43 protein-coding genes and 3 pseudogenes (1 of these 46 running past the window's edge) are annotated in these 57,671 nt (G+C 40.8%); 38 read left to right on the top strand and 8 right to left on the bottom strand.

Annotated features, from left to right (window positions below; genetic code table 11):
• The 10 genes and pseudogenes from ACVR1G_RS06545 to ACVR1G_RS06500 form a co-directional block, all read left to right on the top strand.
• Positions 1-1,295, top strand: the 3' portion of a protein-coding gene (locus tag ACVR1G_RS06545) for an ABC-F family ATP-binding cassette domain-containing protein (RefSeq protein WP_447452387.1). Its footprint begins 637 nt before the window's first position; only the last 1,295 of its 1,932 coding nucleotides appear in the window; its start codon lies beyond the left edge, outside the window; the stop codon is at positions 1,293-1,295.
• Positions 1,296-1,475: 180 nt separating this feature from the next.
• Positions 1,476-2,444 carry a thiamine pyrophosphate-dependent dehydrogenase E1 component subunit alpha gene (locus ACVR1G_RS06540; RefSeq protein WP_447452386.1) on the top strand — a complete coding sequence of 323 codons (969 nt, stop codon included), beginning with the start codon at positions 1,476-1,478 and terminating at the stop codon, positions 2,442-2,444.
• Positions 2,445-2,547: 103 nt separating this feature from the next.
• The gene (locus ACVR1G_RS06535) at positions 2,548-3,546 is read left to right on the top strand and encodes an alpha-ketoacid dehydrogenase subunit beta (protein WP_447452385.1); all 999 of its coding nucleotides are present in this window, start codon (positions 2,548-2,550) and stop codon (positions 3,544-3,546) included.
• A gap of 96 nt (positions 3,547-3,642) precedes the next feature.
• Positions 3,643-3,888 (top strand): annotated as a pseudogene (locus ACVR1G_RS06530) (biotin/lipoyl-containing protein); the annotation flags it as partial.
• 129 nt (positions 3,889-4,017) lie between these two features.
• Positions 4,018-5,031: pseudogene (locus tag ACVR1G_RS06525) on the top strand (dihydrolipoamide acetyltransferase); the annotation flags it as partial.
• Between the two features lie 196 nt (positions 5,032-5,227).
• On the top strand, positions 5,228-6,994 hold the full coding sequence (lpdA, locus tag ACVR1G_RS06520) for a dihydrolipoyl dehydrogenase (RefSeq protein WP_447452384.1): 1,767 nt from the start codon (positions 5,228-5,230) through the stop codon (positions 6,992-6,994).
• A gap of 239 nt (positions 6,995-7,233) precedes the next feature.
• Positions 7,234-8,223: a lipoate--protein ligase gene (lplA, locus tag ACVR1G_RS06515; RefSeq protein ID WP_447452383.1), complete on the top strand. Its 990-nt coding sequence runs from the start codon at positions 7,234-7,236 to the stop codon at positions 8,221-8,223.
• A gap of 198 nt (positions 8,224-8,421) precedes the next feature.
• Positions 8,422-10,257 carry a GbpC/Spa domain-containing protein gene (locus ACVR1G_RS06510; RefSeq protein WP_447452382.1) on the top strand — a complete coding sequence of 612 codons (1,836 nt, stop codon included), beginning with the start codon at positions 8,422-8,424 and terminating at the stop codon, positions 10,255-10,257.
• Positions 10,258-10,370: 113 nt separating this feature from the next.
• Positions 10,371-10,604, top strand: a complete 234-nt coding sequence (locus ACVR1G_RS06505) for a hypothetical protein (RefSeq protein WP_447452381.1) — start codon at positions 10,371-10,373, stop codon at positions 10,602-10,604.
• A 317-nt stretch (positions 10,605-10,921) separates the two neighbouring features.
• Complete coding sequence (locus ACVR1G_RS06500) at positions 10,922-12,850, top strand: GbpC/Spa domain-containing protein (protein ID WP_447452380.1); 1,929 nt, start codon at positions 10,922-10,924, stop codon at positions 12,848-12,850.
• 178 nt (positions 12,851-13,028) lie between these two features.
• Here the strand turns inward: ACVR1G_RS06500 and gatD are convergent, their stop codons facing one another.
• Together gatD and murT are read right to left on the bottom strand one after the other, a co-directional pair.
• Positions 13,029-13,817, bottom strand: coding sequence for a lipid II isoglutaminyl synthase subunit GatD (gatD, locus tag ACVR1G_RS06495; protein WP_447452379.1), 789 nt, complete (start codon positions 13,815-13,817; stop codon positions 13,029-13,031).
• Positions 13,817-15,160, bottom strand: a complete 1,344-nt coding sequence (murT, locus tag ACVR1G_RS06490; protein ID WP_447452378.1) for a lipid II isoglutaminyl synthase subunit MurT — start codon at positions 15,158-15,160, stop codon at positions 13,817-13,819. The genes gatD and murT overlap by 1 nt, the downstream gene beginning before the upstream one ends.
• A gap of 113 nt (positions 15,161-15,273) precedes the next feature.
• Here murT and cdaA point away from each other — a divergent pair, with 113 nt between their 5' ends.
• From cdaA to ACVR1G_RS06460, 6 genes are all read left to right on the top strand, one after another.
• Complete coding sequence (cdaA, locus tag ACVR1G_RS06485) at positions 15,274-16,131, top strand: diadenylate cyclase CdaA (protein WP_447452377.1); 858 nt, start codon at positions 15,274-15,276, stop codon at positions 16,129-16,131.
• Positions 16,121-17,107 (top strand): CdaR family protein, encoded by a 987-nt coding sequence (locus ACVR1G_RS06480; protein WP_447452376.1) that lies wholly within the window; start codon positions 16,121-16,123, stop codon positions 17,105-17,107. Before cdaA ends, ACVR1G_RS06480 begins: the two co-directional genes overlap by 11 nt.
• A gap of 53 nt (positions 17,108-17,160) precedes the next feature.
• Positions 17,161-18,519: a phosphoglucosamine mutase gene (gene glmM, locus ACVR1G_RS06475; protein WP_447452375.1), complete on the top strand. Its 1,359-nt coding sequence runs from the start codon at positions 17,161-17,163 to the stop codon at positions 18,517-18,519.
• 447 nt (positions 18,520-18,966) lie between these two features.
• Positions 18,967-19,095, top strand: coding sequence for a DUF4044 domain-containing protein (locus ACVR1G_RS06470; RefSeq protein WP_447452374.1), 129 nt, complete (start codon positions 18,967-18,969; stop codon positions 19,093-19,095).
• A gap of 325 nt (positions 19,096-19,420) precedes the next feature.
• Entirely contained in the window at positions 19,421-20,734 is a 1,314-nt protein-coding gene (gene obgE / locus ACVR1G_RS06465; RefSeq protein ID WP_447452373.1) for a GTPase ObgE, read from the top strand.
• A gap of 144 nt (positions 20,735-20,878) precedes the next feature.
• Positions 20,879-21,061, top strand: a complete 183-nt coding sequence (locus tag ACVR1G_RS06460) for a hypothetical protein (RefSeq protein WP_447452372.1) — start codon at positions 20,879-20,881, stop codon at positions 21,059-21,061.
• Positions 21,062-21,477: 416 nt separating this feature from the next.
• Here ACVR1G_RS06460 and ACVR1G_RS06455 read toward each other — a convergent pair whose 3' ends face one another.
• Positions 21,478-22,983, bottom strand: coding sequence for an ATP-binding cassette domain-containing protein (locus tag ACVR1G_RS06455; protein WP_447452371.1), 1,506 nt, complete (start codon positions 22,981-22,983; stop codon positions 21,478-21,480).
• A gap of 534 nt (positions 22,984-23,517) precedes the next feature.
• Here ACVR1G_RS06455 and ACVR1G_RS06450 point away from each other — a divergent pair.
• Positions 23,518-24,306: a carbonic anhydrase gene (locus tag ACVR1G_RS06450; RefSeq protein ID WP_447452439.1), complete on the top strand. Its 789-nt coding sequence runs from the start codon at positions 23,518-23,520 to the stop codon at positions 24,304-24,306.
• A gap of 76 nt (positions 24,307-24,382) precedes the next feature.
• Here the strand turns inward: ACVR1G_RS06450 and ACVR1G_RS06445 are convergent, their stop codons facing one another.
• On the bottom strand, positions 24,383-25,123 hold the full coding sequence (locus tag ACVR1G_RS06445) for an amino acid ABC transporter ATP-binding protein (RefSeq protein WP_447452370.1): 741 nt from the start codon (positions 25,121-25,123) through the stop codon (positions 24,383-24,385).
• Complete coding sequence (locus ACVR1G_RS06440; RefSeq protein ID WP_447452369.1) at positions 25,123-27,315, bottom strand: ABC transporter substrate-binding protein/permease; 2,193 nt, start codon at positions 27,313-27,315, stop codon at positions 25,123-25,125. Before ACVR1G_RS06440 ends, ACVR1G_RS06445 begins: the two co-directional genes overlap by 1 nt.
• Before the next feature lie 181 nt (positions 27,316-27,496).
• Between ACVR1G_RS06440 and uvrB the strand changes: the two genes are divergently transcribed.
• A complete protein-coding gene (uvrB, locus tag ACVR1G_RS06435) occupies positions 27,497-29,488 on the top strand; it encodes an excinuclease ABC subunit UvrB (protein WP_447452368.1) in 1,992 nt (663 codons plus the stop codon).
• Positions 29,489-29,543: 55 nt separating this feature from the next.
• Here the strand turns inward: uvrB and ACVR1G_RS06430 are convergent, their stop codons facing one another.
• Positions 29,544-30,146: a class I SAM-dependent methyltransferase gene (locus ACVR1G_RS06430; protein WP_447452367.1), complete on the bottom strand. Its 603-nt coding sequence runs from the start codon at positions 30,144-30,146 to the stop codon at positions 29,544-29,546.
• A 322-nt stretch (positions 30,147-30,468) separates the two neighbouring features.
• Between ACVR1G_RS06430 and ACVR1G_RS06425 the strand changes: the two genes are divergently transcribed.
• From ACVR1G_RS06425 to rpsU, 4 genes are all read left to right on the top strand, one after another.
• On the top strand, positions 30,469-31,194 hold the full coding sequence (locus tag ACVR1G_RS06425) for a DUF554 domain-containing protein (RefSeq protein WP_447452366.1): 726 nt from the start codon (positions 30,469-30,471) through the stop codon (positions 31,192-31,194).
• 12 nt (positions 31,195-31,206) lie between these two features.
• Positions 31,207-31,671: an 8-oxo-dGTP diphosphatase gene (locus ACVR1G_RS06420; protein ID WP_447452365.1), complete on the top strand. Its 465-nt coding sequence runs from the start codon at positions 31,207-31,209 to the stop codon at positions 31,669-31,671.
• 99 nt (positions 31,672-31,770) lie between these two features.
• The gene (locus tag ACVR1G_RS06415) at positions 31,771-32,589 is read left to right on the top strand and encodes a transporter substrate-binding domain-containing protein (protein ID WP_447452364.1); all 819 of its coding nucleotides are present in this window, start codon (positions 31,771-31,773) and stop codon (positions 32,587-32,589) included.
• Positions 32,590-32,797: 208 nt separating this feature from the next.
• Positions 32,798-32,974 (top strand): 30S ribosomal protein S21, encoded by a 177-nt coding sequence (rpsU, locus tag ACVR1G_RS06410; RefSeq protein ID WP_002963309.1) that lies wholly within the window; start codon positions 32,798-32,800, stop codon positions 32,972-32,974.
• Between the two features lie 233 nt (positions 32,975-33,207).
• On the opposite strand, the gene mscL is transcribed toward rpsU, so the two are convergent.
• Positions 33,208-33,588 carry a large conductance mechanosensitive channel protein MscL gene (gene mscL, locus ACVR1G_RS06405; RefSeq protein ID WP_447452363.1) on the bottom strand — a complete coding sequence of 127 codons (381 nt, stop codon included), beginning with the start codon at positions 33,586-33,588 and terminating at the stop codon, positions 33,208-33,210.
• 242 nt (positions 33,589-33,830) lie between these two features.
• On the opposite strand from mscL, the gene dnaG reads away from it, so the two are divergent.
• From dnaG to ACVR1G_RS06330, 15 genes are all read left to right on the top strand, one after another.
• Complete coding sequence (gene dnaG / locus ACVR1G_RS06400; protein ID WP_447452438.1) at positions 33,831-35,606, top strand: DNA primase; 1,776 nt, start codon at positions 33,831-33,833, stop codon at positions 35,604-35,606.
• 8 nt (positions 35,607-35,614) lie between these two features.
• Positions 35,615-36,724, top strand: coding sequence for an RNA polymerase sigma factor RpoD (gene rpoD / locus ACVR1G_RS06395; protein ID WP_447452362.1), 1,110 nt, complete (start codon positions 35,615-35,617; stop codon positions 36,722-36,724).
• 483 nt (positions 36,725-37,207) lie between these two features.
• Entirely contained in the window at positions 37,208-37,543 is a 336-nt protein-coding gene (locus tag ACVR1G_RS06390) for a metal-sulfur cluster assembly factor (protein ID WP_447452361.1), read from the top strand.
• 157 nt (positions 37,544-37,700) lie between these two features.
• Positions 37,701-38,627: a glycosyltransferase family 2 protein gene (locus tag ACVR1G_RS06385; RefSeq protein ID WP_447452360.1), complete on the top strand. Its 927-nt coding sequence runs from the start codon at positions 37,701-37,703 to the stop codon at positions 38,625-38,627.
• 98 nt (positions 38,628-38,725) lie between these two features.
• Positions 38,726-39,577, top strand: a complete 852-nt coding sequence (rfbD, locus tag ACVR1G_RS06380; RefSeq protein ID WP_447452359.1) for a dTDP-4-dehydrorhamnose reductase — start codon at positions 38,726-38,728, stop codon at positions 39,575-39,577.
• 181 nt (positions 39,578-39,758) lie between these two features.
• A complete protein-coding gene (gene cps2T, locus ACVR1G_RS06375) occupies positions 39,759-40,913 on the top strand; it encodes a beta 1-4 rhamnosyltransferase Cps2T (RefSeq protein WP_447452358.1) in 1,155 nt (384 codons plus the stop codon).
• Entirely contained in the window at positions 40,903-41,862 is a 960-nt protein-coding gene (locus tag ACVR1G_RS06370) for a glycosyltransferase family 2 protein (RefSeq protein ID WP_447452357.1), read from the top strand. Before cps2T ends, ACVR1G_RS06370 begins: the two co-directional genes overlap by 11 nt.
• A 9-nt stretch (positions 41,863-41,871) precedes the next feature.
• Positions 41,872-42,684: an ABC transporter permease gene (locus ACVR1G_RS06365; protein ID WP_447452356.1), complete on the top strand. Its 813-nt coding sequence runs from the start codon at positions 41,872-41,874 to the stop codon at positions 42,682-42,684.
• On the top strand, positions 42,684-43,898 hold the full coding sequence (locus ACVR1G_RS06360) for an ABC transporter ATP-binding protein (protein ID WP_447452355.1): 1,215 nt from the start codon (positions 42,684-42,686) through the stop codon (positions 43,896-43,898). Before ACVR1G_RS06365 ends, ACVR1G_RS06360 begins: the two co-directional genes overlap by 1 nt.
• Positions 43,899-43,916: 18 nt before the next feature.
• Positions 43,917-45,611, top strand: a complete 1,695-nt coding sequence (locus ACVR1G_RS06355) for a glycosyltransferase family 4 protein (RefSeq protein WP_447452354.1) — start codon at positions 43,917-43,919, stop codon at positions 45,609-45,611.
• A 3-nt stretch (positions 45,612-45,614) separates the two neighbouring features.
• Positions 45,615-47,363, top strand: a complete 1,749-nt coding sequence (locus ACVR1G_RS06350; protein WP_447452353.1) for a rhamnan synthesis F family protein — start codon at positions 45,615-45,617, stop codon at positions 47,361-47,363.
• A 3-nt stretch (positions 47,364-47,366) separates the two neighbouring features.
• Positions 47,367-49,901 (top strand): LTA synthase family protein, encoded by a 2,535-nt coding sequence (locus ACVR1G_RS06345; RefSeq protein ID WP_447452352.1) that lies wholly within the window; start codon positions 47,367-47,369, stop codon positions 49,899-49,901.
• A 1-nt stretch (position 49,902) separates the two neighbouring features.
• A complete protein-coding gene (locus ACVR1G_RS06340; RefSeq protein WP_447452351.1) occupies positions 49,903-51,135 on the top strand; it encodes a hypothetical protein in 1,233 nt (410 codons plus the stop codon).
• A 63-nt stretch (positions 51,136-51,198) separates the two neighbouring features.
• Positions 51,199-52,749, top strand: coding sequence for a hypothetical protein (locus ACVR1G_RS06335; RefSeq protein WP_447452350.1), 1,551 nt, complete (start codon positions 51,199-51,201; stop codon positions 52,747-52,749).
• A 76-nt stretch (positions 52,750-52,825) separates the two neighbouring features.
• Positions 52,826-53,758, top strand: coding sequence for a glycosyltransferase family 2 protein (locus ACVR1G_RS06330; protein ID WP_447452349.1), 933 nt, complete (start codon positions 52,826-52,828; stop codon positions 53,756-53,758).
• Positions 53,759-53,816: 58 nt separating this feature from the next.
• Here ACVR1G_RS06330 and ACVR1G_RS06325 read toward each other — a convergent pair.
• Positions 53,817-54,957 (bottom strand): annotated as a pseudogene (locus ACVR1G_RS06325) (IS3 family transposase).
• 576 nt (positions 54,958-55,533) lie between these two features.
• Here ACVR1G_RS06325 and ACVR1G_RS06320 point away from each other — a divergent pair.
• On the top strand, positions 55,534-57,438 hold the full coding sequence (locus ACVR1G_RS06320; RefSeq protein WP_447452348.1) for an RICIN domain-containing protein: 1,905 nt from the start codon (positions 55,534-55,536) through the stop codon (positions 57,436-57,438).
• Positions 57,439-57,671 lie beyond the last annotated feature (233 nt).

The following is a 57,671-nucleotide window of genomic DNA, read 5'->3' as shown; positions in this document are numbered from 1 at the left end:
TTATAGTCAGCCATGACCGCTATTTTTTAGATAAGGTGGCAACGATTACTTATGACCTGACCCCCCATTCTTTGGACCGCTATGTGGGCAATTACTCGGCTTTTATGGACGCCAAGGCTGAGCGTTTAGAGTCGGAAGCCAAGGCCTATGAAAAACAGGCTAAAGAAATTGCTAAACTAGAGGACTTTGTTCGGAAGAATATTGTTCGCGCTTCAACCACCAAGCGGGCTCAGGCGCGTCGCAAACAGCTTGAAAAAATGGAGCGGTTGGACAAGCCCCAAGCGGGTCAAAAATCAGCTAACATGACTTTCCACTCGGATAAAGCATCAGGGAATGTTGTTTTAACGGTCAACGATGCTGCGATTGGTTACAATCAACAGATTTTGTCAGAGCCGATTAATTTGGATGTAAAAAAATTTGATGCCATCGCAATCGTTGGTCCAAATGGTATTGGTAAATCTACCTTAGTAAAATCCATTGTTGGGCAAACACCTTTTATTAAGGGGACTTCAATTTACGGAGCTAATGTTGAGGTTGGCTATTATGATCAAAGTCAAGGCAATCTGACCAGAAGCAATACGGTCTTGGATGAGCTTTGGAATGCTTTTTCAACCACACCAGAGGTGGAAATTCGTAATCGCTTAGGGGCTTTTCTTTTCTCTGGTGATGATGTCAAAAAATCTATCAGTATGTTGTCTGGGGGTGAGAGAGCGCGTTTGCTTCTCGCTAAACTGTCTATGGAAAATAATAATTTTTTGATCCTAGATGAGCCAACAAACCATCTGGATATCGATAGCAAGGAGGTTTTGGAAGCTGCCTTGATTGATTTTGATGGTACGCTGCTCTTTGTTAGTCATGACCGTTATTTTATCAATCGTGTAGCGACTAAGGTATTGGAAATATCAGCTCAAGGTTCAACGCTCTATCTGGGAGATTATGACTATTATCTTGAAAAGAAGGCAGAGCAGCAAGAATTAGCGCGCTTATCTGTTGATGGTGAGAACCTGGCCCCCCAGCAAGATCCTGTTCAGGGTTCTCGGTTTGCTTCGGATTATCAAACTCAAAAGGCGACCCAAAAGGAAGTTCGTAAATTAACTCGGCGCTTAGAACAGCTTGAAAGTGAGCTAGAAGTTCTTGATGGCAGAGGTGTGGTCATTTCAGAAGAAATGGGGCAGACAAATGATGCCCAGACTCTGATGGATTTGCAGTCTGATCTTGATCGACTCACTCAGCAGCAAGATGATCTGATGCTAGAATGGGAAGAATTACACGAGCAATTAGAAGAATTTGAGTGAGCTAGAACTGTTCCCTTGTCCTTAGATTAGTATCTGGGCAAGGGATTTTTTAGTTTGTGAAAAAATACTCAATTTTATTTTGAAATCCCTTTCTTTCTTATAATATCAATGAGCTTCTTTTTTGCAGTTTGTGAAATTTTCGGATAAAATAGAGTTGTAAAAGATTATGTGGAGGTTGATATGGCAGAACTATCGAAAGAGCAATTGCTAGAATTATATTTGAAAATGGAGCGTATCCGTGAGTTCGATATGCGTATTAATAAATTAGTTCGTCGTGGCTTTGTCCAAGGGATGACTCATTTCTCAGTAGGTGAAGAGGCAGCTAGTGTTGGTGCAGTAGCCCACCTTGGTTACGACGACATCATTTTTTCCAACCACAGAGGTCATGGTCAGTCTATTGCCAAGGATATGGATCTCAAGGGGATGATGGCTGAGTTGGCTGGTAAAGTAACTGGTGTTTCTAAAGGACGTGGCGGTTCCATGCACTTGGCTGACTTTGAAAAAGGGAACTATGGGACCAATGGTATTGTTGGCGGTGGTTATGCCCTAGCAGTTGGGGCAGCCCTTACCCAACAATATAAAGAGACAGGTAACATTGTTGTAGCTTTTTCAGGTGATGGTGCTACTAATGAAGGCTCCTTTCACGAGTCAGTCAATATGGCTGCAACTTGGAAACTGCCAGTAATTTTCTTTATCATCAATAACCGTTATGGCATTTCAATGGATATCAATAAGGCGACCAATACCCCTCACCTTTATACTCGTGCAGAAGCTTATGGTATTCCAGGTTATTATGTCGAAGATGGCAACGATGTCATGGCCGTCTATGATAAAATGCAAGAAGTAGTTGAATATGTTCGCGCTGGTAATGGACCTGCTATCATCGAGGTTGAATCTTACCGTTGGTTTGGTCACTCAACAGCCGACGCTGGTAAATACCGTAGCAAAGACGAGGTGGATAGCTGGAAAGCCAAAGACCCTCTTCTCAAATTCCGCGATTATGCCGTTCAAAATACAGATATTACAGCAGCGGAGTTGGAAGCTATCCATGAGCAAGTCGTTAAGGAAATTGATGATGCTTATGAGTTTGCTCAGAGCAGTCCAGATCCAGATCTTTCTGTGGCTTTTGAAGATGTGTGGGTAGATTAACTCTTTTATTCGAAAATTTAAGCGTTTGTCCAATGGGACTAAGACTAGGCTATTGGAGTAAAAAAATCATTTATAATGACTTGATAGATTGATGGAGAAAATAATGACAGAAACGAAAAAAATGGCGCTACGGGAGGCTGTTAATTTGGCCATGACCGAAGAGATGCGTAAGGATGAAAATATCTTCTTGATGGGAGAAGATGTCGGAATCTATGGTGGAGACTTTGGAACTTCGGTTGGTATGTTTGAAGAGTTTGGACCCAAACGTATCAAGGACACTCCAATTTCTGAAGCGGCTATCGCCGGTTCAGCGATCGGTGCCGCCATCACAGGATTACGTCCCATCGTGGATATTACGTTTATGGATTTCTTGACGATCGCTCTAGATGCTATCGTTAATAACGGTGCCAAGAATAACTATATGTTTGGTGGTGGTCTCAAGACCCCTGTAACCTTCCGTGTGGCATCAGGTTCTGGTATTGGTTCAGCAGCCCAGCACTCTCAATCTTTGGAAGCTTGGCTGACCCACATTCCAGGTATTAAGGTCGTTGCTCCAGGTAACGCTAATGAAGCCAAGGGTCTCCTCAAGTCTGCTATCCAAGATAATAATATCGTTGTCTTTATGGAGCCAAAGGCTCTCTATGGCAAAAAGGAAGAGGTCAGTTTAGATCCAGATTTTTATATCCCAATTGGGAAGGGTGATATTAAGCGAGAAGGAACGGATCTTACAATTGTGACTTACGGTCGCCTGCTTGAGCGCGTACTCCAAGCGGCTGAGGAAGTGGCAGAACAGGGGATCAGTGTTGAAGTTGTGGACCCGCGTACTCTTATCCCGCTCGACAAGGAATTGATTATCAATTCTGTTAAAAAGACTGGTAAGGTAATGTTAGTCAATGATGCCTACAAGACAGGCGGTTTCACCGGTGAGATTGCGGCAATGATTACCGAAAGCGAAGCTTTCGATTATCTTGATCACCCAATTGTGCGTTTGGCCAGTGAAGATGTACCTGTTCCTTATGCGCGTGTCTTAGAGCAAGCTATTCTACCAGATGTTGGAAAAATTAAGTCAGAAATTATTAAAATGGCAAACAAGGGTAATTAAGCTCGATACCTAACGTCAGCCTAAATGATTAGAAAGGATGAGGATAAGTAAAGAAGCCTTGTTTAAAGGCTTTTGTCTGCTTATTCAGGACAAACTATGGCAGTTGAAATTATTATGCCTAAACTCGGTGTTGATATGGCCGAAGGTGAAATCATCGAGTGGAAAAAGCAAGAGGGCGACAGCATTCAAGAAGGTGACATCTTACTTGAAATTATGTCTGATAAGACAAATATGGAAATCGAAGCTGAAGACTCAGGTGTTCTGATCAAGATTGTCCACCCTGCTGGCGATACGGTCCCCGTTACCCAAGTTATCGGGTATATCGGCGAGGCTGGGGAAGTGGTTGAGGCTGGTTCAGCTAGCCAATCAGCCTCAGATGCTGACCAGCAACCAGCTGCAGTTCCTCAGGAAGCACCGCGAGCAATGCCAGCTTCTTCAGCGGATTCAGATAGTCCTAGAGTGGATACTACTAGCAAAGTTCGTGCCACACCAGCTGCTCGAAGGCTAGCTGAGGAGCAGGGGGTTGACCTTGGACAAGTGTCTGGTTCGGGCCCTCATGGGCGTGTTCATAAGGAAGATGTTGAGAACTTCAAGGGTGCCCAACCTAAAGCAACCCCACTGGCTCGTAAGATGGCCCTTGACTTAGGTGTCGATTTAGCAACAGTGAAGGGCAGTGGTGTTTTTGGTAAGATTACCAAGGAGGATATTTTGGCACTTAGTCAACCCCAACAGCCAACTGCTGATTCTACTACTTCAGAGGAACCCGTTCAAACTTTACCAGAAGGTGTTGAAATCAAGCCAATGTCGGCCATGCGTAAGGCTATCGCTAAAGGTATGACCAATTCCTACCTGACAGCACCAACCTTTACGCTTAATTACGATATTGACATGACCAATCTTATGGCTCTACGTAAGCAGATCCTTGAGCCCATTATGGCAAAAACGGGACAAAAGGTCACCTTCACGGATCTCATTGGCTTAGCTGTCGTCCGTACCTTGATGAAACCAGAACATGAATATCTCAACGCTTCTCTTATCAATGATGCCAGTGATATCGAGTTACATCGTTTTGTCAATCTTGGTATTGCTGTTGGTTTGGACGATGGCTTGATTGTTCCTGTGGTTCACAATGCTGATAAGATGAGCCTATCAGAATTTGTCGTCGCTTCAAAAGATGTTATCAAAAAGGCTCAAGCTGGTAAGCTTAAGGCGGCCGAAATGTCTGGCTCGACCTTTTCTATCACTAATTTGGGAATGTTTGGAACCAAGTCCTTTGATCCAATCATCAATCAGCCAAACTCAGCTATCTTGGGTGTGGCAGCGACAGTTCAAACACCGACTGTTATTGATGGTGAAATTACCATTCGCCCTATTATGCAACTCTGCTTGACCATTGACCACCGGATCGTCGATGGTATGAATGGCGCCAAATTCATGGTGGACCTCAAGCATATGCTCGAAAACCCAATGGAACTCTTGATTTGATTAGAAATAATGAGATAAGTTATTAGTTATTAGTAGAAGAACCTTTAAACAAAACAAAGAAAGGATGTAGAGCAAGAGGAAGACGGAACTAAGCCCGAGCCGAAAGCTCGGAAAAAAGCTAAATCATTTGGGAAATCAGGATTTTCCACGCTTTCCTAGATTCAGTCGCTTTCCTTTCGCTCTTGGTATCTTAAATATGGCAGTTGAAATTATTATGCCTAAGCTCGGTGTTGACATGGCCGAAGGCGAAATCATCGAGTGGAAAAAACAAGAAGGTGATACAGTTCAAGAAGGTGATATCCTCCTTGAAATTATGTCCGATAAAACCAATATGGAAATCGAAGCGGAAGACTCAGGTGTTCTTCTGAAAATCATTCATCCAGCAGGTGACACAGTGCCTGTTACAGAAGCGATCGGCTATATTGGTGCAGAAGGTGAAGTTGTGGATACTGGTGCTGCGTCAGCCCCTGTTTCTTCAGAGCCAGCTGTCGAAGAAGCGGCTGCTAATTTAGAAGCCGCAGGTCTGCAAGTTCCTAAGGCTCCGGTTCCTGATGCTGTACCAACCCCTGCAGCCCTAGCTGATGATGAGTATGATATTGTTGTGGTCGGCGGCGGTCCTGCTGGTTACTATGCTGCTATTCGTGGTGCTCAGCTAGGCGGAAAGATCGCTATCGTTGAAAAAGCAGAGTATGGCGGTGTCTGCCTCAATAAAGGCTGTATCCCCACTAAGACCTATCTGAAGAATGCCGAGATTTTGGATGGCTTAAAGATCGCGGCGGGTCGCGGTATCAATCTAGCCTCAACTAACTACAGCATTGATATGGACAAGACTGTCGACTTCAAAAATTCCGTTGTTAAAACGTTGACTAGCGGCGTTCGCGGTCTTCTCAAAGCAAATAAGGTCACCATGTTCAACGGTTTTGCTACCGTAAATCCTGATAAGACGGTAACAATCGGCTCTGAGACAATCAAGGGTCGAAACATCATCTTAGCGACAGGTTCAACAGTTTCTCGTATCAATATTCCAGGCATTGATTCTTCGTTAGTATTGACTTCTGATGATATTTTAGACCTGCGTAAAATGCCTAAGTCGCTGGCCGTGATGGGTGGTGGCGTTGTTGGTATTGAGCTAGGATTGGTTTGGGCTTCTTACGGTGTAGAAGTCACCGTCATTGAAATGGCTGACCGTATCATTCCTGCTATGGATAAAGAAGTATCCAAGGAACTAGAAAAAATCCTGACTAAGAAAGGTATGACAATTAAGACGCAGGTTGGTGTCTCTGAAATTGTTGAAGCTAACAATCAACTGACGCTTAAACTTAATAACGGTGAAGAAGTGGTTGCTGAAAAAGCGCTTCTGTCTATCGGTCGAGTGCCACAGCTGAAAGGTTTAGAAAAACTTGATTTAGAAATGGAGCGCGGCCGTATCAAGGTCAATGCCTATCAAGAAACCTCTATCTCAGGCATCTATGCACCGGGAGATGTCAATGGTACTAAGATGCTGGCTCATGCGGCCTATCGTATGGGTGAGATCGCTGCTGAAAATGCTATCTGGGGGAATGTCCGCAAAGCCCATCTTGATTTTACACCGGCTGCTGTTTATACGCATCCAGAAGTGGCCATGTGCGGTATCACAGAGGAGGATGCCCGTCAGCAGTATGGCAACATTTTGGTCGGTAAGGCTAGTTTTACTGGTAACGGTCGTGCTATTGCTTCGAATGAAGCACAAGGTTTTGTAAAGGTCATTGCCGATACCAAGTATCATGAAATTCTTGGTGTTCATATCATCGGTCCATCTGCTGCTGAAATGATTAATGAAGCTTCAACTATTATGGAAAATGAACTGACTGTCGATGAATTGCTCCAATCTATCCACGGTCATCCGACTTTCTCTGAAGTGCTCTATGAAGCCTTTGCTGATGTGCTTGGAGAAGCCATTCATAATCCGCCAAAACGCAAATAATCCGCTACTCTTTTTCTGCTCATTCATTTATAAGCAAGATAGAAGAAAAAGGACAAAAGTCCTGCCACCTAAAAACAGGAAAGTAGCAGAGGTTTGCGCCTTAAAATAAGAGAGCGAGGAAAATCAAAATCGCCACTTCATGGTGATTGACCGATTTTTGTCCCACTCTCTTTTGTTTTGAAAATATGTCAAAATCATCATGCTAATGAAATTTTATTCAGATGTGAGGTTCTTATTAAATGAAATATATCGTTAATAAATCTAACAATCCCGCCTACAATGTTGCCTTGGAAGCTTATGCTTTTCGAGAGCTAGTTGATGAGGATGAACTTTTTATTCTCTGGATCAACGATCCCGCTATTATTATTGGTAGACACCAAAATGCAATTCAGGAAATCAATAAAGAATATACAGATGCACATGGGATTCGTGTTGTTCGTCGGCTGTCGGGTGGTGGTGCAGTTTATCACGATCGAAACAATCTCAATTACACTATCATTTCTAATAAGTCTGATGAAGGAGCTTTTGATTTTAAAACCTTCTCAGAACCTGTAATTGCAACTCTAGCTGATTTGGGTGTTCAGGCAAAATTTTCCGGCCGTAATGATCTTGAGATTGATGGTAAGAAAATATGTGGAAATGCTCAAGCTTACTACAAGGGACGGATGATGCATCATGGCTGTCTCTTGTTCGATGTTGATATGACTGTCCTAGGCGATGCCCTAAAGGTAAGTAGGGATAAAATTGAATCCAAGGGAGTCAAATCCGTGCGTTCCCGGGTTACTAATATTTTAAGTGAACTACCAGAGAAGATTACAGTCCAAGAATTTTCAGATAAAATTTTGGACAAGATGAAGGAAATGTATCCTGACATGACGGAGTATGTCCTCAATGATGATGAACTAGCTAAAATTCAGAAATCTTACGAAGAGCAGTTCAATACTTGGGATTGGACTTACGGTCAGGCACCAGAATATACAATTGAACGCAATGTCCGCTATTCTGCCGGCAAGATCAATACCTTTGCCAATGTTGAAAATTCAATAATCAAAGGCATTAAGATTTATGGTGACTTTTTTGGTGTCTTAGATGTTGAGGCTATAGAGAATCTCTTATTGGGGTGCCGTTACGAATATCGAGACGTTTTGGAACATTTGAAAACAATAGATATCAGCCGCTATTTCTCTGGTATGAGCGCTGAAGAAGTAGCTAAGGCAATTGTAGCTTAACAGAAAAATTACATTTAAATAACAAATATTACTTTGAAAATACGGGAGTGTTGAATTTTTTTATAAAATATCCTTAAAGGCCGTCTGAGTTTGATTTTCTATAACTATTTTGTTACACTGTTTGACATAGCAAGGATTTTACAAATTAAATGAGTTTGTAACATTGCTAAATTTCTATAATCAAGAAGGGTTATTAAAATGGGAAAGAAGAAATTGACTCAATACTCATTGCTTAGTGGATTAGTATTGACGACTCTTGCTGCTGGTCAGTCAGTTCTTGCTGATGAAGCAACTGATGTAAATGCTAATAACACTGCCGCAGACAATCAGGCTTCAGAAGTATCAACATCTGGACCTCAGGTCAAAGTTATTAATCAAACAACTGAGGACAACAAAACAACGACTACTTCAGAAGTGACTTCACCAGAGTTGACGCAAGCAGTTGGTGATGTTAATAACTTTAACAAGGCTAACCAACCATCAACTGATAGCAATAAAGGTGATGCTAACGGTGGTACTCAAGATGCCAACTCTACACAGTCGGTGCCGGTTCCACCTGTAACTATTTCTGAAGGCGAAACCAAGACTTATGATACTGTCGAAGAAGCTGATGCTGCCAATAAAGCCCAAGCAGAAGCAATTCAAAATACTTTGGCACAGTACCAAAAGAATGTCGCTGATTATCGTGAGAAATTAGCAAACTATAACAAAGCAAATGAAGAATATGTTGCTGCTAAAGCTGCTTATGACGAAAAAGTTAAGGCTTACAATGATTACCATGAAAAGGTTAAAAACTTGACTAGTCCTGAAAACGCGGAAGTAGCTAAAGGTCTTGTTTACAATAATGAACCTAATGCTGTTGTTTCTGTTGAAGGCATTGACCAATACGTGACTAAGGAAGCGCAAGCTAACCACGTTCAAGATGAAATCCTTCAACAATTCAACACTGACAAATATCCAGATACTGATTTCACATCTGAAAATCCATATGCTTCCAATGAAGATGCATGGTTTAAGATGCATGTTGGTGATACAGTAACAGCTACTTACACTAATCTTGAAAATTCTAATTATCTTGGTACCAAGATTGCTAAAGCTGTGGCAACCTACACATTGACTGAATCAACAAGCGATGATAACACAGCAATCGCTAAACTTTACCATGATCCAACTAAGACAATCTTTGTTGGTGCACAAACATCAGATGATCCATCTAAAGCTGTTAAGATGGATATCCAAGTGAAGTTCTACGATGAAAATGGCAATCTTATCAATCTGTCGAACAATAACTCTGTTATCAGCTTAGCTTCTCTTAACCACTGGACTACCCAATATGGTGATCACGTTGAGAAAGTCCTGAATATCGGCGATAGTAAGTTTGTTCAATTTAAGGATTCATCTATTCGCCTTAATGAAGATGGCGCTATCTACTCACCAACTGAAAACCAATATGTTGCTAATGGTGCTACCATCAATGGTGACGGTGAAGAAGGTTGGGATAAAATCAATAAAGATGGCGAAAAGCGTACAACATCTTCGAGCTACGGTGCTGCAGCTATGACTTATGCTGGTGAGCCATTTACGATCTCAGCTTCGGGTAACAATGCTGAAGTTCCAACAGCTATCTGGTTTGCGATTAACTCATTTGCTGTTCAAGAGCCAGGTGAGGCACCAAAAGAACCAGAAATGCCTAAGTTGTCAGCTGTTAGTGTTAAATATAACAAGGCTATTGTTAAAACGATTGCTGATAATCCAAAACCAGATGAGCCGGGTGAACCAACTCCGCCCCCAACGACACCAGAGGTACCAACGACTCCAACGAGTCCAGAACCTCCTAAGTCTCCAGCTCCTAAAGCACCAGAAAAGACTATTACGGTTGCTAAGAGCGAACAAGCTGCTCCAGCGCCACAGCAAGCACAAGCACTTCCTTCAACAGGTGATGCTAATAGCTATGGTGTTGCAGCCTTTGGTGCAGGTGTTGTAGCCTTCTCAGCATTAACCTTGCTTGGAAGTCGCAAACGTAAAGAAGACTAATTTAATTATTTGATAGAGGTCTCTCGGAATTTGTCTGAGGGACTTTTTATTTTTGGTAAAAAGTGGTAAACTGAATCCTAGCCGAGAGAAATACAATATGGGAGGAAGGATGAATGACGGCAGATGAAAAGATTTTGGCCCTTGTTCGGCCAGAGTATATGAAACGTATTCCTAAGATATTTCAAAATCATGCTACCAAGGCTACATTGACAAAGATTGCTAGGGAGCATCCAGACCTTTATTCCAAGGCGGATATTGAAGGGGAGCTGCCAGCAGATGTGGCTCAGGAACTTTCTGATATCATTAATGGAATATTTGAGGAACGTATGAAAAAGCACAATTTTTAGACAGAGGCTGTTTCAGGTCAGCGTCTAGAAATTAAGGAGTGGTCAGAACCAAAAGTTTTAGTCCTGTCCACTCTTTTTTGTTTCTCAAAGCTTACAAGTAAGATCACTATATACTTTTGAAATTTAATAAAAATGAAAAGGAAGTAAATATTTTGAGGAATAAAATATTTTAATTAGCTCAATTAGTTTACAAAAATATTACGATATGTTACTATTTTAAGGATGAGAAAAATGCAATGTGTAATCATTGACGATGTTATGGGAGACTCATCGAGTAAATAATAATTAATTTCTATTATCATTGGGAGGATAATGAGATGACATCAAAAAAACGTACAAGCTACACCCTGTTTAGCAGCTTGTTATTGGCGACTGTATTGGCAGCTAACTCTGCTCTTGCGGATGATATTACTGCTAATGACCAAGCTAATCAACCCTCTGCTGTACAAGAGCAGTCAGGGGCCAATCAAGCAACAGATCAAGCAGCTACTGCTGATAATCAAACAATTTTGTCTGAAGGTGGCAGTGAGGCTCCAACCGATTCAGAGGTAGCAGTGCCTGACCCAACTGTGACAGAAGTTTCACGTGTTGAAAACAGCAATGGTACGATACAGGTTACTTCTGAGGTGACTTCAAACGATTTGGAAGAAGCAAAGTCTGCCGTTACAACTTTTAATCAGGATAATAATCTGACTGGTGATCAGGTAGCTCGCTTACAAGAGACTCAAACACAAACACAGCCTAGTATAGACGCTGCCCATGCTGATAATCAGAGGCAGGCCCAAGCGATTCAGCTGGCTTTACAAGATCAAAAGCAAAAACTGGATAATTATAAAGCAGCGTTTGAAAAGTATCAGCGTGATCTTGCTGCTAAACCTGAGTTAGACAAGGTTTATCAGGAAGCTCTGGCAGCTTATCAAGTTGAAAAGAAAGAATACGATGCTAAGCTAAAAGCGTGGCAAGAATATCAAGAGCAGGTTAAAAACGGTACTGCAGCTGGTCGTGTTGAGACTGCTCAAGGCCTTGTTTACCAGAGCGAGCCTGGAGCCATCATCAGTCTTGAAGGTGTGACTGATTATATCACTAAAGAAGGGATGCGGGAAGTAACCTCTAATAGTGATGTCCTTCAGCACTATAATACCGATAATTATGGTCCTGATAAATTAACGACAGAAAATCCTTACTCTGGTTCAGAAGATACTTGGTTCAAGATGAAGGTTGGCGACACGGTAACAGCTACATATTCAGATTTGACCAAGTCTAGCTATGGCGAAAAACAGATTAAAAAAGTTACTATCACCTATAGACTTAACAGTTCAACCAGTGCTGATGGGAGTGCTATTGTCGAACTCTATCATGATCCGACCAAAACGATCTTTATTGGTGCTCAGGTCCCTGAAGGTGGTGAAAAGGATCCTGTCAGTGTTACCATGCAGATTCGTTTCTTTGATCAAGATGACAATGAAATTGATATGAGCGACAACAAAGCTATCATGAGTCTGTCTTCACTCAATCATTGGACGAGTGATTTAGGGGATCATATTGAGAAAGTTTCAGTCGGTGCTAACGAATTTATCAAAATCCCAGGCTCCTCAGTAGATTTGCATGGTGAGTATATCTATGCAGAGCAGCAAAACCAGCGTAAGTCGCAGGGAGCAACTTTTGATGCTGAAGGGGCAGATGGCTGGGATGCTATTAATGCTGACGGTACGCCGCGGTCTGTAACAGCTTTTTATGGGGCTGGTGCAATGACTTATAAGGGGAAGGAATTTACCTTTACAGCCAGTGGTAATAATCCCTATATTCCGACAACAATTTGGTTTTCTACGAATTCAGTTGTTGCTGTTCCGGAAAATCCCGGCGATGCTCCGCTACCACCAGAGCCAGCCGAAGACCCACATAAGCCAGAGGAGCCAGCACCGTTGACATTAGTTTGGCACAAGAACTTGGTGGAGGATCTCCAAGTAGTTCCGCCAACTGTTCCTAAAACACCGCTGACTATCTCGGTGGAGGTCTCAAAACCTAAGGATCCAGACCCTGAAAAACCACTGCCTCAGGCTCCTAATTCCCCTATTCCTGTACAATTGGCAGAACCAGAGTCGGCTAGTCCCATAGACCCTCAAACTCCACTCCCTAAAACAGGTGATTCAAGGGGGTATGGTATTGTAGCATTTGGAGTTGGTGTCATTTGCTATGCAGTATTAACCTTACTTGGTAGCAGCAAAATAGATAAAAATGAGGACTAATTTTCTTTTTTGAATAGTGTATCTAGTGACGTAAAAATCCCTGTCTTTAGTAGAAGACAAGGATTTTTATTTAGCAAACATGATGATGGGAAAAATGGAAAAATCAAAGATAGTTTTGGGAATGATTAATCCTAAATCCATATTTTCAGCGTGGTAGGCAATATAGGATCAGGACCTTTTAACTATCGAATTCAGCCTTGCTTTTAATATCTGCATATTCTTCAGGAATTTCTTGGCTGAGGATATCATCATAGCTAGCCAGCGAAATATCAGCTCCGTATTTATTGTGCAAGGCTGTCGTCACTAAACGGTAGGCTAAATTAGCATTGCGCGATAGAATAGGACCGTGAAAATAACTGCCAAAAACATTCTTATAGTGGACACCTTCGGAGCCATCTTCCCGGTTATTGCCATTGCCATAGACACACATACCAAGTGGCTTTTCATCCTTTGACAGGAAGGTGCGGCCTTGGTGATTTTCAAAACCATAATAGGTTTCATCAAACTCTTCATTATGAATTTTTATGTCGCCGATATAGCGATTATTTTCTTGATTGAGTGTATAGTGGCCCATGACGCCGATACCATTGATACGCTCGCCATTAGCTTGGATGTAGTATTGTCCCAAAAGCTGAAAACCACCACAGATAGCTAGCATTACACCAGCGTTTTCGATATAGTGAGCGATAGCATCCTTGATATTAGGGAGATCGTGAGCTACGATAGATTGCTCGTAGTCTTGGCCACCGCCGAAAAAGACAAGATCATAGTAGCTATCATCGAACTGATCTCCCAGAGAGACAATATCAACTGTTACCTTGGCTCCTAACTTCTCTGCAACGTATTTGAGCATGAGGACATTACCGTTATCTCCATAAGTATTCATAAGATTACCATAGAGATGAGCAATGTTTAGCTCGTAGGTATAGTCTTGCTTGTCAGGAGACTGAAGAGATGTGTAGACCATTAACGCAACTCCTTTCCAACTGCATGTCGATTGGCTAATATTTCTCGGAATTCCAACATTGCCGTGTAGGTTGCAAGAATATAAGCATGCTCCTCTTTTTGATTCTCAATTAGAGACAAGATATCTTTGAGGCTTTCTGCTTGCGTAATCTGTTCTTCTGGATAACCAGTGACCCGCAGTCGACGAGCGATTTCTGAATGGCGAACACCCCCTGCATTGATTTCAGGGATATCCATATCGTGAATCGCTTCAAAGTCAGCATCCCAAATCCAGCTGGTATCGATTCCATCGGCATAATTAGCATTGAGAAGTACAGATAGACTGAAAGGATAAGGAGCCAGTTTAATCATTTCTAAGGCTTGACTGGCCCCAACCGGATTTTTAATTAGGACCAATGTACAAGTTTTGTCACCGATTTTAAAGGTTTCTTGACGCCCAAAAACAGCTCGACTCTTGTTGAAGCCGGTTTTTATTTTATCGGGAGCAACATCGAAGAACTCAGCAACAGAAACGGCTGCTAAAGCATTGTATATATTATATAAACCACCAACATTTATTTTATAATTCTGGCCATCAATGATAAACTCGGATTTTGTGTTGGTGATATCAGTCAATTCTGTTAGGGTATAATCCAGCTTGGGCCGCTTAAAATCACAATTTGGACAGGTGTAATCACCTAGGTTAGCATAAGTATTGAGGCGGTATTCTAGGATATGCTGACATCTTGGGCATAAGATACCTTCTGTATTATAATGAGCTTGCTTTGGTGAACTTTTTCCGGTGTCAAAACCATAGAATTTCAAGGGATTGATGACGTCTTTGGAGTTGAAGAGGGGGCTATCCCCGTTAGCTAAGATAGTGGCTTTAGGAGCCTTTGCAGCCCCATCCAGAATCAGCTGGTAGGTTGTGTAAATTTCACCATAGCGATCCATTTGATCGCGAAAGATATTGGTAAAGACAAAGAGACTGGGGGTGATGTAGTCTGTGATTTTTGGCAGACTGGCCTCGTCAATTTCTAGGACTGCAATCTTTTTGCCAGATTTCGCCTTTTTTGCTGTTAAAAAAGTTGACGTAATTCCCGTAATCATGTTAGCACCGCTGGGATTAGTCACGACCTGACCAAAAGCTTCTTTGAGGATGCCAACCGTTAGGGCTGTTGTCAGGGTTTTCCCATTGGTTCCTGTGACAACGACGATTTCGTAATCTTTAGCTAAATCATCTAAGATATGTTTGTCAAAATTTAGGGCAATTTTACCAGGGAGAGCTGACCCTCGTCCCATCTTATTTAAAACAAAATGAGCAGATTTACCTGCTGTAATTCCTAGTAATGTTTGTAATTTCATAACAATATTTTATCATAAAAAATGGCTGGAATGATAGAGAAAAACCATTCAAAAAGTGCTATAATAGTTAGTGCTGATTTTTTACAATAGATAAGTATGAGAGAGAGGAATGTATGAACGATGTCATTAATTTAGATCCAGAATTTTGGCGATCTATTTTTAACAGTCCTTGGACCATTGTTGTCAATATCTTGGATATTTTAATTGTTGCTTACTTAATTTATAAATTTATCAATGCTTTGGCAGGAACTAAGGTCATGTCTTTAGTGCAAGGGGTGGTTCTTTTTGTGCTCCTGCGTTTTCTAGCGCAAATTGTTGGACTGACGACCGTTAGCTACATTATGAACCAAGTTATTACTTATGGTGTTATCGCAGCTGTTGTTATCTTTGCCCCTGAAATTCGGACAGGCCTGGAAAAATTTGGACGCACTCCGCAAGCCTTTATTCAGACTAACAATATGCCAGAGGATGAACAGCTCGTTGACGCCTTGATGAAGGCTGTTGCCTATATGAGTCCGCGTAAGATTGGAGCCTTAATCGCAATTGAAGGGACACAAACACTGCAGGAATATATTGCAACAGGGATTGCCCTCAATGCGAATGTCACTAGTCAGTTATTGATTAATATCTTTATTCCTAACACACCTTTACATGATGGGGCCGTCATTATCCGCGGAAATAAAATTGCTACAGCTTGTTCTTATTTGCCCCTGTCAGAATCTGGTAATATTTCTAAGGAATTTGGGACTCGGCACAGGGCTGCTATTGGTCTGTCGGAAAACTCGGACTCCTTAACTCTGGTTGTCTCTGAGGAAACCGGCGGTCTTTCTGTTACGTATCGAGGAGAATTCCGACATGATTTAAGCAAGGAAGAGCTGGAAGCCTTTCTGCGAGATAAACTAGTTCAAGTTAATCCTGAAAAAACTAGCCTGCTCAATCGTTTGAGAGGGGGGCGCAAATATGAAAAATAAGACATTTCGGTGGTATATTAAGCGCAGTACAATTCGTCGCATTGGAACAGGAATTTTTTCTCTGTTGTTGGCCACTTTGATTTTTATGACTGTTATTAGTGGTGATGGGACAAATAAAGGGACCGCTAACGGTAATTCTTCATCAACTTTTAGCAATACTCTGGAAAATGTTCCTATCAATTTTAAGTATGATAGCAGTGAGTACTACATTTCAGGCTATGCTTCTGGCGTCAATGTAACCCTGAGTTCTTCCAATCGGGTTAATTTGGCGGCTGAGACTGATAAGGCAACCCGTAATTTTCAGGTTACAGCTGATTTGACTAATCTGAGGGAAGGAACTTCTAAGGTTCAACTGGATGTTAAAAATCTTCCTGCTGGAATGACGGCTAAAATCGCCCCCAATACGGTAACGGTGACAATTGGTAAAAAGAGCAGCAAGAGTTTTGAAGTGAGAGCTGATATTTCTGACGACCAGATAGCTCGAGGTTATAGGGTTAAATCTACAGATCTAGATATCAATAAAGTCAAGGTTACCAGCAATGAGACAACAATTAGCCAGATAGATCATATCAGAGCCACCCTGCCAGATAATGAACCTGCCTTGACTTCTGATTTTAATGGTAAGGTAAATCTGCAGGCTGTCGATAGTAATGGTAATGTCCTGGCAGCAACTATTGCTCCAGAGACAGCTGAAATGTCTGTGGATGTTAGTCCTATTTCTAAGAAGGTACCTGTTAAGATTAAGTTCACTGGTAATATGGATAGTTCGCTTTCAAATATTAACTATACGACTAATACTTCAACAGTTACGATTCAGGGCGATCAAGCGACGCTTGACAACATCAGCGAGTTAACTGCTTTTATCGATATTTCTGATATTAAGGGAAATACCACGAAGAAGGTAAAGTTATCAGCTGACGGTGTAACAGTTGATCCAAGCGAGATTAGCGTTAAAATCAACACGACTAAGAAATAAGTCGAATAAAGAATGTTAAGAATGGAGGAAGGTGCCTAGCACTAGTGAATACTATGGGAAACTATTTTGGAACGGACGGTGTCCGTGGGGAAGCAAATGTCGAATTAACTCCAGAATTAGCTTTTAAACTGGGTCGTTTTGGTGGCTATGTGCTCAGTCAGCATGAGTCAGAGCGTCCGCGTGTCTTTGTAGCACGTGATACTCGCATTTCAGGTGAAATGTTGGAATCCGCCCTGATTGCAGGTTTACTGTCAGTTGGCATCGAAGTTTATAAATTGGGTGTTTTGGCGACTCCAGGTGTATCTTATTTGGTTCGAACTGAGAAGGCCAGTGCTGGTGTTATGATTTCAGCCAGCCATAATCCTGCTTTTGATAATGGAATTAAGTTTTTTGGCGGTGATGGTTTTAAACTGGACGATGACCGAGAAGCTGAGATTGAAGCGCTGCTGGATGCAACAGAAGATACCTTACCTCGACCGTCAGCACAAGGCTTAGGAACCTTGGTCGATTATCCTGAAGGGTTGCGCAAGTATGAGAAGTTCCTGATAGAAACCGGCAGTGATTTAGAAGGTATGAGGGTTGCTCTTGATACGGCTAATGGGGCTGCTTCAGTTTCAGCGCGTGATGTCTTTTTAGATCTAAATGCAGAGATTACTGTTATCGGTGAGAGTCCAGATGGCCTTAATATCAATGACGGCGTAGGCTCCACTCACCCAGAGCGGTTACAGGAAACTGTCAAAGAAACAGGCGCAGCTATCGGCCTAGCTTTTGATGGAGATAGTGACCGTTTGATTGCGGTTGATGAAAACGGTGATATTGTTGATGGAGACCGCATCATGTTCATCATAGGTAAGTACCTATCAGAGCAAGGAAAATTAGCGCAGAATACGATTGTAACGACAGTTATGTCTAATCTTGGTCTCCATAAGGCTTTGGAAGAAGCAGGGATGCACAAGGCGGTAACGGCTGTTGGCGACCGCTACGTGGTCGAAGAGATGCGTAACAAAGGTTATAATCTAGGTGGTGAACAATCTGGTCACGTCATCATTATGGATTATAATACGACAGGAGATGGTCAACTGACAGCCATTCAGCTGGTTAAAATTTTGAAGGAGTCAGGGAAAACCCTGTCAGAATTGGCTGCTGAGGTTAGGATCTATCCGCAAAAGTTAGTTAATATTCGTGTAGATAACAACATGAAAGAGAAGGCTATGGAAGTACCGGTCATTGCTGAGGTTATTGAAAAGATGGAAGCTGAGATGGCAGGTAATGGTCGTATCTTAGTGCGTCCAAGCGGCACGGAACCTCTCCTTCGTGTGATGGCAGAAGCACCGACGAAAGAAGCGGTTGATTATTATGTTGACAGTATTGCCAATGTTGTCCGTCAGGAAATTGGCATAGATGAAGTTTAGTGATTTAAAGAGTCTGAGACAAAAGTTCCAGACTCTTTAGCATATTCTAGGTTTACCAGATTGGCGTCTGAAAATGGGAGAACGAAGAAAATCAAAATTGTGACTCCATCATGATTTACTGATTTTTGTCTCACTTTTTTCATAATCCTTGCTTTTTTGATGAAATGCCGAATATGCCAGATGGCCTTTGTGGTCATGGATAGTCAGGTTAGCTCCTCAGATCTCCTAGCAAGATCATTGTGACAGCTAGACAGTTTTTGTGGTGATCTCCCAGTTAGCAGACAATGCTTCTCGTTGGTGTGAGCAGTAGATTTTGTATATAGCAACTCCAACAAAGATGATTGCAGTAGAGGTACATGGAGCTTTTGTAAAAGAGGTCTTGAGTTGCTTAATCTCAGTAATCATGATAAGATAAGTAAGAATAATGTAATAAAGAGGTAGAAAAGTATGGCTTTTGGAGATAATGGCTCACGAAAGAAGACAGGATTTGAACATTTAACGCGCTTTGTTATGCTGATCATGATCATTGTAACGGTCGCTGCTATTGTTTTAGGAGCATTAGCTGCTATTTTCTAAGGCGTTAAACGTTAAGGGGCTGGGACAAAGATGTTCTGGCCTTAAATTTTGCCGGCGCTAATACTAATAGCGGTAGTGATCCAAAGACAGTGATGAGATTCTCTACGGTTTGCTGAAAAGTTGAAATAGCGTTTGTCTAGTGAGCAACTAAAGTTAATCCGATGGATTTGTTGAGGTTGAAAATAAAAAGAGGAAAGGTCTATTTAGCCCTTTGTGCTGAGCGTACCTCGAACAGCCGATTAGGCCATGTTCAGAGATAATTGGGAGCAGAGTCAGCTGTCTGTCCCACTCTTTTTTAGAATTTACAGGATAGGAACTAATTTGAATGAGTATGTTTTTGGATACAGCTAAGATCAGCGTCAAAGCCGGTCGTGGCGGTGATGGTATGGTGGCTTTTCGCCGTGAGAAATATGTCCCTAACGGTGGACCGTGGGGCGGTGATGGCGGCAAGGGTGGATCGGTCATCTTTAAGGTCGATGAAGGTTTGCGCACTCTGATGGATTTTCGTTATAATCGTAAGTTCAAGGCTAAAAATGGGGAGAAGGGGATGACCAAGGGCATGCACGGACGTGGTGCCGAGGACCTCATTGTTGCTATTCCCCCCGGTACAACGGTGCGCGATGCTGAAACTGGCAAGATTCTGACTGATTTAGTTGAGAATGGTCAAGAATTCGTGGTTGCTAGAGGTGGCCGCGGTGGACGTGGAAATATCCGTTTTGCAACACCGCGCAATCCGGCACCGGAAATCTCTGAAAATGGGGAACCAGGAGAAGAACGTGAGCTGCAGTTAGAGCTGAAAATTCTTGCCGATGTTGGATTGGTCGGTTTTCCTTCGGTTGGGAAGTCAACCTTGCTTAGCGTAGTGACAGCAGCTAAGCCTAAAATAGGAGCCTACCACTTTACAACTATTGTGCCTAATCTTGGGATGGTACGTACTAAATCGGGTGAGAGCTTTGCTATGGCAGATCTACCTGGTCTTATTGAAGGGGCCAGTCAAGGTGTTGGACTTGGAACTCAGTTCCTCCGTCACATTGAGCGTACCCGCGTTATCCTGCATGTGATTGATATGTCTGCTTCTGAAGGACGTGATCCTTATGAAGATTACCTTTCTATTAATAATGAGTTGGAAACCTATAATCTTCGCCTTATGGAGCGTCCGCAGATTATTGTAGCTAACAAGATGGATATGCCTGAAGCACAGGAAAATCTCAAAATTTTTAAGGAAAAACTTGCTGCTAATTACGATGAATTTGACGAGTTACCAATGATTTTTCCAATTTCAAGTTTGGCTCATCAAGGCTTGGAAAATCTATTGGAAGCGACGGCAGAACTGCTGGATCAAACGGATGAGTTCTTGCTCTATAGCGAAGAAGATATGGAACAAGAAGAAGCCTACTATGACTTTGAATCTGACGAACAGCCATTTGAAATCTCGCGTGACGATGACGCGACTTGGGTCTTGTCCGGGGCTAAACTGGAAAAACTCTTTGTCATGACCAATTTAGAGCGTGACGAATCTCTTATGAAATTCGCTCGCCAATTGCGCGGTATGGGTGTTGACCAGGCTTTGCGTGAGCGCGGTGCTAAAGATGGTGATCTGGTTCGTATTGGCAATTTTGAATTTGAATTTGTGGATTAATTTCTCTTGGGACCTTGCTAGCTCGAAAAGCGAATCGTTTTTCTTACGCCGTAACCTTTTAGATAGAGAGTGCGGTGAAGACTGTGTATTAAATAGGCCGCTTTAGTCTGGTTATTTACTAATTCAAACACGTGAGGTATTTTTATGGGAGATAAACCAATATCATTTAAAGATAAGGATGGCAATTTTGTTTCCGCAGCTGATGTCTGGAATGCTGAAAAGTTAGAAGAATTATTTAACAAGCTTAACCCCAACCGTAAGCTACGCTTAGAGCGAGAAAAGAAGGATGCGGATCGGGCTGCTAAAAATAAAGAAGATAGAGAGTAGGGTAAAAACTCGTCCAGTATTCCTCTTTTGGAATAAACTCTAGGAGCAGTGGTTGACCGCTATCACTTGCATGGTAGTTAAACCTTAGTGGATTTGTTTAAGAGAGTACTTGAAAATAGGCCTATACTCCAAGATAAGAATTCAATTAGCAATGGGTCGATGCTAAAGCTCTTAACTACTGCGGTAAACAAACTGTACTGTCTAAAATAACACAAGACTGAACGTTTTTTCCTTCCTCTTGCTGGTATTTTTGAGAGAGTCGGTAAGCAAAGTTTTTCTTTTTAGAAATTCTTTATGATCAACTCTCATTCTACCAGTCATAAACTATAAAACGAACAATGATGAATTTCACATGATTAAAATTCTAACATTGTTCGTTTTTTGATTACGGCTGAGCTTGTGGCCCATGCTCTCCATTATTTTTGCCGGATAAGTTTATCTTTGGTTAGTTGATAAGTCGTCTGGGTTACTTGCTCAATAAAAGTGCGGTCATGCGAGATGCTGACGATAGCACCGGGATAGTCTGTAAGAAGTCGTCTGATTTCTGGTTGGGAAGTAGGAGAGAAGTGTCGGGTTGGTTCATCAAGGAGCAGGACGTTATTGCGTTCAAAGACCATCTTTGCCAAGAAAAGCTTGGCTTTTTGTCCGCCTGATAACTCACTGATAGGATGGAGAATTTCTTTGCGATTGAATTTGAGACTGGCTAGCAGTGTGCGTGCTTCCTCTTCACGGTCGGTTTGACTGAGGAAGTTTAGGGCTGTCTGGTTTTGGTCAATCGTTTCTGTGTATTCTTGGGGTAGATAGCCAACAGAAATGCCAGTCTTAGTCATCAAATCCTGATAGATTTTTCGGATGAGCATGGTCTTGCCAATCCCATTGCGACCGATGAGAGCGATTTTCTCTTGGCCTTTGATGACTAGGTCAATGACTTGGCCTGTGATTAGCTTTTCTGCGTGATAGGCTAGAAGTACTTTCTGAGTTGGCAGAGGCTCAATATCTGCAAAGAAGAGACCAATTGTATCGGGGTTGTCAGGTAATTCAGTGAAGTTTTCTGCTTCTCGGTTAAAACGTTTTTCCCGTGATAGCAGGTTCTTCATTTTTTTAGAAAGCAGGCGTCCTTGGACGTCATTCTTTGTGACTGTTAGGTCGTGTCGTACCGCAGACTTGGTACGATTGAGTTTTTCTAAGCGTTCTTGTTGCTTCTCGCGCTCTTTTCGTGCTATTTTTTCCTGCTTCATCCGTGCTTCCTGACGGTTGTTTTTGTAAGTTTTGTAATCAAGAGCAGAGCTGGTCGATTGAGCTTGACTTCCTTTTTTGATTTGCTCCAAGTGAATGATATGGGTCGCAGTCTTGCTGAGCAATTGTTCATCGTGGGAGATAAAAAGAATCGTCAAGGGGTTTTGGGCGATAAAATGTTCCAACCAAGTCAAGGTTTCTATATCTAAATCGCTAGACGGTTCATCCAGCAAGAGCAGGTCGGGTTGATGGGCTAGAATTTTTAAGAGCTGGAGTTTGATTTTTTCACCACCTGAAAGTTGTCCGACCGTCTGTTTGTCGTCCTCAAAACGCTGACTGTCAAAGTGCAGGGTTGCCGCGAATTGATAAAGCAGGTGGAAGTCGAATAAGTCATAGTTTATGTCTTTGTAGAGGTAGTCCCTAATAGATAATGGATTGTCTTCCTGAGGTAAGGTTTGAGGCAAGTAGCCCATGGCACAGAAGTGATTGACGATCTGTCCTGATACGTTGGCATAATTTGCAATGAGCTCAGGCGAATAGATGTATTGGAGCAGAGTTGATTTGCCAGTGCCTTCTTCCCCGATAATTGCCACCTTGTCACCGGCATTGATGGTCATCGTTAATTTTTCAATCAGAGTATGCCAATCTTTTTCTTGGATAATGGTTAAATTTTGTATTTGTAGCATAAAGGCCTCCGTACAAGGATTAAAAAACAAGTCTACCTTATCCAGTAGAACTTGTTTGGTTGCACAAAAAGACCAGAAACTAGTCAAGTATCGGAATCAGTGCACACAAAAATTTTCTTCTGGTTTAAGGATACCATCACTTTGGTGATTTCAATTCTAAACGAACCGGCATCAAGCAATAACCGTAAAGAATTGAAATCAAATGAGAAGAAAATTAATTGTTCAATGCACCCTTACCTCCGTCTTATTTGTTTTTATTATACCATAAAGTTTTGGTAGGACAAGGAGTAGAAGAAGATTATTAATCTTGGAAATACGAAAAACGCCTTGACATGGTACTGCACCCCAATGATGAGACGGAAGTTCTATTTTTAGGGAAATTATCAGAAATTTAACAGATTTTTATGATTTTTGGAGTATGATATTCTATCGTAGGGCATTAATATGAAAAACTACTATAGATATAGTTGTAGAGAGGTGAGGCTCTATGAATAGGCAGTAGCAAAAATGGAATTTAATGGAATTGAAGCGGTTATTTATAATCATAGTGAGGAGTCAAGAAGGATGAAAAGAAACTACTTAGTGTTGCTTACAGTTTTATGTTCCCTAGTTTTAACGGTTTTAGCTCTAGATGGACAAGTCCATGCTCATGGCCATCAGCAGTGGGGATATACGGGAAGCACTTCCCCAGAGCATTGGGGGGAGGTAACGGAAGATTACCAAGGAAACGGTCAAATGCAATCTCCAATTAATATTACAGGTGCTACCGATGTTGATTTACCTGCTCTTGATTTGCATAGTAAGGCATCTAAAGCTACTATTGAAAACAACGGCCATACTATTGAAGTTAGTTTCAAAGAACCCCAAAACACCCTAACTTTTGAAGGTAAAACTTACACACTTGAACAATTTCATTTCCATGCACCAGGTGAAAATGAAATAAATGGGCGTTCTTATCCTTTAGAGGGGCATTTTGTTTATAAAACTAAAGATGGTGAAATTACCGTTATTTCAGTCCTTTATCAGTATGGTAAGGAAAATGGAAAATTAAAGAAAATTTGGAAAAAGCTACCTAAAGCTGTCAATAAGCCAAGTAAATTATCCAAGGCAATTACTGTGAACAAACTCTTTCCTAAAAGCTTAGATTATTATAATTTTGAAGGTTCTTTAACAACTCCTCCCTGCACCGAAGGTGTTAACTGGATTGTTTTTAAAACACCAGAAACTATCAGTAAAAAGCAAGTGAATAAATTTTCTAAAACTATTGGTTTTGATAACAACAGGCCAATTCAAGATTTAAATGGACGTGAGATCAAGGAATAGTCATACTAGTAGCTGATATTTTGCAATTTCCCCTGAAAAAAGAACCTGAGACAGCGTCGCAGGTTCTTTTTGAGAGTCAGGCATTCAACACCTTGTCTAAAAATTCTTTGAGGCGGGGATGCTGAGGATTATCAAAGATTTGCTCTGGTGAACCGTCTTCGAGGAACTGACCGCCATCGGTAAAAATAACTCGGTTGGCTACCTTGCGGGCAAAGCCCATTTCGTGGGTGACAATCAGCATGGTCATTCCTTGCTCAGCTAAGTCTCGCATAACATTGAGAACATCGCCGACCATTTCAGGGTCGAGGGCTGATGTTGGTTCATCAAAAAGCATAATGTCAGGATTCATAGCTAGACTGCGAGCGATAGCAACACGCTGCTTTTGCCCTCCTGAAAGGCTTTCAGGACTGACGTCGCGCTTATCTGATAAGCCAACCTTTTCTAGTAAATCTATACCGACTTTTTCGGCCTCTTCCTTGGACATTTTTCCTAGTTCTATAGGAGCAAAAGTAATATTGTCCAGAACAGTCATATGTGGAAAAAGGTTAAAGTGTTGGAAGACCATGCCGATATTTTCGCGTACCTTATCGACATTAGTTTTAGGGTCAGATAGTTCATAGCCATCTACAAAGACCCGACCGCTTGTAATGGATTCTAAAAGATTCAGTGTTCTCAGGAAAGTTGATTTTCCAGAACCAGAAGGACCGATAATACAAACAACATCACCCTCCTTGAATTGGGCAGAAATTCCCTTTAATACTTCGTTTTCACCATAAGATTTATGGAGATCCTGCACATCAATTTTCAAGTCTGCCATTATTTAAGCTTCCTTTCTAATCGTTTTGCCAAGCGGGTCAATAGGGTAATGATAACCAGGTAGATAAGAGCTAAAATTGCGTACATTCGGAAGGATTGATAATTGCGGGCAATGATAATCTTACCTGTTTGGAAAAGTTCTACCAGACCGATAGCCGATACGATAGTGGTATCTTTGAGTGAGATGACGAATTGATTGATAAAGTTAGGTAGCATGACGCGCACAGCTTGAGGCAAAATAACCTTGCGCATAGTGGTGCGGTAAGGAATACCCAGACTGCGACTGGCTTCCATCTGACCTTTAGGTACGGCTTCGATACCGCCGCGGACAATTTCAGCAATGTAAGCACCGCCGTTGAGAGACAGAGCGATTGTAGCGGCAACGAAATCATTAATAGGAGACTGCTGTCCTGTAATAGATTCGATTAGATTTGGAATACCCCAGTAGATAAAAGCTGCTACAATCATAAGAGGAATACCGCGGACAACATCGACAAAGACTTGGGCGATAGTTCGAAGAGTTTTACTTGGAGCAACAGCCATCATACCAAAGATGACCCCAATGAGCATAGCAATAGCAAACGATAGGAGGGTCAAACCAACGGTAATCCATAAACCAGTTAGCAACTGCTTGTAGTTGTTTTGAATCAAACCGACGATAGTTGTTTCATCCGCTGATTTTTTCTTACTTTTATCCGTTGCTAAGTATTTGTTGACAATCTTATCGTATTTGCCCGACTTAACCAAGGCTGCCAGGCCGTTGTTGAACATTTGGACTAATTCAGGGTTAGAGCCTTTCTTAACTGCAAATCCAATATCTCCTGATGCCTCACCTTTGATTGGAGTTTTGAATTTACGACCTTGTTTGATAGCATACTTAAGGACAGCTTCGTCGTCCATAATAGCGTTAACAGAACCGTTTTGCAGGCTGTCATATAAGGTAGAGCCATCGTCATAGGCGCGGACCTTGAAGCCGTATTGATCAGCATGTTGAGTCAGCCAGTCATAAGAGGCCGTTCCCTTTTTGGCACCAACCGTTTGCCCTTTCAGGTCGGTGTATTGGTTAATCTTAGATTTTGAAGGCACCGCAACGGTAATGTTAGCGGAGTAATAGGCATCCGAGAAATCAAAGGTATTTTTACGTTCATCAGTAATAGTCATCCCTGCTATCACAGCGTCAGCTTGGCTGGATTGAACAGCATTGAGGGCAGCGTCAAAACCTGGATATTGCAGTTTTACCTTGAAACCTTGCTGCTTAGCGATGGCTTTAATTAATTCGACATCGATACCAGTGTACTTACCAGCGCCGTTTTGATATTCAAATGGAGCAAAAGAGGAATCGAGAACGATGGTGTAAGTATTTTTTACCGGTGTCGCTTTTTGGCTAGCATCACCAGTTAAGTCAAGCTTTGAAGAAGGCGTCGTTGAATTTTCATTAACGGTGTCTTCCAACCATTTTTTCATGATTTTGTCATAGGTGCCATCTTTTTTCATGGCTGCGAGTGCTTTGTTGAAATCATCAATTAAGTAGGCCTTTTTACTGCCTTTTTTAACAGCAAAAGCAAAACTGCCGACCGACTCACCTTCCATATTCATGTCGTATTGCTTGCCTTGCTTAATAGCAAATTGGACAACAGGTTTATCATCCATAGCAGCATCAACAGTCCCTTGATCTAGGCTGTTATTCATCAGATCGCTAGTATCAAAGGTTTTAACGGTGTAACCGTATTGATTGGCGTGCTCATCCAACCAGGTTTGGGCGGCTGTTCCGTTTTTAACACCGACTGTTTTTCCCTTTAACTGGTCATAAGAAGAAATACCAGTTGTTCCCGATTTAGTATAGACAACAATCGATGTGTCATAGTAAGTGTCTGAGAATTTAAAGACCTTTTTACGCGCATCGGTCACAGTTGTTCCTGCCATAAGGGCATCAGCCTGACCAGATTGAACGGCATTGACGGCTGCATCAAAACCAGGATAGGTCTGTTTGTAGTCCCAGCCTGAGCGTTTGGCAACTTCCTTGATGATATCAACATCAATTCCTTTGTAAGTTTGGTCAGAATCTTTAAATTCAAAGGGAGCATAAGCTGTATCCGACACAATTGAAATCTTATCGTCAGCTTTAACCGGCTCACTGAAAATAAAGAAGACTGACAGAACACTCAGAAGGAGTGTCAGCAGTTTATTCTTCATGATTGTCTCCTTATATGATAGTAAGATACACCTTCATTCTACCAGAAAATAGGGGGCTAGGCAAATTTTTGTCGAACTTGTGTCAGAAAACCTAACATAAGCTTGCTATCTAATAATTGGATTTGAGCTGTTGAACTGTGCTAAAATAGTAGTTGAAAATATATTAGAAAAGAAGAATGTTATGATTGATAGAACCGAAAATCATCAGTTTAAACTAGTATCAAAATACCAACCATCTGGCGACCAACCGCAAGCTATTGAGCAGCTGGTCGATAATATTGAGGGTGGTGAGAAGGCTCAAATATTACTAGGTGCAACAGGGACAGGAAAGACCTATACCATGAGCCAAGTCATCAGCAAGGTCAACAAGCCAACCCTAGTTATCGCTCATAACAAGACCTTAGCGGGTCAGCTCTATGGGGAATTTAAGGAGTTTTTCCCTGACAATGCTGTGGAGTACTTCGTCTCTTACTATGATTATTACCAGCCGGAGGCTTACGTCCCTTCGTCCGATACCTATATTGAAAAGGATAGCTCGGTCAATGATGAAATTGATAAGCTTCGCCACTCGGCTACATCAGCACTTTTGGAGCGCAACGATGTTATCGTTGTAGCCTCTGTAAGCTGTATCTACGGTTTAGGTTCGCCAAAAGAATATTCAGATAGTGTGGTCAGTCTACGGCCAGGTCAAGAAATCTCACGCGATCAGCTGCTCAATGATTTGGTTGATATTCAATTTGAACGCAATGACATTGATTTCCAACGGGGGCGCTTCCGAGTTCGGGGCGATGTGGTTGAGGTCTTCCCAGCCAGCCGTGACCAGCATGCCTTTCGGGTTGAATTTTTTGGAGATGAGATCGACCGCATCCGTGAGATTGACGCTTTAACGGGTCATAATATTGGTGAAGTAGACCATCTGGCGATCTTCCCAGCTACTCACTTTATGACCAATGAGGAACACATGGAGACTGCTATCCGTAAAATCCAAGCCGAACTGGAGCAGCAGTTGCAGCTCTTTGAATCCGAAGGCAAGCTTCTGGAAGCTCAGCGCCTCAAACAGCGGACAGACTATGATATTGAGATGTTGCGTGAGATGGGCTACACTAATGGTGTTGAAAACTATTCCCGTCACATGGATGGGCGCAGTGAAGGAGAGCCGCCTTATACCTTGTTGGATTTCTTCCCAGAGGATTTCCTCATCATGATTGATGAAAGCCACATGACAATGGGACAGATCAAGGGTATGTACAATGGTGACCGTTCCCGCAAGGAGATGTTGGTTAATTATGGTTTCCGTCTCCCTAGTGCTCTGGACAATCGCCCTTTACGCCGTGAGGAATTTGAAAGTCATGTTCACCAGATTGTCTACGTATCTGCCACCCCGGGTGACTATGAGATGGAACAGACTGACACAGTGATAGAGCAGATTATTCGTCCGACAGGACTCCTAGACCCCGAGGTTGAAGTTCGTCCTACTATGGGGCAGATGGATGACCTGCTGGGTGAAATTACCATTCGTGCCGAAAAAGGGGAACGTACCTTTATCACGACTCTCACTAAAAAGATGGCAGAGGACCTGACCGACTATCTCAAAGAGATGGGAGTCAAGGTTAAGTATATGCACAGCGATATCAAGACGCTGGAGCGGACGGAGATTATTCGTGATTTGCGCCTAGGAGTCTTTGATGTGCTCATTGGGATCAATCTCCTGCGTGAAGGAATTGATGTGCCTGAGGTCAGTTTGATTGCTATTTTGGATGCTGACAAGGAAGGCTTCTTGCGCAATGAACGTGGTCTCATCCAGACCATTGGTCGTGCTGCCCGTAATAGCCAGGGTCATGTTATCATGTATGCCGATACGGTGACAGAGTCTATGCAAAAGGCAATGGATGAAACCGCCCGTCGCCGACAAATTCAAATGGCCTACAATGAAGAGCACGGTATTGTTCCGCAAACGATCAAAAAGGAAATTAGGGACCTTATTGCTATTACTAAGACCAATGAAGAAACACAAGTAGCAGAGGAGATGGATGTATCGACCATGTCCAAGAAAGAACGTCAAGAGACCATCAAGAAGCTCCAAAAGGAAATGCAGGAAGCTGCCGAGCTGCTTGACTTCGAACTGGCCGCTCAGATCCGTGATATGGTACTGGAGCTGAAGGCTATGGATTAAGAAGATTGTTTGTCTCCCTTTAAAAAAGTAATAAAAACAGGGCTAATGCACAAGGCTAGCTCTGTTTTTTCTGACAAATAAAACCGATATAAGATGGAGTATCTTTGATAGTAATTTTGGTAAAACCTTGTTGGTTTAGTAGAGCAACAAAATCGTTTGGATCACTGTAGGCAGGTAAATGGTAATTAATTTTGTCCTTTTCGCTGCTGATAAGGAGCTGCCCGTCTTTCCTTAAAACACGTGCGCATTCTGCCAGACCTTTAGTGAGTTCATCCCAATAGATGTGGGTCTGTGTTGCCACAATGAGATCAAAACTTTGATTTGAAAAAGGAAGTACAGCGACATCAGCTAGGCTGAGCTGAACCTGGCCTTTTTGGATAAGGTGCTGGTTGACTTTGCTGGCTTGCTTATAGGCTTCTTTAGAAGCATCGATGCCGTAGATAGTTGATTTTTTAGCTAGGCTGGCTATCGTTTTGATGTTACTCCCACCGCCAAAACCAATATCCAGAATGGCAGCTTTTTGTGGAATATCTGTTAAATCGAGGGTCCACAGACTCAATTTTTGAAAATAAGAGGACCAGATTTTAGTGAGAATACGGCCAACAAAGCCAGAAGGTTTTTTCGATTGCGTAATTAAATAATTGATAAGAGTAGACATGATGGCTTTATTATAGCGATTTTTCTGCTAAAGTCAATGTTCATTAGTTAGTGGTCCGGTGCTTGGCAGGGATTTTGTGCAATTCTTAGGAATATTGGAGAGTAAAAATCAGTAGCAATATGAGTAGATAAGGCAGATTGAAAATAGGTTATGTCTTCAGAGCTAATTTATTGGTCGAAAAAGGCTTTGACGAATCGAAAAAACGGCTAGTGTGAATTGGTAAATGTAGCTTTGATAGAAATGTGACGGCTTAGTTATCTTTATTTTTGTCCTTGGTCGTGCTAAAATAAGATTTAATTAAAGCTAAAAAGGAAGTGTTGATATGCCTTTAGGCGTTATCGTAAATAGTCTCTCTATCATCTTGGGCGGCCTTTTGGGTGGCTCGTTCGGTCATCATTTGGATGATGATTTTAAGGGTAAGATGAACATGATTTTTGGTGTGTGTTCTATGGGAATGGGAATTGCTTCCATTACCAAAATGTCCTATATGCCTGCTGTTGTCTTTGCGGTTGTACTAGGAACCATTGTGGGGCTTGTGCTTGATTTTGACAAATGGATTAACCGAGGGGGCCTCTTTTTAGAGAAGGGAATGTCGAAAATTTTTCCTTCCAAGTCTGATTTGCCTAAAGAACGTTTTTTAGCTGATCTGGTAACAGTTATTGTTCTTTTTTGTGCCAGTGGAACTGGTATTTACGGTAGTTTGGTCAATGGGATGACTGGTGACGCCAGTATTTTGATTTCTAAATCGATTCTGGATTTTTTCACAGCAGCTATCTTTGCCTGTAATCTGGGGTATGTCGTTGCCGCTATTGCTTTGCCTCAATTTCTTATTTTTACGATTCTTTATTATTTAGCGGGCATTATTGTTCCCTTGACAACACAGGAAATTATTGGTGACTTTACAGCTTGTGGTGGTTTTCTCATGGTGGCAACAGGTTTCCGAATTATTCAAGTCAAGATGTTCCCAACGGCTGATATGATTCCAGCTATGCTGCTGGTTATGCCTATTAGTTGGGGTTGGGTCAGTTGGATTTTACCATTACTGTAAGGAGGCAAAGTCATGGCACGCAGTCAGGAAGTTATTTTAACTAATATGTGTTTGATTGAGGACGGTAAGGGAAATATTGTCATGCAATTTCGCGATCCTGAGCGATATTCTTGGTCTGGGGTAGCTCTGCCGGGCGGACACGTCGAAGTAAGAGAGTCCCTTCACGATGCTGTTGTCCGTGAGATTTTTGAAGAGACTGGTCTGACCATCCAGCATCCTCAATTAGTGGGGATGAAGCACTGGTATACAAATGAAGGCATCCGTTATCTGGTTTTTCTCTACAAGGCTTCTTTCTATTCAGGGGAACTACGTTCATTAGAGGAGGGAGAAGTTAAATGGGTCAATCGTAAAGACCTGCCGCACATGGATTTAGCCTACGATATGCTTAACCTTTTACGTGTTTTTGATGAAGATAGATTGTCGGAGTACGTCTATGAGGATCAAGAAGACGGCAATCGTCGTAAAAATTTTTATTGAAGCATCTATCCGATCTCGGCTTGACAGATGTATTTTTATAATCTAAAATAGTATAAAAATAAATTTTGACTGTATACCAGTCAGTTGAATGGTGAGAATATGTCAGTGAAAAAGCTATTGGCGCTAACCACGATTTTTATGACAGCTTTTGTCTTAGTAGCCTGCGGTGCTTCCAAATCATCCAAATCTAAGGATACATCGCTGAGTGATGTTCAAAAGAGTGGGACTTTGGTTGTGGCTACTAGTCCGGATTTTGCTCCTTTTGAATTTAAACGTCTGGAAAATGGTAAAGATACTGTTGTTGGTATTGATGTCGAATTGTCCAAAGAAATTGCTAAAGAATTGGGTGTTGACGTGCACTTTTTGACGGTGTCATTCACTAATGTTTTGGGCAGTGTGTCTATTGGTAAGGCTGACTACGGTATTTCTGGCATTTCTGTTACTGAGGATCGTAAGGATTCTTTTGAGTTTACAGAACCCTACTTTGAATCCAAAAATGTTATTGTTGTTCGTAAGTCTGAATTAGCCCAGTATACATCAGTGGATGATTTTTCAGGTCACTCTGTCTCAGCTCAGAAGGGAACGATTCAAGAAGGCGTCCTAGCAGATCAAATTCCCAAGGCATCGGCTGTTTCCTTAACTCAAAACAGTGAAGGAATTAACGAGTTAAAGCATGGTCAAATTGATGGGATTGTCATGGAAAGTGCTATTGCACAGGGCTATATTTCTAATAACGATGATTTGGCTGTTGCCAATATCACTTTGAAGAAGGTTGATGGCAGTTCTTATGCTATTGCCCTACCTAAAGGTTCCATTGCCCTTCGTGATAAGCTTAATCAAATTATCACAAGGTTGAAAAAAGAAGGCAAGATTGATCAATATGTTCAAAAAGCTAATGCTGAGTCAGAGGTTGGATAGGAATTATTTAGTAATATCTCGGTATTCCTAAAATGAGGGAACGGGTTTCAATTGGTTGCAATCATAAATTGATATTATAGGCGAAAGAGTAGGAAAAATTTTCTTCTCTTTTTATTTTTTAACAGGTAACAGTTGACTTTACTAGGAAATTTAGGTATGCTACTAGGGAACGAAAAATCGTTACATTAGTCTTGGGGAGGTGAAATCCATGGCAAAAACAGTGGTACGTAAAAATGAATCACTTGACGATGCTCTTCGTCGTTTCAAGCGTTCAGTCACAAAAGCGGGAACTCTTCAAGAAGCTCGTAAACGTGAACACTATGAAAAACCTTCTGTAAAACGTAAACGTAAATCAGAAGCTGCTCGCAAGCGTAAAAAATTCTAAGCGTGGCTAAACTGAAGCTTGAGTTGGACTCAAGCTTTTTTACATCTTAATTTTGTTAAAACACATGCCGACATCACCCTCATGTGTGTTTTCCCTGATGACTAGCCTTGCTAGTTTTATTCATAAACAATTGTGTTAGATAGTAAATTTTAGAGTAAAAAAGGAGTACCGATATCTAAGTATCAGTACTCTTTTCCTATCTTAGGTTAGGCATCTCAGTTGCTGTCTAGGTCTTATTTCTTAGCTAAAAGATCACGAATTTCTGTGAGCAATTCTTCCTGTGAAGGTCCAGCAGCTTCGGCAGCCTCATCTTCTTGTTTTTTGTTAAGGGCGATAGCTTTATTGCCAGCTTTAACTACAAAGAAGAGAGTCGTTCCGACGATAAGGAAGTTGATCACGGCACTTAAGAAGCTTCCGTAAGTAATTCCGTTCCAAGTCAGTTTGGAGAGATTTTCAACGCCAGCGGCTTTAACAACTGGGTTTAAAATCACTGGAGTGATGATGTCGCTTACTAGCGATGTGATGATGGCATTGAAAGCAGCCCCCATAACAACGGCTACAGCAAGATCAAGGACATTGCCCTTAAACAAAAAGTCTTTTAATTCTTTAATCATTGTGATAAATAGAATCCTTTCAAATTTTTACTTGAAGAGTATAACTAAATAACTAGACAAAGTCAAGGTAGTTGTCTAAAAACTGTAAATGTTAATTTTAGTTAATATTTTTGTGAGTTTTGAAAAGAGTTTGTTATGCTGATTCAGATAATTTACAAGATAGTCTAGAAATGCTATAATAAGGGGTAAAACTAAAATTATTGTCTTAGTCGGGAGGTGGTAGCTTGGCCGTTGATAAAGAGATGATTGCTGACATAAAAGCAAATGTCAATATTGTTGATGTTATCGGTGAAGTTGTCAGTCTTACCAAGGCTGGCCGTAATTATCTTGGACTTTGTCCCTTCCACCAAGAAAAAACACCGTCTTTTAATGTTATTGAGGATAGACAGTTCTTTCATTGTTTTGGCTGTGGCAAGTCCGGTGATGTTTTTAAGTTTCTGGAGGAGTATCGTCATGTAACTTTTTTGGAGAGCGTCAAGATTTTAGCTGAGCGAATTGGAATGGATCTGGTTATTGATACTCCCGTTCAGAGCCAGCAGCATCGCCATCCCCAGCAAAAGCTGTTTGACATCAATCAGGATGCCAGTAAGTTTTATCACGCTGTTTTGTTGACCACTAAAGTGGGGGAGGCTGCTAAACAGTATCTCTACCGGCGGGGGTTGACGGATCAGATGATTGACTATTTCAATATCGGTTTGGCACCTGATGAGGTTAATTATCTCTATCAGAGTTTATCATCTCGTTATGATGAGGAGACTATTCTTAACTCGGGATTGTTTAATCTCTCAGAACGAGGAGGGATCTTTGACAGTTTCCGAAATCGGATTATGTTCCCTCTGACGGATGAAAATGGCTATGTTATCGGCTTTTCGGGGCGAATCTGGACAGAAACTTCCGATCATAAAAGAGAAGCTAAGTATAAAAATACGCGTTCGACACCTATTTTTAACAAATCCTATGAACTTTATCATCTAGACAAGGCCAAACCAGTAATGGCTAAGAGCCATGAAGTTTATTTGATGGAAGGCTTTATGGATGTTATCGCTGCTTATCGGGCAGGGATTGAGAATGCGGTGGCTTCTATGGGCACGGCTTTGACTTCGGAGCATGTCAATCATTTAAAAAAATTTACGAAAAAGGTAATTTTAACTTATGATGGTGATAAGGCCGGCCAGAATGCTATCGCTAAATCACTGAAGATTTTGGATGATTTGACGGTGGAGATTGTCCGCATTCCTAATCAGATGGACCCCGATGAATTTATAGCAGCAAATTCAAAAGAGGAGTTGGCTAAACTCCTGACACAGTCGCGAATTTCTAGTACAGAGTTTTGGATTCATTACCTCAAACCTGATAATGTCGATAATTTGCAGGCTGAAATTACTTATGTGGAACAGATCGCTGAGATTATTGCAGGTGTAACATCTATCACAGCGCAAAATACCTATATCAATATGGTAGCTGAACTTTTGCCAGACTTTGATTATTTTCAAATTGAGCAGTCCGTTAATAATGAGCGTTTGAAATTGCGTGCTTCTAGAGGAGGCGCGGTTCAGGAAAGATCTGTTCAAGTGCAGGGGCCTTTGATAACAGAGCTGCCAGCAACTAAAAGTTTGACAGCTATGCAGCGAGCGGAGAATCAGCTGTTTCATCGCCTCCTGCATCATGAATACCTACTAAATGAGTTTAGACACCGTGATGATTTTTCCTTTGATAGTCCTCAGTTACAGAAGCTCTATCAATTGCTGTGCAGACAAGGAGAAATTTCAGATCTTGATTTAGCAGATATGTCGGAAGATTTGCGGCAGGCTTATTACCAAGTTTTAGAAGAATCGTTGCCCGAGGAGATTGCTGAGGACGAGATAAATCTTTTAGAAAAGCGAATAGATCAGTATCGGCAAGAACGAGACTTGCGTAAGCGTGGTAAATTGATTCGTGAGACTAGTAATCATGGTGACACAGAACGTGCCACGATGGAATTAGAGGCTTTTATTGCCCAAAAAAGAAGTATGGAATAGAGGAAACTATGGCAAGTAAACAATCAAATACAACCTTTAATGTACAAGTAGCAGACTTTATCCGCAACCACAAGAAGGAAGGGACAGCAATTGATGATGAGGTGACAGAGAAGTTAGTCATCCCCTTCGTGCTTGACGCCGATCAGATTGATGATCTGTTGGAACGTCTGACAGATGGCGGCATCTCTATCACTGATAAGGATGGCAATCCATCTAGTAAATATGTAGTTGAGGCACCAACACCTGATGAGTTGACGGATGAGGAGCTTATTGGTAGCAATTCAGCCAAGGTTAACGATCCTGTTCGGATGTATTTGAAAGAAATCGGAGTTGTCCCGCTTTTAAGCAATGATGAGGAAAAAGATCTAGCTGTCGCGGCAGCGGAAGGAGATCTGCAAGCTAAGCAGCGTCTAGCTGAAGCCAATTTGCGTTTGGTTGTCTCTATTGCTAAGCGTTATGTCGGTCGCGGTATGCAGTTTCTTGACCTGATTCAAGAAGGGAATATGGGTCTTATGAAGGCGGTTGATAAATTTGACTATTCTAAGGGGTTCAAATTTTCAACTTACGCTACTTGGTGGATACGTCAGGCTATTACTAGGGCCATTGCTGATCAAGCACGAACTATTCGAATTCCAGTGCACATGGTTGAAACCATTAACAAGCTGGTTCGTGAGCAGCGCAATCTCTTGCAGGAATTAGGCCAAGATCCGACTCCGGAGCAGATTGCAGAGCGCATGGATATGTCTCCAGATAAGGTTAGGGAAATTTTAAAAATTGCTCAAGAGCCTGTCTCTCTAGAAACACCAATTGGTGAAGAAGATGACAGCCATTTGGGGGATTTTATCGAAGATGAAGTGATTGAAAACCCCGTTGATTATACAACGCGTATTGTCCTTCGGGAACAATTGAACGAAGTTCTCGATACTTTGACTGACCGCGAGGAAAATGTCCTTCGTCTGCGCTTTGGATTAGATGACGGCAAGATGCGTACGCTTGAAGATGTGGGTAAGGTCTTTAATGTTACGCGTGAACGCATTCGCCAAATCGAAGCTAAAGCGCTACGTAAATTACGTCATCCAAGCCGCAGTAAGCAGCTTAAAGACTTTATGGAGGATTAAAACAGTCCAGTGGACTGTTTTAACCGCTCCTGGGAAATTGGAGAGGAGCGAAAGTCCAGTGGACTGTTTTAACCGCTCCTGGGAAATTGGAGAGGAGCGAAAGTCCAGTGGACTGTTTTAACCGCTCCTGGGAAATTGGAGAGGAGCGAAGAAGTACCAGTGGACTGTTTTAACCGCTCCTGGAAAATTGGAGAGGAGCGAAGAAGTACCAGTGGACTGTTTTTACTTAAGTTTTAAAATCAGAAAGAGTCTACCTAAGTCTGAGACAAGGTATTGACTGTCTCCTTCTAATTTTTGGGAAGTGAACTGCTGATCATTTGACGTTCGCTTAAAAATAAATGGCAAAAGCAATGATGTCTAGTGGAAGTTCTGCTGGAGATTGGCTACTGCCGTTTGAAAATAAAAATAGTAGCTGCACACTATTCGTAAATTAGCGTAAGCAGGGGCGTTTTGCTAGGATAATGCTTGAGGAGGATGAATTAAATGTCAGAAAAAACATACACACCTGAAGAAGTCGAAAAAATTAAGGATCATATCCTTGAAGTATTAGAAATGGTTATTGATCCTGAGTTGGGTATCGATATTGTCAATCTCGGCTTAGTTTATGAAATTCGTTTTGAAGAAGATGGCTACACTGAAATTGATATGACTTTGACAACAATGGGCTGCCCCTTAGCTGATCTGCTGACTGATCAGATTTACGATGTTATCCGTGAAGTTAAGGAAGTTACCAAGGTAGAAGTTAAATTGGTGTGGACTCCAGCTTGGACAATTGAGCGAATGAGTCGTTATGCCCGTATTGCGCTGGGAATTCGATAAATCAAAGAGTGTGAGTAATTCATGGAACTCACGAAAAGGCGAACAGCAGTTGCTAGAGTTTATTATTTACAGATCTGGGTGTTCCAAGGTAGGCTATAGCGAAAATGATTTTTTTGATTGAATTCTCAAAGGCTTTGTATTTCGATAAGGATTGGAAATGAAAAAGTTAAGTATTGTAGTGCCATGTTACAATGAAGAAGCGACCATTGAGTCCTTTTTAGCGGCAACTAAGCAAGTTGAGGCTTCTATAGCTAGGGAGTTAGTGTTTGACTATCTTTTTGTTAATGATGGTTCCAAAGACCAGACTTTATCCGTTTTGCGACGGGTTTCTAAGCAGTTTGATAACGTCCATTATCTGTCGTTTTCTCGTAATTTTGGAAAGGAAGCAGCTCTGTTAGCTGGCTTGGAAGAGGTAGATGGTGATCTTATCACGGTCATGGATGTCGATTTGCAAGATCCCCCGGAAATGCTAGCAGATATGTACCAAAAGATTAAAGATGGTTATGATGTTGTTGGCACGAGACGGGCAGATCGCAAAGGAGAACCGATAATCCGTTCTTTTTTTGCCAAGACTTTTTATTGGCTAGTCAATAAAATTTCAGATACGGAAATGGTTGATGGTGCGCGTGATTTTCGCTTAATGACTCGCCAAGTTGTTGACAGCATTTTGGAGCTGGGGGAGGTCAATCGCTTCTCCAAAGGCCTCTTTGCTTGGGTAGGTTATGATGTCATTTATCTTCCTTATGAGAATCGCGAGCGTGTAGCCGGTGATACTTCTTGGAATTTTTGGTCCTTACTTAGATATTCGATTGATGGTTTTATCAATTTTTCGGAAGCTCCTTTAAATTTAGCAACTTGGGCAGGGTTGGGCAGCTTTATGCTGTCAATCTTTGCCATTCTGTTTGTTGTTGTTCGCCGTTTGCTCTTTGGTGACCCAGTGAGTGGTTGGGCCTCTACTATATCTGTTATCTTGTTTTTAGGTGGATTGCAGCTTTTGGCACTGGGGATTATTGGGAAATATCTGGCGAAAATCTTTTTAGAAACTAAAAAGCGTCCAGTTTATATCATAAAAGAAAAAGGGTGAAATTCATCCTTTTTTTTGTTAGAATGAAGAGGATGACAAACCGATGCTGGAAGGCTTCGCCTGAGGTTATTTCAGTACCAACGGAAAGGAAATTGTAAATGATTTTAATTACTGGCAGCAAGGGCCAGCTTGGTACAGAGCTGCGCCATTTGCTTGATGAGAGAAACGAAGATTATGTCGCTGTGGATGTCGCTGAAATGGATATTACAGATGCTCATAAAGTTGATGAAGTCTTTGCTCAAGTTAAGCCTACTTTAGTTTATCATTGTGCCGCTTATACGGCTGTCGATGCGGCAGAAGATGATGGTAAGGAATTAGATTATGCTATCAATGTGACGGGGACCGAGAATATTGCTAAAGCAGCATCGAAGCACGATGCTACGCTGGTTTACATCTCGACAGACTATGTTTTCAATGGTGAAAAGCCTGTCGGTCAAGAATGGCTGGAAACAGATGAGACAGATCCGCAGACAGAGTACGGTCGCACTAAGCGCATGGGTGAAGAGGCTGTTGAGAAGCTGCTTGATAAGTATTATATTATCCGTACTGCTTGGGTATTTGGAAATTACGGGAAAAACTTTGTCTTTACTATGCAAAGCTTGGCTAAAACTCGTTCGCGTTTGACAGTTGTGAATGACCAGCATGGACGTCCGACTTGGACTAGAACTTTGGCAGAGTTTATGACCTATCTGACCGAAAATCAAAAGGAGTTTGGCTATTATCATCTGTCAAATGATGCAGCAGAAGATACGACTTGGTACGATTTTGCTAAGGAAATACTTAAGGATACTGGTGTAGAAGTAGTACCAGTTGACTCCAGCCAATTTCCAGCAAAAGCTAAACGTCCGATGAACTCAACGATGAGTTTGGCTAAGGCCAAAGCAACTGGTTTTGTCATTCCGACTTGGCAGGAAGCGTTAAAAGAATTTTACAAGCAGGGGAAAAAATAAAATGAAGCAGACAAGTTGAGGAAAGCTTGTCTGCTTTTTAGATTCCCCTCTTTGGAGTATAGGCGAAAATTGGCCTTGTGTAAGCAATGAAGGACGCTATATTTTTACAGTTATGGGTGAAAAGGTCAGTGATTTTATGATATAATAGAGTGATTGTATTGCTAGAATGGAGTTTTTGTGTATGCAGCATGTTTTTATCATCGGAAGCAGGGGACTGCCTGCCAAATATGGTGGCTTTGAAACCTTTGTGGAAGAATTGGTGAAAAATCGCTTATCAGATAAAATCAGCTACCATGTTGCCTGTCTCAGCGATGAGCTGACGGGTTCCCATTCTACATACATGGGAGTAGATTGCTTTACAGTCAAACCTCCCAAACTTGGTCCAGCACGGGTTATTGCCTATGATATGCAGGCTATCAGCTACGCTTTAAAGCTGATCAAGCAAGAGGAAATCCAGCATCCTATCTTTTATATCTTGGGCAATACTATCGGAGCTTTTATTAGTCCTTTTGCACGACGGATTCATAAAATTGGCGGTCAACTCTTTGTTAATCCCGATGGCTTGGAGTGGAAGCGTTCTAAATGGGCTAAGCCTGTTCAAGCTTACCTCAAATATTCTGAGAAGGTGATGACTAAGAGAGCTGACTTGGTCATTTCGGATAACACGGGGATTGAGAGTTATATTAAGGAGACTTACCCTTGGTCTAAAACGACTTTCATTGCCTATGGAACAGATTTAAGTTCGTCAGGGTTGACAGCCCAGTCTGCTCAAGTTCGAGATTTTTTTGAAACTTGGCAAAGTACTGAAAAAGGCTATTATCTGATTGTTGGGCGCTTTGTCCCAGAGAACAACTACGAAGTGGCTATTCGTGAATTTATGGCATCGCAGACCAAACGAGACCTGATTATTATCTGTAATCATGAAGGCAGCAGCTACTTTGAGGAACTGCGTCAGAAAACAGGTTTTGAGAAAGATGAGCGGATTAAGTTTGTTGGGACAGTTTATAATCGTGCTTTACTGACTTATATTCGCCAAGCAGCTTTTGCCTATATTCATGGGCATGAAGTAGGCGGTACGAATCCTGGATTATTAGAAGCATTGGCCCATACAGACTTAAATTTAGTGCTGGGTGTTGACTTTAATAAAGGTGTTGCTCAAGACACAGCCCTCTATTGGGATAAAAAAGCTGGCGGTCTGGCCCAGTTAATCAATCAAAATGATGAGCAAGAGGATTTCAGTGAGTTGGGGCGAAAAGCTCGTCAGCACATGGAGGAGGCCTATACTTGGCCCAAAATTGTAGGAGAATACGAGGAGCTGTTTTTACATGAAAGTTAACATACTCATGTCCACCTACAATGGTGAGCGTTTTTTGGCTCAGCAGATTGACAGTATTTTAGAGCAGACCTTTTCTGACTGGACGCTGTTGATTCGCGATGATGGTTCCAGTGATCGGACACCAGAGATTATTGCAAATTATGCTCAGAGGGACAGTCGTATCTGCTTTATCAATGCTAAACAGCAAGAGAATCTTGGCGTCATAAAAAACTTTTATACGCTGCTTAACTATGAGGAAGCTGATTATTACTTTTTCTGTGATCAAGATGATATCTGGTTGCCAGAAAAACTAGAGCACTGTCTCGAGGAAGGTCAGCGGCATGATCAGCATCAACCTCTCTTGGTATACACAGATCTTAAGGTGGTTAATCAAAATCTGCAGGTTTTGCATGAAAGCATGATTCGCACACAGTCAGGTCATGCCAATACAGCGCTTTTACAGGAATTAACAGAGAATACTGTAACAGGGGGAACTGCCATGATTAACCATGCAGCAGCCCAACTTTGGCATGAAGATGCTGTTGAATCTATACTCATGCATGATTGGTATTTAGCTCTAATAGCAGCAGCTAAAGGAGAATTGGTCTATTTGGATCAGGCAACCGAACTTTATCGCCAACATGATAGTAATGTCCTAGGGGCGCGGACATGGTCAAAGCGCTTAAAGAATTGGCTGCGGCCCCATAATCTAATTGCTAAATATTGGTGGCTGATTGATGCTAGCCAACGGCAGGCCAAACTTTTGTTGAATTTAGACTTGGCCTTGACTGAACATCAACTGATTGAAGCCTATGTTTATTTGCTCGATCAGCCTTGGCGTCAAAGACGACGTACCCTTAAACAGTATGGTTTTGCTAAAAATAGGCCTTTTCATACATTGGTCTTTAAAACCTTAGTGACAACGAAAATTGGTTATCGCCATTATCAGAAATATGGCTATCAAGCATAGGAGAATATCATGGATTTACTTAGTAAGAAGAATCGTATCCTACTAAAAGAACTCATAAAAACAGACTTTAAGCTGCGTTATCAAGGCAGTGTCATCGGCTACCTCTGGTCAATTTTAAAGCCTTTGTTGCTCTTTATGATCATGTATCTGGTCTTCATTCGCTTCCTGCGTTTAGGGGGAGACGTGCCTCATTTCCCTGTAGCACTTTTGCTGGCTAATGTGGTCTGGTCTTTTTTTACGGAAGCAACTAGCATGGGGATGGTTTCTATCGTGACGCGTGGTGATCTGTTGCGTAAGCTGAATTTTTCAAAATCAATTATTGTCTTATCAGCAGTCTGCGGAGCATTGATTAATTTTGGCATTAACCTGATTGTTGTGCTGATTTTTGCCTTGGTCAATGGTGTTCATATTGGTTGGGATGCTGTCTTTTCCATCCCGCTCTTCCTTGAGCTCTTTATTATGGCTTGGGGGGTAGCTCTGCTTTTGGCGACGCTCTACGTTAAGTTCCGTGATATTGGCCAAATTTGGGAGGTTGTTCTCCAAGCAGGCTTGTATGCGACGCCGATTATTTATCCTCTGACCTTTATTACCAACCAAGGAGTTAAAGGAGTTTTTGCGGGTAAGGTTATCATGCTCAATCCTTTGGCGCAGATGATTCAGGACCTGCGTTATCTCCTGATTGATAAAGCCAATTTGACTATCTGGAATTTAATCAATCACTGGTGGTATTATGCTATTCCTTATGTCTTGCCATTTATCATTTTTGCTATTGGTTTGACAGTTTTTAATCGTAGTTCTAAGAGATTTGCGGAGATTCTATAATGACAGCAGAAAATAATATTGCAGTAAAGGTTGACCATGTCAGCAAATATTTTAAATTACCTGTTGAAGCTTCTAACAGTCTGAGGACGACGATGGTCAATCGTTTTAAAGGAGTTAAGGGTTACAAGGAGCAGCATGTGCTGCGTGACATCAATTTTGAAGTGGAGAAAGGTGATTTCTTTGGAATTGTCGGTCGAAATGGCTCGGGCAAGTCTACGCTTCTAAAAATTATTTCGCAGATTTATGTACCGGAAAAAGGCTCTGTAACTATTGATGGAAAGTTAGTTTCTTTTATCGAATTAGGTGTTGGCTTTAATCCCGAATTGACAGGCCGGGAGAATGTCTATATGAACGGGGCAATGCTAGGCTTTTCGACGGAAGAAGTCGATGCCATGTATGATGATATTGTGGATTTTGCCGAACTCAAAGAGTTCATGAATCAAAAACTCAAGAATTATTCAAGTGGGATGCAGGTTCGCCTAGCCTTCTCAGTTGCTATTAAAGCGCAAGGGGATATCCTTATTCTTGATGAAGTCTTGGCTGTTGGTGATGAAGCCTTCCAGCGCAAGTGTAATGATTATTTTATGGAGCGCAAGGAGAGCGGGAAGACCACAATTCTTGTTACTCATGATATGGCGGCTGTTAATAAGTATTGTAATAAGGCAGTCCTGATTGATGATGGCTTGATTAAGGCGTACGGTGAACCTTTCGCTGTTGCCAATCAATATAGCTTGGATAATTTTAGTGTAGAAATTCCAGAAACGGATGAGGTTACTGCTGAAGAAGTTAAGGAAGCCAAAGTTATTGATAATTTTAGTGCTAAGCTTCTAACCAAGGAAGTCGTATCACCTGATGAAGATATCGAAATTGAGTTTTCTTATGATATTCTAAAAGAAAATTTTGATACCTACATTGCACTGTCATTTGTGGATATTTCTGATGGCATTGGCCTCTATAATGATAATTCATGGAATTATAAATTAACAGGTGTGGGTCATCATAAAATCGTTTATAAGTGTAAGCTACCCTATTTTAATACTGTAAAATTACGAGTTCAAGCGAATGTCCGTGATGAAAATAACCGTGATATAACTGTCTTATCAATGACGAGACCCCCAGTATTTACGGTACGAAGAGAGATTGATGAAACTAATTTTTCTTTGAAAGATTCTTCAACTGGCTTATTGGAGAGACAAGGTGAGTGGGTCAAATAATAACAGTGGGGTTAGAATATGCGAGTACTATTTATTTCACCCGTCGGAGCTTTCTTTAGCGGAGCAGAGGTGGCAGCTGGAAACTTGATGCGTTATTTGCAAATGCAGGGTCATCAAGTTTATAATGTCATTCCTGATAATGGGGAACATGCTGATGATGATTATCTAAAATTTATGGAAGACAATCACATTGAGCTTTTTCAACTTAAAACGAATAAGTGGTGGTGGCCAGAAGCTTATCAGCTTGAACAGACCGATCTTGTCAGTGTTTTTGCTTACCAGCATAAAAATATTTTTCAGATTCGCCAGCTAATAAATAACAAGCAGATTGACCTAGTTATTTCAAACACTGTTAATGTTTTTCAGGGTGCCATGGCTGCAGCATTGGAATCTGTAGTTCATTATCAGATTATTCACGAATTCCCAATTGGTCAGTTTAACTATTATAGGAAAAAAATTGACCTGATTAATCGCTTATCGGATAAAATATTTGTTGTTACAGGGGGGCTTTATCAAGAACTTGGTAAATATTTCCCAGAAGAAAAACTTTTTCCGTTTATCCCCTATTCACAGCTTGATGAATTTCCTCTAAAAAATGTTGAAAAAAGCAGAATAGTTTCAATCGGTGGTATTAGCCAATGGAAAAATCAATTAGAATTAGTTCAAGCCTATGAAAAATTAGCCATTTCCGAGATAGAACTTGTTTTTATTGGTAGTTGGGAACCGGGATATAAGGAAAAGCTAGATAATTATATTTTTGAAAAAGGTCTTACAAATATCACTTTTCTTGGATATCAAAAGTCACCTTTTAGGCTCTTGACAGACAAAGATATATTGGTATTACCTTCTAAAATAGAAACATTTGGGTTGGTATATGTTGAATCTATTCTATCGGCTGTTCCAGCAGTTGTCTCAAATAATTTAGGGCATAAAACGGTTAGTGAGTATTTTGGTACGGGAAATGAATATCCTTTAGGGGATGTTGAGACTCTGGTTGAAAAAATTAACTGGTTGCTTGAAAATTTTGATAGTGAAAAACAGCTTGCTTTGGAATTAAGTCACAGAGCTAGAGAACTTTATACTCTGGAAAAAACATCTCAAATTTTTCTTGATAATCTTGATAAAATGGAGAGTGCTCACCCCGAATCGAGAGAAGCTTTCAAAGCTTTAAATTATTTTCTTGGTTGGGATTTGGCTTTCCCCCTATTAGAGAGTATTTCTAATCAAAAGGTAACTGTATATCACAGTAATGAACAGCCTTATTATAAAAAGGAAACTTATGAAATTAAGACTAAGGATGAATTGGTCATTGAAGTTGGCCTAGCTGACTTTATTAGAATTGATTTGACAGAGGAAGCTGGTCTTTATAATGAAGCCACAATGATTGATCAGGTGACTGGTAAAGTATTAGAACCTGTTCATTCTAATGCTTTCAGACTAAGGGATAAGTTTTTGTTTTTAGAGAGAGATCCTCAACTGGTTTATGATACATCAGTGTTGCATCATCACAATCTCACCTTTTCGTATGCAAAAGGGGAGTTCAGCGAGTTAGCTGAGAATGTTCAAGAATACATAGATGATAAATTAGAGCTTTCTCGCTTGATAGATATTGAAGCTAAATATCAGGACTTAGAGCGTGAATACAGTGCAGTCGTCCATTCTCGCCGTTGGACTATTCCAACTAAAATCATCAATTTCTTTAGGAGAAAATAAAACATGAAGCGTTTGCTTTTATATGTGCATTTTAATAAATATAATCGTCTGAGTTCGCATGTGCATTATCAATTGCGACAGTTGCGTTCTCTCTACAGTAAGGTTATTTTTATCTCTAACAGCTCTTTTAATGAGGCAGACGAAGCTAGATTGCGTCAGGAAGGACTGATTGATGATTTTATTCAGAGGCAAAATAGTGGCTTTGATTTTGCTGCTTGGCGTGATGGTATGGCAGCTGTTGGTTGGGATAAGCTGGCTGATTACGACTCAGTTACAACGATGAACGATACCTGTTTTGGTCCTTTGTGGGATTTACAGCCCATTTATGAACGGTTTGAAACGGATGAACAGGTAGATTTCTGGGGACTAACCAATCATCGAAAGACTAAGAGTTTTCCTGAGCATATCCAGAGCTACTTTATTAGTTTCAGTCAAAAGGTAGTTACTTCATCAGCTTTTCTGGATTTCTGGCAAGGAATTCAAGATTTTACAGATGTCCAAGAAGTTATCGGCCACTATGAAACACGGGTGACAACAGCGCTAACCGATGTAGGATTCAAGTATTCTGCTGTTTTCAATACGATTGAGATCCCTACAGAAGGCATGCTGCATCCTGACTTTAGCTACTATAATCCGACGGCTATTCTTAATGCTAGGGTTCCATTTGTTAAGGTTAAAACGATTGATGCTAACCAGCATATCGGCCCTTATCTCCTCAACCAGATTAGGGAGTTTTCTAATTATCCTATCGATCTGATTGTTAGTCACATGACCAATATCAGTCAGCCCGATCTGCCATATTTATTAGCCTATAAGTATCTTGAGCAGCCCGATATGAATACTCAGCTGTTCTCTCAAGGCAAGGTGGCTGTTCATCTGCATGTTTTTTATGTGGATCTTTTACAAGAATTTTTGGATGCCTTTCAGGCCTTCCACTTTACCTACGATCTCTTTATCACAACGGATAAGGAAGAGAAGCAGGCTGAGATTCGGACAATATTGGAGCAGAATCGAGTTCCAGCTCAAATCTTTGTGACCGGCAATATTGGCCGTGATGTTCTACCAATGTTAAAATTGAAAGAACAACTCAAGGAATATGACTATATTGGTCATTTTCACACCAAGAAATCCAAAGAAGCAGACTACTGGGCTGGTCAATCGTGGCGGCAAGAATTAATTGAGATGTTGGTTAAGCCAGCGGATAAAATTCTGACTCAAATGGCTAGTAATGAGCGTTTAGGCTTGGTGATTGCGGACATGCCAACCTTCTTTAGGCTCAATAAAATTGTCGTGGCCTGGAATGAACATTTAATCGCTCCTGAGATGGAGGAGCTTTGGACAAAGATGGGGCTGCATAAGGCCATTGATTTCAAAATGATGGATACTTTTGTCATGAGCTATGGTACATATGCCTGGTTTAGATACGATGCGCTTAAGCCCCTCTTTGATTTGGGGTTAACGGATGAAGATATCCCGGCAGAACCCCTGCCGCAAAATTCGATCCTTCATGCTATTGAGCGTTTATTGATTTACATTGCTTGGGATGGCCACTATGATTACCGTATCTCACAAAATCCGATTACTATGACGCCTTTTATTGAGAACAAGATGCTCAATACACGTGCCAACAGTAGTCCAAATACTTATGTTGATTTTACCTATATGGGAGGAATTAAGGGAGCTTTGAAGTATATTATCATCGGACCGGCTCGAGCGGTGAAGTATATTGTGAAGCGGCTTTTAAAAAAGTAAACTATGAGAAAAATTATTAAAGATATAGATTGGTACAAAATTTTGCACATCGTGCTTATTTGCCTTTTTGTCTTTTGTATCAGTTTCTTCTTAGTCAATCAGCAGCTGTTGCAGGGGCATCGTGCTGATAGGCTGCTGAAGGCTTTTAGGGCATCCAGTACTCTCAATGATGCTCTGTACGGGATCTCTATACTTGGCTTAGCCGTCTATGTCAGTCGAGGGTTGAAATGGCGGTTTTGGTTGCAGTATGGCCTTGGCTACCTAGGTTATCTCTTTATCTCTTATTTTTTATTGGTAACGAGAAATCTGAATAATGGTAAATTTAAGTGGGAACGATTCGGTCACAATGATTTCTTTCAGTCTAAAACTCTGTTGACTGTTTTAGGTATCTTAGTTTTAGCAGGAGCCATTCGGTTCTTATCGGATAAATTGCGTGAGAACCATAAGAAGAATCAATCTAAGCATTCAAAATTAGAAGATAGTCTGCTTAGTCTGGACAAACCCTTGAAACATTATAAGAGTTATCAGCTGCCTGTATTTACTTTTCTGGGGATGGCTATTGTCAATGATCATTTAGCTATCGCTGCTATGAAACCGTCTCTTTTAAATCTCATTAAAAAAGCAGATCTTTCTGACTATGCTTGGGCTATGGGAGCAAGTTTGGCTATCTGCTTGGCATTGTATTCGACCTTGTGCTTTGTAGTTGCTAGGGGGATCGCCGATGCTATGAAAAAAAGGGCGTCTATCTCATTAGCAGTAGCAACAAGTTTTTTGCTAGCGATTATCTTTAACTATATTTTTCAGGCGACTATCAAGGCAGATGGACCGATACTAGGCCGGTATATTTTCCCAGGAGCTAGTGTCTACCAAATTTTGGTTTTAGCTCTGGTCAATGTTGTCTTTTATATGGTGGTTAACCGCTACCTGATTGCGACAACAACCTTGATTGCTGTGGGTTCCTTGCTATCTGTTGCTAATAGTATTAAATTCAGTATGCGTAATGAACCAGTTTTATTCAGTGATTTAAGCTGGCTCAAAGATGTTGGACTCTTGCTCTCCTATGTCAATGCGACAGCAATTTTAATTGCTGTTCTAGCTATTGTGGCCTTAGCGGGCCTGACCTATTTTTTATGGAAACTCTTATCATTTAAAGATATTATCCATTCGAACTGGCGTCTAAGGGTGGCAGTTTCAATCCCTATCTTAGTACTCTTTACCACGGTGGTTACGATTTTTGGCCAACAGGATAATGGGAAGATTGCAGACGATATTCCCGTTCTATCTCGCCTTAACAATACAGAAAATATTGAGTGGATGGGACAGTCTGTGGTGGCAAGGGAGCGCTCCTTAATGTTTGTTTGGACTAAGCAGCTGACTTCCTCTAAGATGGAAAGACCCTCAGGTTACAGCAAAGATACTATGGAGAAACTTGCTCAAGAATATACTCAAAAAGCTGATGTTATCAACAAAGGCCGAAAAGGTAGTATTTCGGATCAGACAGTCATCTTTGTTTTGAGTGAGAGTTTTGCGGATCCTAGTCGTTTATCAGATGTTAGCCTTAATCGTGATCCTATTCCGTATATCAAATCTATTAAGAAAAGTTCAACAAGCGGTTTAATGAAGGCCGATGCTTACGGTGGTGGTACAGCCAATATGGAGTTTCAGTCATTGACCGGATTGCCGATGTATAATTTATCATCATCTATTTCGACGCTTTATACTGAAGTTGTTCCTGAAATGAAGCGACTGCCTTCAATTAGTGATTCCTTTGAGTCAAAAAATAAGATTGCCATCCACTTGGGTGATGCTAATACTTACTCACGTAAATCAGTATACCGTCGCCTCGGTTTTGATAAATTTATCGCAGCTGATGGTGGAACACAAAAAGCCAAGCATTTGGGAACTATTGGGGTATATCCAAGCGATGAAAACACTTATCAAACTATTATGGATAATATTGACCAATCTCAAAGCCAGTTTTTCTCAGTAATGACCTATCAGAACCATACACCTTGGAATTATACAGATAAAACACCATACGGTGGATCTGGTAAAGGATTTGATCCAGCTGAGAATAGTTATACAAATAATTATGCTAAGTTGTTAAATAAGACAGATCAAGCAACCAAAGACTGGTTAGGACAATTATCTAAATTAGATAAAAAAGTAACCGTTGTTTTTTATGGGGATCATTTGCCAGGTTTCTACCCAGATAGCACTTTTAAGGACAAACCAGAGACTCAATATCAGACGGATTACTTTATCTGGAGTAATTATCCAACTCATAAGCAGAACCATCCTTACGTCAACTCTAGTGATTTTCCAGCAGAGTTATTATTAACAACATCAACTAAGGTGTCTCCTTATCAGGCCTTGTTAACAGAAGTGATGGATAATGCTAGTATTAATAAAAAACATACAACCAAGAAGCAGAAGAAAATAGCACATGATCTGAAATTGATCGAATACGACTTGATTTCTGGTAAGGGTTATATAGCTTCAAATGATAAGTTCTTTAAAATAAAGGGAGAGAAGTAGCGTGAAAAAATTTTATTTGCCAGTATACTATAGTCTTACGAGTTTACTCTTCACTCTGCAGTCCATTGTTTATATTAATGATGCGGGAGATCAGCTAAGTTTTGCCCGTTTGTCTGAGCGTTATGGTTTCTTTGAGTTTGCTTTTCATCGCTACCAAGTGTGGTCTAGCCGTCTCTTAATTGAGTCTGTCACCATGTTTATGTCATCACATTATCTGATTTTTGATATTACGATGCTGGTCGCTGTGGCGGTATTCTTCCATTGCTTTAATGGTATTTTCTTAAGTGATGATAAATATTGGGGACTTCGTTTTATTATTCCAGCACTGTTTTTATTGGTATTTCCAAGTATCTTTTTTACCAGTGCAGGCTTAATTGCGACAGTGACTAACTACCTTTTCCCAATGATTGCCTTTGTGGTAGCATGGTATTGCCTTGAGCAAAAGGAGCTAAAATGGTTGCTTATATCACTGCCCTTTATGATATTTGCCTGTATGCAAGAGCAGTTTACGATTTTTGCACTGATTATTTTTGCTTTCTTATTGCTTAAAAATTGGTTTATTAATAAAGAGGTGAGTGTTTATTATCTATCAGCGATAGTAATTGCTTTTGCAGGGACAATTTCCGCTTTAGTAGCACCAGGCTCTGCTCGCCGTACAATGATTGAGTCTAAAACTTGGTATCCTGGTTTTGACAAGTTATCTTTAGTTGTTAAAGTAGCTAAGGGCTATATGGAGACGAATCGTGTTTTATTTGTTACCTCAGAGCTAACGATTATTTATTTACTGCTCATAGCTGCTCTCGTTTTGGCTTTGCTTAAGCGGCGGTATGTTTCATCAGTTATGTCAGGCGCAGTTCTTTATACAATTTTAACGAATAGGCTGGGAAGCACGAGTCTGCTAACGGCTGTACAAAAGGTCAATGATTTCCAAAATCAGCAACCCGTCACTGAATTTAGCTTTAAAGCAAATCTTTATCCACTAACTTTATATACAATTTTGTTAGCGGTGGTAGCTATTTCAGTGTTCTTGATATTTGAAGATCTCTGGCAGGCTGGAACAGCCGTAGTAGTTTTGGCAGTTGGCTACGCTGCTCGGATGACAGTGTCGTTATCACCGACAATTTATGCTTCGGAACTACGGACATATACACCATTAATTTTTGCTGGGCTTATTATAGTAATTATGGTGTGTCAAGAACTCTTTAATACCATAAATCATAAGTCAGCTGTTTGACGGTGCACTGTGGCACTGCTTTTGAAACTTTAGTGCTGTATTCCCTTCCTTTAGGAGATTAGTATGAAAATTCTTTTTTTTCTAGGGCAAAAAACTATATTATTGTGGTCATTTTTTATCTTTACAATACTCACTATAACCAGCCTCATTATTAGAACAAATATGCCTATGGATGGCTCTGAGTTGTCTCATATGAGGTATAATGAGCCCTTATTTTTTGCTTATCTTAGCTTTTTGTTACTCTTTTTTGTCTTTTTTGTTCATATAGCTGATTATATTAAGGATTCATATCTTTTTGTAGCAGGCAGTGTTATCTATATTGTTTTAGGAATATATCTGATGTTGCACCAAAACGATATGCTGCGTCACGACTCTGTAGCGGTACTAGAGGCTGCGAAGGCTCTAAATCGTGGAGATTATTCCCTGTTGACCTCTGTCTTTGGATATTTGCATAAGTATCCCCATCAGTTGGGTCTTGTTAGTTTTGAACGCTTTATCTTAGCTATCTTTGGAGAGAAGAATGTAAAAATCTTTTTTACTATTAATTTAATTATGGCAATCGGTGATAATTTTTTTCTTTGGCGCATCACACAACGTGCCTTTAAAAATCCAACGGTTTCTAAGCTCATTATACTTTTATCTTTTCTCTTTTTACCTCAGCTTTTCTTTATTTTATTTGTCTATGGTTTGACTTATGGTTTATTTTTTGCTTTGGCAGGTTTGTTCTATTTTCAAATTTATCTGGAAAATAGAAATTGGATACCACTGATTTTGACTATTGTATTTTTTACTTTGTCAAATATTGTTCGCAACAATTATATAATTTTGGCTTTATCTATTCTAATTGTTCTTGCATTAGATTGGTTAGTACATAAACCTAAAAAGAATTTTATTTTAGCACTTGGTCTGCTAGTATCTGTGGTATCGGTTAACCGTCTTATTTTAACTTATTATCAACAGGCAGCAGCAGTCTCTAAACTTGAAGGAGAGCCAAAAATCGCTTGGGTGGCTATGGGACTAAATGACAATGCAGCTATCTATAATCGCGTTGCGGGTTGGTATGATGCCTATGTTGAACATGTCTATAATAAATACAATGGTAATTCAGACAAAATAGAGGTAGCAAGTCGAAAACAAATAGCACATCGCTTAGATTATATGAAGACTAATCCTAGATATGCTGTGACTTTTTTTAAGAATAAATTCGTCTCTATGTGGACGGATAGCTTATTTGAGTCTATATGGTCAGGACCTGCTACAAAACTTTCGATTGAAAATCAGAAAATTTCAGGAAATTTGATGTCTGACATTTATGAAGGAGGATGGGCTTATGAAATTTCTTATTACTTTTCTGCTCTTCTACTTGTTATAATTTATGGTTCTGTTTTGCCCGTTATTGTCCTACAGTGGCGCCAACGTCAAACAAGCAATTTATTTTTACTAATTCCTCTTTTGTACTTATCAGGTGGCTTGATATTCCATTTACTATGGGAAGCGAAGAGTCAGTATATTTATCCTTATGTTTATTTACTACTGCCGCTGACTGCTTACGGGCTATATGCATTATCTATAAAGGTAAAGAACCAGAGATGTGTTGGACGTCATAGGCATTAAAAACAGTGCTACTTTGATATTGCTGATGGGGATATGGTATACTAGAGACGTTAGAATTACCGTAGGAGAAAATTGAATGGTACAAAAATTATCTGTTGTTGTACCTTGTTACAACGAAGAAGAAACGATTTTACCCTTCTTGGCAGAAAGCCAAAAGATTGAGGAAGTTCTAGCGGCGGAGCTAGAATTTGAATATATCTTTGTTAATGATGGTTCTAGAGATGATACGCTGCAGGTTCTAAGAGAAGTGGCGGCTAGTTATGCTAATGTTCATTATGTCTCATTTTCCCGTAATTTTGGAAAAGAGGCTGGTCTTTTAGCTGGTCTTGAAGAAGCGAGTGGTGATCTTATTACTGTCATGGATGCTGATTTACAAGACCCCCCTGAGTTACTTGTTGAGATGTATGATAAGATAAAAGAAGGGTGTGATGTTGTTGGCACGAGACGGGCAGATCGTAAGGGAGAGCCTGTCATCCGGTCCTTCTTTGCTAAAACCTTTTATCGTATTATCAATAGAATTTCAGATACGGAAATGGTTGACGGTGCCCGTGATTTTCGTTTAATGACGCGTCAGGTTGTCGATAGTATTTTAGAGCTCCAAGAAGTCAATCGCTTCTCCAAAGGTCTCTTTTCATGGGTTGGCTATAATGTTGCTTATATTAGTTATGAAAACCGGGAACGTGTAGCAGGTGAAACATCTTGGAATTTTTGGAGTCTTTTAAAATATTCTATGGATGGCTTCATTAACTTTTCTGAGGCACCGCTTAATTTATCGGTATGGGCTGGTGCTATATCATTTTTCACTTCTCTTATTGGGATTTTAGCTGTTATTATAAGAAAATTAGCCTTCGGTGGCAGTGTCTCTGGTTGGGCTTCAACGATTTGCATTATACTCTTTATTGGTGGCCTTCAACTGTTAGCATTGGGGATTATTGGTAAATATATTGCTAAAATATTTGTTGAAACAAAACGAAGGCCTACCTATATTATTAAAGAACGTGATAAATAAAAAACAGGAGTTTTACATGGTACTGCACCCCAATGATGGGACGGTAGAAAAATACTTTTTAGGTGACTCGTTTTCTGTAATCTACAGGAGACTGGTTGTTTAATCTCTGTTGAATTCTAACTTCATTATAAAATGTGATGTAGTTTTTGACAATATCTGTTAGACTATCTTTAGTTAAGTTTCTCCAGTTATGGAGATAGAAGGTTTCAGACTTTAGAACGGAATGGAACCATTCGATACAGGCATTATCCGCTGGTGTCCCTTTTCTGGACATGGAGCGGGTGATGTCTTTTTCTGTATAAGCCTGATCATAAGCCTTTGAGGTGTAAACAGACCCTTGATCACTGTGCAAGAGTGCTCCTTGAGGCAGCTTCAGTTGGTTCAAAGTGTATAACACAAAGTCCGTATCTTGGCAATCTGAGATGGTATAAGCTACAATTTCACGATTGTAGAGGTCCATGATGGAGGACAGGTAGAGCTTACAATTTCCAAAGTAGAGGTAGGTAATGTCTGTCACCAGCTCCTCCAATGGTTTTTCTGCTTGAAAGTCACGGTTGAGTTTGTTCTCTGTCACATAGTAAGGCTTTCCTAGATTTAGCGCCTTCTTGGGACGTGCACGACAGAGCCAGCCATTCTCCTTCATGATACGATAGACCTTCTTACAATTGACAACGAGACCATAAATTTTCTTGAGTAATCGGGTGATGGTTCGATAGCCGTAGATAAACTGATTTTCCATGCAGAGCTGCTCAATCTTCTCCACAACCTCTCCACAACTTTATCTCGTTTCTTAGGTCTCTCACCTTCTGCTTTCCAACGGTAGAAAGTTGAGCGTTTGACGCCGAAACACTCCAGAATGACTGAGACTGGATGGATTTTCTTATACTCTTCCACCAGCTTGATAAGACTTACTTTGTCGATGGCCTTATCAAGCGTCGATACTTTTTTAAGAGTTCTACCTGCAGGCGTAGTTGTTCTATTTCTGGTAATTGTGCCATCCCTTTCCCGTAGGTATATTGTTTCCCGACAGGTTGATGGAAACGGTGCAGTTCATCATTCCGATACCAGCGCCACCAGGTCTTTGCCTGACTAACATTTTTGATCCCCAAGGTTTCCATGATAGCCTTATTGGACTTGCCTGCCTTCTTCATCTCGATACAGGCTAACTTAGTTTCTAACGAATACGCTTTTTTGACCATAACAAAAACACTCCTGTTTCTAGTTTACTAGATTTCAATAGGAGCGTTTTTCTTGTGTCTCATTTTATGGGGCTAGTACCATACCAAGAAACTCTTTTTTTTACAATTCAAGATAATTTTCTGACATTCTGAGATTTTTTAAGTCTTTTTTAAGCGGGGGGGGGGGAGTATACTATACCCGCACTGCGCAGTGCTAATACAGTATTTCTAAGTTATGTTATGATTAATTAACTTTGCTGGTTTACCTTTTATCAGATTGATTTATACTTTTTTTCATTCTTTTGTTATTGGTTTACGAATAACTGATATAGAGGAGCTTTTCTTCTCTGGGGCATGGGGCAAAGTTTTTTTTTGAGTCCATATATAATCAAAATGGGTTTCTAGGGAAATTAGATTGGTTTTATGTGTCAAAAAAAGCATAATACTCCTCGTGGCAACAATTAGCTTGATTAGGTTGTAAGCTATTTTATTGGCTGAAAACTTAATTTTATGAGGAGATGGTGTATGAATTATTAACCATAGAACAGTAGAGAAACTAGTTTAGAAATTTTATTTTAGTATGTAAAAGGAGATATTATGACAAGTTATCAGAAGAAACAGCGTAAGCATCAATTAAAGAAAACTGCTTATTTCAATCGCTTAGCTCTAGCAGGTTTAACAACTGTAGCAGTTGGAGCTGTAGCTATGTCAACTGGTGCACAGGCTCAAGCTGATGAAACTAAAGAAACTATTTCACAGGTAGCGGCAACAAGGGATGTTAATACTACTGATGCAGGGGAAACAGTTGAAGCTGTAGAAGCAGCACCAACTTCTGATCCCACAGGAGATAGTGGGCAATCAGAGGTGGTTACTTCAGAAACCTCTATTGAAAATACCCAGCCTGTCGCTAGTCAATCAGATATTAACTCGCAAGAAGCCGTGAATACCACAACTTCTGGTGGTGTTGCCTCTTCATTACAAACACAAAATGGTAGTACTTCTCAGAATTCAGCAACAGCCAGTTCAACAGACTATGTCGTGAACGAGGCAGTGGCTGATACAAAAAATTCTGATGCTGTTAAACGGGCAACAGTTGGTAAGGTAGCAACTGCGGCAGCTGATTCTACTTACACACGTCCAGTTGAAGGGCCAATATCTGCTGGTTTTGAAGGATATCCAGGACATGGCGGTATTGATTACGCCGTTCCTGAAGGTACCCCAGTACATGCTGCTAGAGATGGAGTTGTAAAAATTGCTGGCTCTGGTCACTCGTGGATGGGATGGCAGGCTGGTAATGCCGTTTTGCTCCAGCATGCTGATGGCATGCATACAGGTTATGCGCATTTATCACAAATTATTGTTTCCGTTGGTGAACAAGTGAGACAAGGACAAGTTATTGGTTATTCAGGAAGTACAGGACTTGTGACGGGACCTCACCTGCATTTTGAAATATTACCAGCTAATCCAGATTTTCAAAATGGGCATTCCGGCCGGATTGATCCAACGCCTTATATCTTGAATGCACCGTTTAAAGGAGAACCAACCCCAACAATTAATAGCTATAATGTTGAACAGCTTGCTTCTGAAATAGGTCAGAGTATCTCTGATGGAGATTACCACATTGTTTCTACTGCTAATCCAGCTTATGGATTGGATGCTGCAGGGCAAGGGACAGCTAATGAAACTAACATCCAATTGAATGAGAATGCTACTGATAATAATCAAGTGTTCACAGTAACTTATTTAGGAAATGGTTATTATAAATTAGTCCATAAATATTCTAATAAGGCACTTGATGTGGCACATGGTGATAGCAACAATGGCGCTAATGTTCAGCTATTTGATTATCATGATAGTGCTAATCAGCACTGGATTATAAAGCCTAGTAGAGATTTCAACTCTTTTGAGATTGTTTCGGCTCAAAATGGTTTGAATTTAGATATAACTGGTATAAATATTGCCAATGGAACTAATATTGAATTATTTGAAAATACCGGTAGTCAAGCGCAGCAATTCAGATTTATTGCAGTTGATAAAGATGCTAAACGAACAATTGCTGATGGTGATTATCATATTGCTTCGGCCCTAGATGAAAATATGGTACTAGACATTCCTAATTATTCAGAAGAAGACGGTGCCACTATTCAAATTTTTCCAAATAAGAATAGTGAAAATGACAATCAGGTTTTCACTGTAAAATATTTAGAAAATGGCTATTATTCTATTGCAGCTAAAAATACTGGTAAAGTAATTGATAGTGATCACAACGGGGCATTTAATGGAACAAATGTTTTAATGTTCACGCCTAATGGTCAAGAAAATCAACAATGGATTATAAAACCAAGTAATTTTGATAACTTCTTTGAAATTGTTGCCAAAAACAAGAATCAAGTTTTAGATGTTACAGGTGGCGTTGCTAATCCAGAGACGAAAATAGAGTTGTACATCCGAAATGGAGGAGAAGGACAAGCTTGGAAGTTTGTACCTGTAAAAAAAGATTAGTATAAACAATGTGAAGCAATAGATCGTACTATGAAAGAATGCTTGATCTGCTTCGCAGAAAATCCGGCATCTCCTTAGGGAGTTGTCGGATTTTTAGGTACGACAAGCATGTTGTACCTCTGAGGTGAAAGTCCTCTGTGGGCACCCGCTACCGGTGAACCCAATAGCGATTCCCAAGCCTGACTATCGTGAGGTAGCGGGGAGAGGAAGGGATAGCGAAATCGTGGCTCTAC

The sequence above is a fragment of the Streptococcus dentasini genome (genome assembly GCF_053206945.1).
Note: the sequence above shows the minus strand (reverse complement) of the source record. Positions and strands in the feature narration are given on the sequence as shown.

Coding starts and splice junctions, on each gene's coding strand:
- ACVR1G_RS06505 (WP_447452381.1), top strand. CDS start 10,371: ATGACGGCAGATGAAAAGATTTTGGCCCTTGTTCGGCCAGAGTATATG.
- ACVR1G_RS06460 (WP_447452372.1), top strand. CDS start 20,879: ATGGGAGATAAACCAATATCATTTAAAGATAAGGATGGCAATTTTGTT.
- dnaG (WP_447452438.1), top strand. CDS start 33,831: ATGATTGCTGACATAAAAGCAAATGTCAATATTGTTGATGTTATCGGT.
- ACVR1G_RS06370 (WP_447452357.1), top strand. CDS start 40,903: ATGAAAGTTAACATACTCATGTCCACCTACAATGGTGAGCGTTTTTTG.
- ACVR1G_RS06385 (WP_447452360.1), top strand. CDS start 37,701: ATGAAAAAGTTAAGTATTGTAGTGCCATGTTACAATGAAGAAGCGACC.
- ACVR1G_RS06345 (WP_447452352.1), top strand. CDS start 47,367: ATGAGAAAAATTATTAAAGATATAGATTGGTACAAAATTTTGCACATC.
- ACVR1G_RS06415 (WP_447452364.1), top strand. CDS start 31,771: ATGTCAGTGAAAAAGCTATTGGCGCTAACCACGATTTTTATGACAGCT.
- glmM (WP_447452375.1), top strand. CDS start 17,161: ATGGGAAACTATTTTGGAACGGACGGTGTCCGTGGGGAAGCAAATGTC.
- rfbD (WP_447452359.1), top strand. CDS start 38,726: ATGATTTTAATTACTGGCAGCAAGGGCCAGCTTGGTACAGAGCTGCGC.
- ACVR1G_RS06440 (WP_447452369.1), bottom strand. CDS start 27,315: ATGAAGAATAAACTGCTGACACTCCTTCTGAGTGTTCTGTCAGTCTTC.
- ACVR1G_RS06455 (WP_447452371.1), bottom strand. CDS start 22,983: ATGCTACAAATACAAAATTTAACCATTATCCAAGAAAAAGATTGGCAT.
- uvrB (WP_447452368.1), top strand. CDS start 27,497: ATGATTGATAGAACCGAAAATCATCAGTTTAAACTAGTATCAAAATAC.
- rpoD (WP_447452362.1), top strand. CDS start 35,615: ATGGCAAGTAAACAATCAAATACAACCTTTAATGTACAAGTAGCAGAC.
- ACVR1G_RS06535 (WP_447452385.1), top strand. CDS start 2,548: ATGACAGAAACGAAAAAAATGGCGCTACGGGAGGCTGTTAATTTGGCC.
- ACVR1G_RS06540 (WP_447452386.1), top strand. CDS start 1,476: ATGGCAGAACTATCGAAAGAGCAATTGCTAGAATTATATTTGAAAATG.
- ACVR1G_RS06350 (WP_447452353.1), top strand. CDS start 45,615: ATGAAGCGTTTGCTTTTATATGTGCATTTTAATAAATATAATCGTCTG.
- lpdA (WP_447452384.1), top strand. CDS start 5,228: ATGGCAGTTGAAATTATTATGCCTAAGCTCGGTGTTGACATGGCCGAA.
- mscL (WP_447452363.1), bottom strand. CDS start 33,588: ATGATTAAAGAATTAAAAGACTTTTTGTTTAAGGGCAATGTCCTTGAT.
- cps2T (WP_447452358.1), top strand. CDS start 39,759: ATGCAGCATGTTTTTATCATCGGAAGCAGGGGACTGCCTGCCAAATAT.
- cdaA (WP_447452377.1), top strand. CDS start 15,274: ATGAACGATGTCATTAATTTAGATCCAGAATTTTGGCGATCTATTTTT.
- ACVR1G_RS06320 (WP_447452348.1), top strand. CDS start 55,534: ATGACAAGTTATCAGAAGAAACAGCGTAAGCATCAATTAAAGAAAACT.
- ACVR1G_RS06425 (WP_447452366.1), top strand. CDS start 30,469: ATGCCTTTAGGCGTTATCGTAAATAGTCTCTCTATCATCTTGGGCGGC.
- ACVR1G_RS06365 (WP_447452356.1), top strand. CDS start 41,872: ATGGATTTACTTAGTAAGAAGAATCGTATCCTACTAAAAGAACTCATA.
- rpsU (WP_002963309.1), top strand. CDS start 32,798: ATGGCAAAAACAGTGGTACGTAAAAATGAATCACTTGACGATGCTCTT.
- ACVR1G_RS06445 (WP_447452370.1), bottom strand. CDS start 25,123: ATGGCAGACTTGAAAATTGATGTGCAGGATCTCCATAAATCTTATGGT.
- murT (WP_447452378.1), bottom strand. CDS start 15,160: ATGAAATTACAAACATTACTAGGAATTACAGCAGGTAAATCTGCTCAT.
- obgE (WP_447452373.1), top strand. CDS start 19,421: ATGAGTATGTTTTTGGATACAGCTAAGATCAGCGTCAAAGCCGGTCGT.
- gatD (WP_447452379.1), bottom strand. CDS start 13,817: ATGGTCTACACATCTCTTCAGTCTCCTGACAAGCAAGACTATACCTAC.
- ACVR1G_RS06335 (WP_447452350.1), top strand. CDS start 51,199: ATGAAAATTCTTTTTTTTCTAGGGCAAAAAACTATATTATTGTGGTCA.
- ACVR1G_RS06420 (WP_447452365.1), top strand. CDS start 31,207: ATGGCACGCAGTCAGGAAGTTATTTTAACTAATATGTGTTTGATTGAG.
- ACVR1G_RS06500 (WP_447452380.1), top strand. CDS start 10,922: ATGACATCAAAAAAACGTACAAGCTACACCCTGTTTAGCAGCTTGTTA.
- lplA (WP_447452383.1), top strand. CDS start 7,234: ATGAAATATATCGTTAATAAATCTAACAATCCCGCCTACAATGTTGCC.
- ACVR1G_RS06470 (WP_447452374.1), top strand. CDS start 18,967: ATGGCTTTTGGAGATAATGGCTCACGAAAGAAGACAGGATTTGAACAT.
- ACVR1G_RS06360 (WP_447452355.1), top strand. CDS start 42,684: ATGACAGCAGAAAATAATATTGCAGTAAAGGTTGACCATGTCAGCAAA.
- ACVR1G_RS06510 (WP_447452382.1), top strand. CDS start 8,422: ATGGGAAAGAAGAAATTGACTCAATACTCATTGCTTAGTGGATTAGTA.
- ACVR1G_RS06430 (WP_447452367.1), bottom strand. CDS start 30,146: ATGTCTACTCTTATCAATTATTTAATTACGCAATCGAAAAAACCTTCT.
- ACVR1G_RS06480 (WP_447452376.1), top strand. CDS start 16,121: ATGAAAAATAAGACATTTCGGTGGTATATTAAGCGCAGTACAATTCGT.
- ACVR1G_RS06390 (WP_447452361.1), top strand. CDS start 37,208: ATGTCAGAAAAAACATACACACCTGAAGAAGTCGAAAAAATTAAGGAT.
- ACVR1G_RS06330 (WP_447452349.1), top strand. CDS start 52,826: ATGGTACAAAAATTATCTGTTGTTGTACCTTGTTACAACGAAGAAGAA.
- ACVR1G_RS06355 (WP_447452354.1), top strand. CDS start 43,917: ATGCGAGTACTATTTATTTCACCCGTCGGAGCTTTCTTTAGCGGAGCA.